The organism is Pseudomonas sp. BN415 (genome assembly GCF_029871195.1).
GTDB lineage: Bacteria > Pseudomonadota > Gammaproteobacteria > Pseudomonadales > Pseudomonadaceae > Metapseudomonas > Metapseudomonas resinovorans.
The window spans coordinates 1-56,170 of the sequence record NZ_SSOK01000016.1 but is presented as its reverse complement, the minus strand read 5'-3'; the positions used below and the strand labels follow the sequence as shown (position 1 = coordinate 56,170).

The following is a 56,170-nucleotide window of genomic DNA, read 5'->3' as shown; positions in this document are numbered from 1 at the left end:
CAGCCTCACCCCAAGCCCGCAAATTACGCAAAGTGTAAATTGATTACGAAAATAACAATGCTGGCTTCCGGACCTCGCACCGGAGCGCCTGCCGCCGAGCGATTGCCATGGACCTCTACACCTACTACCGCTCCACCTCCTCCTACCGGGTGCGCATTGCCCTGGCGCTGAAGGGGCTGGACGCCCGGAACATTCCGGTGAACCTGATCCAGGACGGCGGCCAGCACCTCACCCCCGAGTACAAGTCGATCAATCCCCAGGGCCGCGTGCCCAGCCTGCGCACCGACAACGGCCAGGTACTGATCCAGTCCCCTGCGATCATCGAATACCTCGAAGAGCGCTTTCCCCAACCGGCACTGCTGCCCCAGGACCTGGAAGCACGTGCGCACCAGCGCGCGGTAGCGGCCATCATCGGCTGCGATATCCACCCGCTGCACAACGTCGCCGTGCTCAATCGCCTGCGTGGCCTGACGGTGGCGGAAGTGGAGGTGATGAACTGGATTCGTCACTGGATCGCAGAGGGCTTCAACGCGGTCGAAGCGCTGATTGGCGAGCAAGGTTTCTGCTTCGGCGAACCAGGCCTGGCCGACGTCTACCTGCTACCGCAGGTCTACGCCGCCCGCCGCTTCGAGCTGGACCTGTCACACTATCCGAAGATCGTCCGGGTCGAATGCCTCGCCCTCGAGCATCCGGCGTTCATCCAGGCGCACCCCGACCAACAAGCCGACAAACCGGCCTGAGGCCCCCTCTATGAAAAGCCTCGGATTCAAAGTCACCATCGGCGACTACCTCGCTCGCAGCGTACGCGGCATTTCTTGCGCGCCACCAGCTGCCACCTCGCATTGACCTATAACTTTCAATCAAATGCTTGAGGTGCCAAAAAATGGCTGACATCTTCGAAAACCCCATGGGCCTGATGGGCTTTGAATTCATCGAGTTCGCCTCGCCCACCCCGAACACCCTGGAACCCATCTTCGCCATGATGGGCTTCACCAAGGTCGCCACCCACCGCTCCAAGGACGTGCACCTGTATCGCCAGGGCGAGATCAACCTGATCTTGAACAACGAGCCCAGGAGCCTGGCCGCCTTTTTCGCTGCCGAGCACGGCCCGTCCGTCTGCGGCATGGCGTTCCGCGTGAAGAACGCCCACCAGGCCTACGCCCGCGCCCTGGAACTGGGCGCCCAGCCCATCGAGATCCCCACCGGACCGATGGAACTGCGCCTGCCGGCGATCAAGGGCATTGGCGGCGCGCCGCTGTACCTGATCGACCGTTTCGGCGAAGGCTCCTCGATCTACGACATCGACTTCGAATTCATCGAAGGCGTCGACCGCCACCCGAAGGGTGCCGGCCTGAAGATCATCGACCACCTGACCCACAACGTGTACCGCGGCCGCATGGCCTACTGGGCGGACTTCTACGAGAAGCTGTTCAACTTCCGCGAGATCCGCTACTTCGACATCAAGGGCGAGTACACCGGCCTGACCTCCAAGGCCATGACGGCACCGGATGGCATGATCCGCATCCCACTGAACGAGGAATCCTCCAAGGGCGCCGGGCAGATCGAAGAGTTCCTGATGCAGTTCAACGGTGAAGGCATCCAGCACGTCGCCTTTTTCACCGACGACCTGGTCAAGACCTGGGACGAACTCAAATCCCTGGGCATGCGCTTCATGACCGCGCCACCGGCCACCTACTACGAAATGCTCCAGGGTCGCCTGCCGAACCACGGCGAGCCGGAAGGCGAGTTGCAGTCGCGCGGCATCCTGCTGGACGGCACCACCGAAGACGGCAGCAAACGCCTGTTGCTGCAGATTTTCTCGGAAACCCTGATGGGCCCGGTGTTCTTCGAATTCATCCAGCGCAAGGGTGACGACGGCTTCGGCGAGGGCAACTTCAAGGCCCTGTTCGAATCCATCGAGCGCGACCAGATCCGCCGTGGCGTGCTGAGCACCGAATAAGCGGCTATTTCCAGCAAGAAACCCGGCATCCGCCGGGTTTTTTTATGCTGAATTGGCACCTGCCGCCTTGGCTGACTGCAAGCCGGCGGCGCCGCTTCCAGCCCCCTGACTATGCTTGTTCCATGGGGGTTGGAGGCGCACACATGCAACTCATCAGTGTCAGCATCGACAAGCCGGAGTCGATCAATTTCATCTTCGGCCAGACCCACTTCATCAAGTCCGTCGAAGACATCCACGAAACCCTGGTGGGCGCCGTGCCCGGAATCCGCTTCGGGCTGGCCTTCTGCGAAGCCTCGGGAAAATGCCTGGTGCGCTGCTCCGGCACCGACGAGGCCATGCTCGAACTGGCCCGTACGAATGCCCTCGCCATCGGCGCCGGGCACAGCTTCATCGTCTTCCTCGGCGACGGCTTTTATCCGGTCAATGTGCTCAACAGCCTGAAGCTGGTACCGGAGGTCTGCCGGATCTACTGCGCCACCGCCAACCCGACCCAGGTCATCGTCGCCGAGACCGAGCAGGGCCGCGGCGTGCTCGGCGTGGTAGACGGCTTCTCGCCGAGCGGCGTCGAAGGTGCCGACGACATCGCCTGGCGCAAGGGACTGCTGAGGCAGATCGGCTACAAGCTCTAAGCCCGGATACGATCTCCGGCAGGTCGCGGTTGCGCACGTCGAACCCGGCCCCGGTCATCAGCCTGGGCAAATCGCGCGCAAAAAAAAGCTGCCATCGCCGGCAGCTTGAGTTTGCACCCTGGCACGTCCTGTGCCCTTTCTGTTCCTGCATGCAGGATGCCCGTCGAAGATGACCGGCCAGTGACCGAATCACTGCGGGTCGATGTCAGTCGCCCTCTTCTGCCAGTGCATCCAGGGACACGCGCTGGCGATACTCGGCGACGGATACCGACCAGCCCAGCTCATGGCCGATGCGCCGGCGCAGGCAATCGGCGGCATCGGGTTCACCGTGGACCACGAAGGTGTGTTTCGGAATCCGGGAAAATGGCCGCAGCCAGTCGAGGATCTCGCCGGCATCGGCATGGGCAGAGAGGTTTTCCAGCATCACCACTTCCGCCCGGATGGGAATATCTTCGCCATGGATACGCACCTCGCGAGCGCCGGAAGCGATCATTGCGCCACGGGTACCGCCCGCCTGGAAGCCGGACAGCAGGATGGTGTTGCGCGCGTTAGGTGCCAGCGCCTTGAGGTGATGCAGCACCCGCCCGCCGGTCGCCATCCCGCTGCCGGCGATGATCACCGCCGGCGTACGCAATTGCTCCAGGCGTTTGGCTTCATCTACCGTCCGCACGAAGCGCGCCACCCGGCACATGCCCTCGCACTCTGCACGACTCAGGCGGTGCTCGGTCCGAAAGCGCTGGTAGAGCGTGGTCACGTCGGTGGCCATGGGGCTGTTGAGGTAGATGGGCAGGTCCGGAATCATCCCGTCCTGTTTCAGGCGATACAGCAAGAACATCAGCAATTGCGCCCGCCCCACCGCGAAGGACGGCACGACCACTATTCCCTTGCGCAGCGCCGTTCGGTTGATGACATCGGCGAGCACCCGCAGAGTGTCCTCCGAAGGGTGCTGGCGATTGCCGTAGGTGGACTCCACCACCAGGAAATCAGTGCCCTCTACGACTTCCGGCGCCACGATCAGCGGATCGTCCGGACGCCCGAGGTCGCCGGAAAAAAGGACGCGACGACCACCCGCCTCCAGTTCCACCATCGCCGCCCCCAGGATGTGCCCGGCCGGCCGCAACTGCAGGCGGACCCCCGAAGCGATTTCGTAGGAACGGTGCCAGGCGAAGGGGCGCAACTGCTTCAGGGCTTGCTCCGCATCGGCTTCGGTATAGAGCGGCTTGGCCGGATGGTGGCGGGAGTAGCCTCGGCGATTGGCGTACTCGGCCTCCTCCTCCTGCAAGCGCGCGCTATCGCGCAGGAGGATTTCCACGAGTTCGCACGTGGCCTCGGTGGCATAGATGGGGCCTGCGTAACCGTCCCGCACCAACGCAGGCAGGTAGCCGCTGTGGTCCAGGTGGGCGTGGGTCAGCACCACGGCATCCAGGCGGTGCGGGCGGATCGGAAATCGCTCCCAGTTGCGCAGCCGTAGCGTCTTGTAGCCCTGGAACAGGCCGCAATCCACCAGCACCCGCTGCCCTTCGTGCTCCAGCAGGTACTTGCTGCCGGTCACCGTGCCGGCACCGCCAAGAAAGCTGATATGGGTACCCATCTCTATCACCGTCTCTTGCGTCGATTCATACGAATCTCTGGATGGAAACTCTAGCGGCCAGCGAACAACGCGACTTGGATCAAGGTAGAGGATGGCGCTGTGCCACAGGCGTGATGCCGATCAAGAAAACCCGTAAATCCATCACATAGAGTCTTGGCTGTGTGCGACCTCTTGCCGCGCTGGAGTACCCAATTGAACGAGTGCGACCGGCAGCTACTGGCGAGGGCTATGGAAGGCGCCGCCAATGCCATCCTGATTACCGACTGCAATGGACACATCAAATGGGCCAACCCGGCCTTCTGCATGCTCAGCGGCTACTCGCTTGCAGAGTTGCTGGGCAAGACTCCCGCGCTGCTCAAATCCGGAGGGCAGGACCAGGATTTCTATGCCCGGCTCTGGAGCACCGTGCTGAGCGGCACGCCTTGGCAGGGCGAATTGCTGGAACGTGCCAGGGACGGCAGCCTCTACCGGGTCAACCAGGTCATCACACCGCTGCTTGACGCCCAGGGCCGGGTCAGCCAGTTGCTGGCCATTCAGCACAGTTTCACTCAAACCGACCAGGAACGATCGCGCGTACGCTTCGAAGCCGAACACGATCCCCTGACCCGACTTCCCAACCGGCGCCTGCTCTTCGAGCGCCTGCAGCAAGCGACGCAGGCGTCTGATCAGAATGGCGTCCCGCTTGCCCTGATGTTCATCGACCTGGACAAGTTCAAGCCGGTCAACGATGCCTTCGGGCACGCCTATGGCGACAAACTGCTGGTCGCCGTCGCCGGTCGTCTGCTTGGCGGCGTCCGCAGGAGCGACCTGGTTGCCCGCCTGAGTGGCGATGAGTTCGTAGTGGTGCTGACGACGCCCCACCAGTCTTCGGACCTGGATGCCATGGCAAAGAGCCTGGTGCGACGCATTGCCCGTCCTTATCGAATCGACGGGCGGACCTGCACCATCAGCGCCAGCATCGGCCTGGCGCGTTACCCCGATCACGGCCGCAGCCCGGATGAGCTCCTGGCTGCAGCGGACACGGCCATGTACCAAGTGAAGGAGCGCGGCGGGAACGGCCAGAAAATGGCAGCGTGTGGCTCATCCGGCTAGCTCGGTACTGCGAGAGCGGTGGCCTCACTGAACTTTCCAGCAACCCGCGCCGTGTGAATTCATGGCCGCGCCTTCAGGGTCCCTTAAGACTTCCCTCAGATACTGCCCTCCATACGCCAAACGCCTGGAGGGCAACGATGAACAGCGCCGAGTGGAACTCCCTGTTCCCATTCCGTTTCGGTCACAAGTCGCAGCAACAGTCCCTGTCCCTGCTGTTGGCCGGTGATCCCGGACGCAACCAAGTGGAGGACTTCGTGCATCGCCGATTCCTCAGCGCCCATGGTGCGGACATCCGCCAATTCATGCCGGAGCTGCTGAGCATGCGCAACTACCACGGAGCGCTCAGCGCCGTAGCTGGTATTCGCCTCGCCGAGCAGGGATCACTGTTCCTCGAGCAGTACCTCGAAGGACCGGCGGAATCGCTCATCTCCCGCCTGGCGCCCCACCCGGTGACACGCGAGCAGGTGGTGGAAGTGGGCAACCTGGCCTCGATCAATGCCGGCAATGCGCGGCTGATCATCGTCGCCGTGACCTGGCTGCTGAACCTGCGCGGCCTGGAATGGGTGGTGTTCACCGGTGCGCCGAGCCTGATCAACAGCTTCCGCCGCCTCGGCCTGGAGCCCCTGCGCCTGGGCGAGGCCGACCCCAGCCGCCTCAACGGGCAAGAGCAGGAACAATGGGGCACCTACTACGAGCAGAAGCCACAAGTGTTCACCGGCAACATCCGCCACGGCTTCGAACAGTTGCAGCGCAGCGGGATCATCACGCGCCTGGGTTTTCCTGAGGCAGAGGGAGCGGCCCACCATGCAGCCTGAGGACTTGCGGGCGATCCTGCACGGCTACGCCAACCACCTGCCGCAGCCCCTGGCCCTGCGCGGCGACACCCGGCGCTACACCTATGCTCAATTGCTGGCCGAAGTGGAACAGCGCGAAGCCCTGCTGCGCGCCGAACCCGAAGGCGTGCTCGCCCTCGGCCTGGACAACGGCCCCGAGGCATTGCTTTGGGACCTGGCCGCCCTGCTCAGCGGACGCCCCTGCCTGATCCTGCCGCCCTTCTTCAGCCCCGCCCAGCGCGCCCACTGCCTGGAGCAATGCCAGGTCGGCCTGGCGGTGGTCGACGCTAATTTCACCAACGCGCTGGAAGGAGCAGTATTTCAGGCCGACGGTACCTTCTGGCGCAGGTCCGGCAGCGGCCACGCCGCCCTGCCCGCCGGCACCGCCAAAGTCACCTACACCTCAGGTACCACCGGCCAGCCCAAGGGCGTGTGCCTGGGAGCGGACGCCCTGTTGCGGGTCGCCCATGAACTGGAGGCGGCCAGCCGTCCCACGGCACCGGCCCATTACCTGGCGGTACTGCCGATGGCCGTGCTGCTGGAGAACCTCGGCATCTACGCCGCGCTGCTGGCTGGCGCCTGCGTGACCCTGCTGCCGCAGCGGCAGATAGGCATCCAGGGAGCCAGCGGCGTGGACTGGCAAAAGCTGCTGGCCAGCGTCGTCCTCAGCGGCGCACAGAGCCTGATCCTGGTTCCGCAGTTGCTGCTGGGCCTGGTCACCGCCCTTGAACGTGGACTCCTCAGCGCGGTGCAGTTCCGCTTCGTAGCGGTCGGAGGCGCGCGGGTATCGCAGGACCTGCTGACCCGTGCGGCCAAGGTCGGCCTACCGGTATTCGAAGGCTATGGCCTGTCCGAATGCGCGTCAGTGGTCTGCCTGAACCGTCCCGGCGCCAACCGGCCTGGCAGCGTCGGTCGGCCCCTTCCCCATGTACGGGTGCGCCTGGCGGACGACGGTGAAGTGGAAGTCAGCGGCTCCGCCCTGCTCGGCTACCTGGGAGAGCCGCCGTTCACCGGCGACTGGTGGCCCACCGGCGACCTGGGCGAGTTGGATGTCGACGGCTATATGCACCTCAAGGGCCGCAAGAAACATCAGTTCATCACCAGCTTCGGTCGCAACGTGAACCCGGAGTGGGTGGAAGCCGAGCTCACCCAGCGCGGTGTGATCGCCCAGGCGTTCGTTCATGGCGAAGGGTTGCCCCGCAACCTCGCCCTGCTCTGGCCTCTGGACCCGCAATGCGATGCGCAAACCCTCGCCGATGCCGTGGCCGGTGCCAACGCCGAATTGCCCGACTACGCACGGATCAGGACCTGGCATCGCCTGGAAACCCCCTTCAGCGCCGCCGACGGGCTGCTCACCACCAATGGCCGACTGCGCCGCGAGGCCATACTCGCGCGCTATCGCGGCACCCTGCTTGAACTCGAGAATGAGGTTAAACCATGAGTTTCTTCGACCAACTGCAAGCCGCCACCGCCCGTGAACGCGAGGCGCTGTTCAGTGTCCCGGTGATACGCGAGGCCCTGGCCGGCCAGGTCAGCCTGGAAGGCTACCGCGCCTTTCTCGGCCAGGCTTACCACCATGTGCGCCATACCGTGCCGCTGATGATGGCCTGTGGCGCCCGCCTGCCCTCGCGCCTGGAATGGCTCCGTGGCGCCGTCTGCGAGTACATCGAAGAGGAGTACGGCCACGAGCGCTGGATTCTCAATGACATCGCGGCCTGCGGCGGTGATGCCGAAGCCGTCAGCCGCAGCCGCCCCTCGCTTGCCATCGAGCTGATGGTGGCCTTCCTCTACGACCAGATCGCCCGCGGCAATCCGGTGGGACTCTTCGGCATGGTCAACGTACTGGAAGGCACCAGCATCGCGCTGGCCACCCAGGCAGCCGATACCATCCGCGAGAGCCTCGACCTACCGTCGGACGCCTTCAGCTACCTGTCGTCCCACGGCGTCCTCGACCAGGACCACATGGCGACCTACCGCCGCCTGATGGACCGCCTGGAAGACGAAGAAGACAAACAGGCCGTGATCCATGCCGCCAAGGTGGTCTACCTGCTCTACGCCGAGATGTTCCGCGGCCTGCCCCGTGCCAATGAGGTGCGTCATGCGCCTCACTGACTGCCGCGTGCTCCTCACCGGCGCCAGCGGCGGCATCGGCCTGGCCCTGGCCGAACAACTCTGCGCACGAGGCGCCCAGGTACTGGCGGTGAGCCGCCACCAGGAGTCCCTGGCGGCACTGCGCAAGCGCTTTGCGCAGCAGCTCACCTGGACCGGCGCCGACCTGCGCGAGCCCCAGGGCCGCCAACGAGTCCTCGACGAGGCACGCAGCATGGGCGGCATCAATGTCCTGGTGAACGCCGCCGGGGTGAACAGCTTCGCCATGCTGGAACAGGTGGACGACAGCCAGATCGAGGGCATGCTTGCCCTCAATGTCACCGCAACCCTGCAGTTGACCCGTGCCCTGCTACCGCTGTTGCGCCAGCAGAGCCATGCCCTGGTGGTCAACGTCGGGTCTATCTACGGCTCCATCGGCTACCCCGGCTACGCCGTGTACTGCGCCAGCAAGTTCGCCCTGCGTGGGTTCTCCGAGGCCCTGCGCCGGGAGCTGGCGGATACCCCGGTGAATGTCCTGTACGTCGCACCGCGCGCCACCCGTACCCGCATGAACAGCCAGGCCGCCATGGCCCTCAACGCCGAACTCAAAGTGGGGGTGGACGAGCCCGAACAGGTAGCCGGGGCGGTGATCGCCGCCATCGAAAAGGACCTCAGCGAGGTCTACCTGGGCTGGCCGGAGAAGTTCTTCGTTCGACTCAACGGCATGCTTCCGGGTGTAGTGGACCGCGCCCTGCACAAACAACTGCCGATCATCCGCCGCTTCAGCACCGCCCACCACAGTAAGGACCACCCATGATGAACAAGCTCTTCTGCGCCTTCGGCCTGTTCCTGACCCTCAGCATCCCGGCCTGGGCCCTGGACGCCAGCGGCAGCCAGCGCCTGGCCGACATCCAGCAGCGCTGGGCACAGATCCAGTACCAGGTGCCGGAAAAGCAGCGTGCCGCCGAATTCGAGAAGCTCGCAGCCCAGAGCAGTGCCTTTACCCACAGCACCCCGCAGGCCGCCGAAGCCTGGATCTGGCACGGCATCGTCACCAGCAGTTGGGCCGGCGCCGAAGGCGGCTTGGGCGCGCTGGGCAAGGTCAAGGATGCCCGCGCGGCGCTTGAGCGTGCCATCCAGCTCGACCCGCAGGCGCTGCAGGGCTCGGCCTACACCAGCCTTGGCGCACTCTACGACCGGGTACCCGGCTGGCCCGTCAGCTTCGGTGACGAAGACAAGGCCGACCAATTACTGCGCAAGGCCCTGGAGATCAATCCGACGGGCATCGACAGCCTGTATTTCTGGGGCGACCACCTGTACCGCCAGGGCCACCCGGAACAGGCCCGCGAGGTTCTGCTCAAGGCCAAGGCCGCCGCCCCGCGTCCCGGGCGCGAGCTCGCCGACCAGGGTCGACGCCAGGAAATCGATGCTTTACTGCAGGCAATCGCCAAACACTAAGGACGTCCATGCGACTGCTACTCGTCGAAGACGACAATGCCCTGGGGGCCGGCGTGCGCGCCGGCCTACGCCAGGAGGGCTACACCATCGACTGGCTGACTGACGGCGTCAGCGCGCTGCATGCGCTGCAGACCGAAGAGTTCGACCTGGCGATCCTCGACCTCGGGTTACCAAGGCTGGACGGCGTACAGGTGCTGCAACAGTTGCGAGCCAGCGGCTCCACCCTGCCGGTGCTGGTGCTCACTGCCCGCGACGCCACCGACGACCGCATCATCGGCCTGGACGCCGGAGCCGACGACTACCTCGTCAAACCCTTCGACCTCAATGAACTCAAGGCCCGCCTGCGCGCCCTGCTGCGCCGCAGCGCCGGGCGGCCGCAGGTGCTGATCGAACACGCTGGCGTGGTGCTTGATCCGGCCAGCCAGCAGGTCAGCTACCTGGGCAGCCCAGTTCCGCTGACCCCCAAGGAATACCAGTTGCTCCACGAACTGCTCTCACAGCCGGGCAAGGTGCTCACCCGTGAACGCCTGGTGCAGGCCCTCTACGGCTGGGACGAAGAAGCCGAAAGCAACACGCTGGAAGTGCATATCCACCACCTGCGCAAAAAGCTCTGCAGCGACCTCATTCGCACCGTGCGGGGAATCGGCTACCTGGTGGATGCGCGCCCATGACCTCGTTGCGTCGACGCACCCTCTGGCTGGTGATGGTGCTCCTGCTGCCCGGCACCTTGCTCATCGTCTACCTCAACTACCGCGACAGCAGCCACGAAGTGGAAGAAATCTACGACGCCCACCTGGCGCAGAACGCGCGTCTGCTGCTGGGCGTGATGCGCATGCCGCTGGCCAACACTGGGCGGGACGAGCTGTACCGCGCCTTCAATGACGCCCTTAGCAGTGCCGGCCCGCACAAGGTTGGCCACCCCTACGAAAGCAAACTGGCCTTCCAGGTGTGGGGCAAGGACGGCCGCAGCCTGGTGCGATCGCCCAGTGCCCCCCCCTTCGACCACGCACCGCAACGGACCGGTTTCCACGACATCAAGCTGGACAGCTATCAGTGGCGCGGCTTCGTGTTGCCGGACGACGAACAGGGCCTGCTGATCTGGGTAGGCGAGCGCGACGATGTACGCAAGGACCTGGTACAGCGCATCGTCCGCCATACGCTCTGGCCAAACCTGATCGGCATCCTGATCCTCGCGACCCTGGTCTGGCTCGCCATCGGCTGGGGCCTGCAGCCATTGCAGAACATGGCGCGGGTGATCCGCAGTCGCCACGCCGAGTCCCTGGCGCCACTGCAGATCGTGCCCCTGCCCAAAGAGCTGGAGCCCATGCAGGCCGCGATCAACCGCCTGCTGGCACAGATCGAACAGATGCTCCAACGCGAGCGGCGCTTCATCGGCGATGCCGCCCACGAGATGCGCACCCCGCTGGCGGTGCTGCGCCTGCATGCGCAGAACGCGCTGGAAGCCAGCAGCGACGAGCAACGCGCCGAAGCCTTGCGCTTTCTCACCGTGGGCGTCGACCGCCTGACCCGGGTGGTGCACCAGTTGCTCACCATGGCCCGGGTGGAGCCGGAACTGGCGCGACAGAATTGGCAGCCCCTGGACCTCGGGCACCTGGTCCGCGAACACCTGGCCGAACTGACGCCCCTCTTGCTGGACAAGGGCCTCGAGCTGGCCCTGGAGGTGGCCGCGGGCAACTTCAAAATCACCAGCGACGCCGCCGCCATCGGCATCGCCCTGCAGAACCTGGTGACCAATGCCGCTAATTTCTCCCCGGACGGCGGCGAAGTGAAAGTCAGCCTGCTACCGGAGGGTCGCGACTACCTCCTGCTGCGTGTGGAGGACCAGGGGCCGGGCATCGACGAGGCCAAGCTGGAGCGCCTGTTCGAACGCTTCTACAGCCAGGACAATCCCCAGGGTGCCGGCCTCGGCCTGGCCATCGTGCAGATGATCGCCCAGCGCCTGGGCGGCAGCATCGTCCTGTACAACCGTGAAGGCGGCGGCCTTTGTGCCGACCTGAGATTGCCGCGTGAGGCTCGCGGCAAAGTGCAGGGAGAAGAGGTGTAACCCAGATGAAATCCGGGCTGCAACTTGCCCCGCCAAACCTGCGTCGCGTGACGATAAGGGCCGCAACGCGGCCCCTTTCATCTCAGGCGATCACCCGCTCGCGCAATCGCGCCAGCATTCCGAGGAGGCTTCCAACCCGCTGGCTCTCGCCGGCTTCCTTGGGCACGTCAGCCACACGCGGCACCAGTTTCAGAGGCTGTGCGCGCCAGAGGAAAGCCTGCTCGGCGGCGGCCTTCAGCCCCTTCTCGAACAGGCCACGGCGGATCGGCTTGGGCAGGTAGCGGAAGATCTGCGCTTCGTTGATCAGCTTCAGCAACGCCTGGGTGTCACGGAAGGGCGTCACCACCAGGCTGAGCAGGCGCGGGTGAGCCTGGGCCAAGGATTTCAGTAGCGGCGCCATGTCCTCGCTACCCAGCTTGAGATCGCTGACGAGCAGGTCCACCGGCTCCAGATTCAGGATGACCAACGCTTCGCTCAGGCTATGGGCACGCAGCAGGCGGTGGCCGCCGGCCTCGCAGAAAGCCTCGATGCAGTGCAGGGTTTCCGGGTCGTCATCCAGCAGCAGCAGGTTCAGCGGCGCCGTCAGGTCACTGGTGGCGGAAGTGACCGGCGCGGCGGCCTGGCGTTCGGCGATTTCCGCCGCCTGGCGCAGGGTGAAGGCCATTTCCTGCGGGTCCCAGGGCTTGGTCAGGTAGCGGAAGATGCCGCCGCTGTTCAACGCCTCCACCGCAGCATCCAGATCGGAATAGCCGGTGAGCAGGATGCGCAGGCACTCCGGGGCGATCTCCCGCGAGCGGGCCAGCAGCTCGGCGCCGTTCATACGCGGCATGCGCTGATCACTGACGATGATCTGTACCGACTCTTCCTTCAGTCGTTCCAGCGCCCGCAGCGGGTCGCTTTCGGTGATCACCTCGTACTGGCGACGAAACTGCAGCGCCAGGCTGCGCAGGATGCGCTCCTCGTCATCGACAAAGAGGATGCGGACGGGTGAAGTCATGGGCTCAGGCACTCCGTTTCAGTTCGACCGCCTGACTGCGCGGCAGGCTGATGAGAAAGCGCGTTCCGCGCCCCGGTTCCGAGGCCACGCGGATGCTGCCGCCATGGTCACGAATGATTTTGTAGCTGATGGACAGTCCCAGCCCCGTGCCCTCGCCCACCGGCTTGGTGGTGAAGAAGGGGTCGAAGATGCGCTGCCTGACTTCGGGCGGCATGCCGCGACCGCTGTCCTGCACCGAGATGCAGACGTTGTCGTCGTCAGCCCAGCTCTTCACCTGGATACGCCCGGCTCCGTCCATCGCCTGGGCGGCGTTGGTGAATAGGTTCAACAGCACCTGGTTGATCTGCGATGGCGCGCAAGTGATGCGCGGCAGCTCACCGAGGAGCTGGTACACCTCGGCCTTGTCCTTGATGTGGTTGCGGGCAATCAGCAAGGCGCTGCGAATGCAGTCGTTGAGGTCCACTTCCTCGCTCATGGCGCGGTCCAGGCGGGCGAAGTCCTTGAGCCCGGCAACCAGCTCGGCAATCTGGCCAAGGCCGTAGAGCGTGTCACCGAACAGTTGGCGCAGGTCTCCGGCCAGCAGATCGGGAGCTGCCGCTTCGCGACTAGCGGCCGCGCACTCCAACGCATCGGCCAGACGCTGTTCGTCACAGGACGGATCATCCAGGCAGGCCGCCAGCGCAGCCTGGCTCTCGGCGAGGGCGAAGAGCGGCGTGGTCAGCTCTTCCATCAGCTGCACGTTGTTCTTCACATAGCCCAGTGGCGTGTTCAGTTCGTGGGCGACCCCCGCGACCATCTGGCCGAGGGACGCCATCTTTTCCGATTGCACCAGCTGCGCCTGGGATTCCTTGAGGTCCACCAGTGCCTGGCGCAACACCCGGTTGCGCTGGGCGATGCGCAATTCCATGGCTTTCAGCAGGTCCAGCACCGTGCCGAGTCCCACGTAGCGTCCTTGCTCGTCCACCAGGATGAAATCTTCGGTAATCGGGTACTGCAATTGTGCGGTGACCTGCTTGGCCGCCAGCTCCAGGCCGGAGGCCAGGGCGACGGTCAGCGGTGCCGGATTCATCACATCGACCACCGGGCGGCGCCCCCAGAGATCGCGGCCGAAACGCTGCATGAAGATGTCCTGCAGCGTGTAGCGGCTGACCAGACCCAGCGGCTGTCCCTGCCCGTCCACCACCGGCAGCGAGAGGAAAGCCTTGTGCTCATGGGTCAACAGGCGATCGGCCACATCACTGATGCTCATGTCCGGGGCCAGCGGCTCCACGGTCTTGAGCAGGCGAGCCAGACTGCTTTCGGCTGCCATGATCGATACTCCGGGCTACTGTTGGGTGCCGCGCATTCAAACAGCACCAGATTGCCATCATGTGACAGGTGTCTCAGGCGAGAAACAAATGGCGAGGTCGCCTGGAAGCGACAACACTGAGTTTCGACACCCTTATGGAGCCAATTGCCATGCCCGAAAAAACCGCCGCCCCGATGCCCCGCAAAGGACTGCTGCTTCGCCTGCTGCGCATCCTGGCCTGGCTGTTGATTGTCGTGGCACTGCTGTGCGTGTCGCTCTATCTCGCCTTCGGCCCGGCGCGCCTGATCGACCGGCTGGCGCCGCCTCCACCGACCTTCCCGGAAACCACCATCGAGGCGCCGACGGCCCCGGTCGCCGCAGCGCCGGTGCCGGCTCCAGTGCAGGCCCCTGCTGACTCGCGCGAGTTGGTGACACTGATGTTGGACAGCATCGAAGATATCTGGGGCGAATTCCTCGCCCGTGGCGACTACGCCTACAAGAAACCCAAGGTGGCGCTTTTCGAAGACAGGATCGAAGCACCCTGCGAGCTGACTGGTTCCTTCAGTGGGTCGTTCTACTGCCCGAAAGGCATGCGCCTGTACATCGACCTGGCTTACCTGGACGAACTGCAGAAACGCGCCCCCCAGGTGGGCGACCTCGCCCGCAGCTATGCCGTGGCCCATGCAGCCGCCCACCACGTCCTCAACCTCGTGGGCGCAGTTGGCTGGTTCAAGGAGTACCACCTCGACATCAACCAGGCGAAACGCAGCGAGCGCCTGCAAGAATCCCAGGAACTGGTGGCTGATTGCCTGGTCGGTAGCTGGATCAAGTATGCCCAGCACAAGTACGCCTGGATGAAACCCCAGGACCTGCCAGAGGCCGTGAAGGCCGTGACCGACCTGAGCAAGGAGCGCACGGCCATGCCGGGCAAGCCGAGCATGCTCGACCCTCTGGCGCTGGTCGACGCCGAGACGCGCATGCGTTGGCTGCAAGTGGGCATGGAAACCGGCGACCCCAGGGAGTGCAGCCAGATGCTCACGGAATCGGCAGAGTGACCGGCTGCCGCGTGATCAATGCTCCCTGTGAGGGCGAACCTGAGCTTCGCTTGGCGATTGAAGGCCCCCACAACGCTTCGCCCTCCCAGGTGTGAAGATCAGCCTATGCCGGCTGCTGCCCTCCCATCCGCCGGCTGATGGCCTCGGCCGCCTGGTGCAGACGCTCGGCGGCCGAACCCTGGGTGTCGGCGCGAAATACGCTGGCGGCGCCAACGACGGTGATGACCCCGGCCAGCTTGTTGCCGGTGGCGAACAGTGGCGCCGACAAGGCATTCACGCCCGGCATTAACAGACCATGAACGGGGTGAAGGCCGGTAGCGCGGATCTGCGCCATTTGCTCCTGCAGTTCTGCAACAGCCGGCGCCCCTGGCAACGCCAGCTCCTCGTCGCGCAGGAAGGCGGTTTCGGCTTCAGGCAGGTAGGTGTTGAACACCAGGCCGGTGGACGATCCCAGCAACGGCAGCACTGATCCCACCTGGGTCACCAGGGTCACTGCACGCAAGGCCTGCTCCACATGGACCACGGTCGGTCCCTTGTTACCCCACACGGCGAGGAAGCAGGTTTCGTTCAGCGTGTCGCGCAAGTCCACCAGGTGCGGCATGGAGACCTTCACCACGTCCAGTCGTCCAATGGCGGCCAGGCCTACCAGCAGCGCCTCGCGGCCGAGGCCATAGTGGTTGGTGGTGGCGTCCTGCTCGGCGAAGCCGCTGGCGATCAGCGCCTGCAGGTAGCGGTGCACCTTGCTCGCAGGCATGCCGACGTGCTCGGCCAACTTGGACAACGAGGTGGCCGGCGCCAGTTCGGCGAGCCCCTTGAGGATGTCGGTGCCCACTTCCGCGGCCTGCACCTTCTGTCGCCGCGGTGCGCCCGCGCTGTCGTTCTCGCTCGTCATGTCCTGGCCCTGGTCGGTGTGGAGGGCGCTGTTATAGCTTGACCCCTTTTGGCTTTCAAATTACGTTATGCGTAATCACATTACAAAAACAGAGAGGTCGCCATGGTCTCCCCTACGCAGCTCACTTACCAATCCGGTTTCGATAACGAGTTCAGCAGCGAAGCGCTGCCCGGCGCCCTGCCCGTCGGCCAGAACTCCCCGCAGAAAACGCCCTACGGTCTCTATGCCGAACTGCTCTCCGGCACCGCCTTCACTGTCCCGCGCAGCGAGGCCCGGCGGACCTGGATGTACCGCATCAAGCCGTCGGCCAACCATCCTCGATACCAACGCCTGGAGCGCCAGATCGCCGGCAACCGCCTGGGGCCGGTAACGCCCAACCGCCTGCGCTGGAACCCGCAGGACATCCCCGTCGAGCGCACTGACTTCATCGACGGCCTGCTGACCATCGCCGCGACCAGCGATGCCGAGCAGGCCTCGGGGGTGAGCGTGCACCTGTACCGCGCCAACGCCTCGATGCAACGCGTGTTCTTCAATGCCGATGGCGAGCTGCTGATCGTTCCCGAGCAAGGCCGCTTGCGTATCGCCACCGAGCTGGGGCTGCTGGACGTGGAGCCCCTGGAGATCGCGGTTATCCCGCGCGGTATGAAGTTCCGCGTCGAGCTGCTGGACCCCAGCGCCCGTGGCTATATCTGCGAAAACCACGGAGCCGCGCTGCGCCTGCCGGACCTCGGTCCTATTGGCAGCAACGGCCTGGCCAACCCGCGCGACTTCCTCGCCCCGGTGGCCCATTACGAAGACATCGACGCGCCGGTCACCCTGGTGCAGAAATTCCTCGGCGAACTCTGGGCCACCGAGCTGGACCACTCGCCCCTGGACGTGGTCGCCTGGCACGGCAATAACGTGCCCTACAAGTACGACCTGCGCCGCTTCAACACCATCGGTACCGTGAGCTACGACCACCCGGACCCGTCCATCTTCACCGTGCTCACTTCGCCCAGCGACACCTTCGGTCAGGCCAACGTCGACTTTGTGATCTTCCCGCCGCGCTGGATGGTGGCCGAAAAGACCTTCCGTCCGCCGTGGTTCCACCGCAACCTGATGAACGAATTCATGGGCCTGATCCAGGGCGCCTACGACGCCAAGGCAGAAGGCTTCGCCCCGGGCGGCGCTTCGCTGCACAACTGCATGAGCGCCCACGGACCGGACAACGCCACCACCACCACCGCCATCGCCGCCGATCTGAAACCGCACAAGATCGACAACACCATGGCCTTCATGTTCGAGACCAGCCGTGTGCTGCGCCCCAGCCAGTACGCGCTGGAATGCCCGCAACTGCAGAGCGACTACGATGCATGCTGGGCCGGCATGGCCAAGACCTTCGACAAGGGCAGGATCTGACATGACCCAGACAGACAACCGCCGTAGCTGGATCGCCTCCGCCAACGGCCACCCGGACTTCCCTCTGCAGAACCTGCCGCTGGGTATCTTCAGCCCGTCCAACGCCTCGCCGCGCGGCGGCATAGCCATCGGCGACGCCATCTTCGACCTCAAGGTGGCGAGCGATGCCGGCCTGTTCAGCGGTGAAGCCGCCGAGGCCGCCCGCTCCGCCTGCAGCGACAGCCTGAACGCCTTCTTCGCCCTCGGCGCCTCTGCCCGCCGTGCCCTGCGCGCACAACTGCAGGCGTTGCTGGCCGAAGGCAGCAGCGCCCAGGCGCGCCTGGAAGCCATGGGCCAGGCCCTGCTGCCGAGCGCTTCCACCTGCCGGCTGCACCTGCCGGCCAAAGTGGGCGACTACACCGACTTTTACGTGGGCATCCACCACGCCAACAACGTGGGCCGCCTGTTCCGCCCGGACAACCCGCTGCTGCCCAACTACAAATACGTCCCGATCGGCTACCACGGCCGCGCGTCCACCGTCTGCGTCTCGGGCACTCCGGTGCGCCGCCCCATCGGCCAGACCATGCCGCCTGGCAACGAAGTCCCGAACTTCGGCCCCAGCAAGCGCCTGGACTACGAACTGGAACTGGGCATCTGGATCGGCCAGGGCAACGAGATGGGCGAATCCATCGCCATCGCCGATGCCCAGCAGCACATCGCCGGCTACTGCCTGCTCAACGACTGGTCCGCGCGCGACGTGCAGGCTTGGGAGTACCAGCCGCTGGGCCCGTTCCTGGCGAAGAACTTCGGCACCACGGTATCGCCCTGGGTGGTCACCGCCGAAGCCCTGGAACCCTTCCGTGCCGCGCAGCCGGCCCGCACGGAAGGCGACCCGCAGCCCCTGCCCTACTTGCTGGACGAAGCGGACCAGGCCAAGGGCGCCTTTGATATCGAACTGGAAGTACTGATCCTCACCAAGGCCATGCGCGAGCAGGGCCTGGCGCCACACCGCCTGGCGCTGAGCAACACCCTGAACATGTACTGGACCGTAGCGCAGATGGTTGCCCACCACAGCGTTGGCGGCTGCAAGCTGCAACCGGGCGACCTGTTCGGTTCGGGCACCCTGTCCGGCCCGCAGCCGGAAGCGTTCGGCAGCCTGCTGGAGAGCACCGTCGGCGGCAAACAGGCGATCAGCCTGCCGAGCGGCGAGCAGCGCACCTTCCTGGAAGACGGGGATGAAGTGATCCTGCGTGCCCGCTGCCAGCGCGAGGGTTACCCCAGCATCGGCTTCGGCGAATGCCGCGGGATATTGCTGGCGGCGAAATGAGGTGAGAGTGGGGGCAACCGAATGGTTGCCCCCAGTCTTTTCTAGCGGTGGCTCTTGCCGTCGTTCTTGCTCGACGAAACGCCAGCCTTGCCCAGGCCATCGGAGTTGTGGTCGCCGGGAGTGGTATCGGCAACTGCGCGGGCGTTTGCCAGGCCTCGACTGTCCTTGTCGCGGGCAACGGCAGATGTCGAGTAACCATGGCCATTGTCATCGTTACGCACGCTGCCATAGCGGTTGCCCTTGTCTTCGCCGTTACGGGTCGCCTTACCCGCGTGATCGGCGCTCTTGCCGTAGCCGTGGCCCTTGCCGTCGTGGCTGCCGGCATGACCGCCGCCAACGCCACCACCGAATCCGCCGCCATGGCCACCACCATGCCCGCCACCATTGCCACCGCCGTTCCCACCACCGTTGCCGCCGCCATTGCCTCGGGCATAGGCGGAGTCGACCAGGGATGCACCGCCTGGCAGGACGGTACCCGCCGCAAGGACCATCACACAGGTGGCCGCGGCCAACAGGGTTTTCTTATTGATCAATTTGGAACCTCCACAGGCGCTTTTTCACGATACACGGTGAGACTCCGGGACCTTGCGTCGGTTCAACGCCGAACGACGAGTGGAAGCGCGCATCGGAGCCGGGTTTCCGGGCTTTGAACCGGTTCATGTTTCGGCCAACTCGCAGCAGCAGAATTTCTGCAATAGTTGCGGCACTTGCCCCTGCTTTCGCAGTCCATCAGCAAAGGGAACAGTCCCTCATGGAGACCACGGACATGACCAGAACCCGGACGCTCATCGCAGCACTCACCAGCCTTTCCCTCATCGCCGGATCGCCCGCCCTGCTGGCCGACCCCGGCAAAGGCAAGGGACATGACAAGGGCCACTCCAGTTCTCAAGGCAGCAACTGGTCCGGCGGCCCGCAGGTGGATATCGGCAGTATCCGCATCATCCTCGACGATAACCGCGACTACTGGGGTCCGGCCCAGTCTCTTCCGCCAGGCATCCAGAAAAACCTGGCACGCGGCAAACCGCTGCCGCCAGGGATCGCGAAGAAGCTCGACGGCCGCCTGGTCAGCCGCCTGCCCCACTACGAAGGTTATGACTGGGTCCGCGCGGGCACCGACCTGATCCTGGTGGCCGTAGCCACCGGGATCATCTACGAAGTGCTCCAGGATGTGATGGACTAACGTCCTGCCCCCTATCGGCTATTGCGAAGCCTGCCTGGGTCGATATCGGACTTGCCTGCCAGCAATCGCCCCCGCCCGGATACGCAGGATGGCTATCCCCCATCCTGCAGCACCAGCCATTGCTTCAGGTCGCTTGTTCAACAAGCCACGCCAACCTGTCCCCGCCGCGTATCAGCACCAGCAGATTACTCAGGCCAGGCCTCAGCCAGGTCTTCTGTCACGAGCAGATAACGTCAGTGCCTTGGGGCCGTTGTTGCAGCGGCGACGGGCAGGCCAGCGTCATTTGATGCAATTTTTCTGAATTTAAACCCCAATAACATTCATTAGCCTGCCATCCAGCCAATGCTTAGGATTCCCACCATCCCCGACGCCCGGCCCGGAGTGGTCTGCACACGCAGACCTCCCGAGGAACCGTGCGCGAGAAGAAAACATTTCCATATCCAGGGATGGAACCCCACCCCAGTGGGATTGAGGGGCCCAGGGCCCGTACGAAAGGTCACCGAGCGACGCCTCAGGCGCGAAACCCGTTGGCAGTTTTCGTACAGAGCCTTGCGGTCTCTCCTTTTATCAACTGCCAAGTGTCGTACCCATGCCCCAGAACCCCCTGCGTCTCTGGCTGCAACGCCTGCTGCCGGACGCCAGCACCGCCCCGCCGCGGGAATGGCTGCGTGCCGCCGTTGGCGGCTGCATCGCCGTGGCCCTGGCCACCCTGGCTTGCGTCCATTTTTTCGACATTGACCTGGGACTGCGCCTTGCTGCGCCGTTCGCCGCCTCTTCCGTGCTGCTCTTCGCTGTGACCTCCAGCCCCGTGGCCCAGCCCTGGCCGGTAGTGGCCGGCAATGTGCTAGCGGCTGCCATCGGCCTTCTGGTCGCCCACTGGGGCCTGCCGCTGATGACAAGCGCTGCGCTGGCCTTCGGCATGACCCTGGTGACCATGCAAGCCTTGCGCTGCCTGCATCCACCGAGCTGCGCAATCGCTGTTGGTGCTGCGCTTGGCGGACCTGCCCTCGCAGCCCAAGGTTGGCACCTGTTGCTGCCGGTTCTGGTTGGGTCCCTGCTGCTGGTGGGTACAGCGTTGCTGTTCAACAACCTCTGCGGCTCCACCTATCCGCGCAAAGTCGCTCATCCAGCGATTGGCCCGCACCTGACCGCTGACCCGCGACCAGGCGAGCGTAACGGCATAGCCGACAAAGACCTGGACCGCGCACTGGCCGAGTTCGGAAGCTTTGTCGACGTGACCCGCGACGATCTCCAGCGCCTGCTGCAACTTGCAGAGAAACACGCGCTGCGGCGCAGCATGGGCGACCTGCGGGCGGCGAGTATCATGTCCCGCGATCTGCGTTGCATCAGCCCTCATGCACCGGTCAGCGAGGCGTGGCGGCTGCTCGACCAGCATCACCTGAAAGCCCTACCGGTAGTGGATGACAAGCAGCATCTGGTGGGCATCCTGACCCTCTCCGACCTGCTTGGTCATGCCGCCAGCGCAGCCCCCCGCAACCTCGCCGAACGTTTCCGCGCCCGCCGCGAAGCGCCGGTATCACGCCTGATGAGCCGCCCGGTGCGCTGCGTGGCCGTGGATACACCGGTGGTGGAGTTGGTGTCGCTGCTGTCGGACCAGGGTCTGCATTGCTTGCCGGTGCTGGATGACAGCGGTCGTGTGGCAGGGATCGTCAGCCAGAGCGACCTGATCGCCGCGCTGTACCGTAATTGGTTGCAGGACCTGCATCAGCCGCCGGCATTGCAATTGGCGAGCTGAGTCGAGTAGCCCGGCTGCAATCCGGTAAGCGCGGCGCGAAGCATTCCCGGCTTTCATCCGGGCCATGGTTTGCCTTGGGCGGTGGCTGAGCCTGGCAAAGCCCAACCGGAGTTCAGATCGGGTCCCAGCGCCGGGACCAGTCGATATCTTCGGCCACCACCTCGCGCAATATGTCGATAGCCTGGCGCAACGCCGGAGAATCCTTCTCGCGGGAATAGACCAGGTAAGTGGGATTGGTGAACTCCGGCGCCCTTTCCACACGCTCCAGTTCGCCGCTTTCCAGATGCCCCTGCACCACGCGAGCCCGAAAATAGCCGGAGCCGCCGCACTGCAGGATGTAGTGCAGGGCCAACGGGCCGAGGTTAGTGGCCAGGACGGCGCTGGCCTTCTCCGGCAGCGCGGCATCATGGCGCTGGCGGAATTCCGGCCCCCAATCGTTGTAGATGTACGGCTCAGGGTTACTCGCCGAACGCACCTGGATCAGCTTTTCCTCAAGCAGCAACTCAACCTGCAAGCCCGGCCAGTAATCAGGGCGATAGACCAGGGCGGCATCGAGCAGGCCGCTCTGCAACTGCTGCTGCAGGTGGCCAGCCTCACCCACTTCCGCACGGACTGCATGGGACGGCATGCGCTGGCGCAGACGGATCACCCAGTTGAGCACCAGCGGGCTGCACAGGCTCGTTTCGCCCCCCAGGTTGAGCACGTCGCGATAGCCCTCAGGCAGGGGCAGGTCACGCCGAGCCGCCTCCCAGGTCTGCACCAGTTGATTGGCATAGGCGACGAACACCTCGCCATCGGCGGTCAACCTCGCGCCGGCACGATTGCGCACGAAAAGCCGGCAATCCAGTTGCTGCTCCAGGTTCTGCACCCGCGCCGTGATGGTGGTCTGGGTGACGTGCAGGCGCTCGGCGGCGGCGACGAAGCTGCCGCTGCGGACGATCTCCAGGAAGGTACGCGCCAGGTCGATATCCATGGGCTTGCTCGGGTACTGAAAGGACGGCCGAGTTTAACGGCTGAAAAGCCGAGGTGGATTGCCTGCGGAGGATTTCATTAGCGAAATCGAGCCGGACTTGCGCTTCTCTCAGCCCCGTTCCCAAAGGGAAAGGGGAAACCGGCTACGGACCCACCCATTTCAACAACCGCTCCGCGCAGGTGCGGATTTCCTCGCGCAGCGCTTCCGGCTCGCGCACCTCGAATTCGAAGGACAGCTTCACCAGTTGGCGGGCGAACCAGCTCATGCTGTCGGTTCGGGTGCGCAGCAAAACGCCTTCCTCGACCGGCTCCAGCAGGCCGATGCCGCTGTCCAGTTCTTCGGCGGCCCGGGCGAGACCGCACTTGAGCAGCACTTCCACCGCCGTCGAGCGTGGCAGCTGGGCGATGCTGCCGGTAAGGAAGGCAGCGGCGTCGAAGTCCACTGGGCGTTCGAAGCGGGCGTCCAGCAGTTGCAGCGCCTGCATGCGATCCAGGCGGAAGCTGCGCAAGTCCCGGCGCAGGTGGCAGTAGCCGCTCATGTACCAGCGCCCGGCACGGTAAACCAGGCCGTACGGGTCGGCTTCGCGTTGGCTGTCACTGCCATCGCCGGAGCTGTAGGTGAAGCACACGCGTTGGCGCGCTTGCACGGCGGCGGCCAGGTCCAGCAGCCAGCGCTCGCGGGTGGTCGCCCGTGGCCCTGGCAGGTCGAGGGTGGCCGCTTCGCCGAGGGCACGCAGTCGGGGCTTGAGGTTGGCCGGCATCACCCGCTCGAGTTTTGCACTGGCGCTGGCCACGGCCGGGGCGGCCTGCTCCAACCCGAGGTTCTGCACGGCCAACAGCCCGAGAGACAGGGCCAGGGTTTCCTCGTTGGTGAACATCATCGGCGGCAACTTGAAGCCCGCAACCAGCCGGTAGCCGCCATGGCGGCCGCGCTCGGCGGTCAGGGGAATACCCATCTCCTCCAGGGTGGCGATGTAGCGCCGCAGGGTGCGGCCCTCCACTCCCAGGCGCTGCGCGAGTTCGCTGCCGCTCAGTTGGCCATGGGTCTGCAGCAGCTCCAGTACGGCGAGCACTCGAGTGGTGGGATTGGGCATGGCCAGGACTCCGCACGATCTTTTTTTTCAGGCGAGAATTTAATTAGGACCGAATATAGCCTGATTGAACCTTAAGGTGCTCCCAGAGCCGGCCACTACGGCCTCTCACCACCCCTTCAGGGAGCAAGACTATGGAACCCGTCCTTTTTTATGGCGTGCCGCAAGGCTGTTCGTTCGGCTCGATCGTGGCCCTCGAATGGCTCGGCCTGCCCTACCGCCTGTGCCGCGTGGAAATGCTCGAACAACCCTGGGACCCGCTGTTCGCCCACATCAATCCGTTGAACAAGACGCCCGCCCTGCTGCCGGAAAATGGCCAGGGATTCGGCGAGAGCCTGGCCATACTCCTGCACCTTGCCGGACGCGCACCGGGCAGCGAGTTGTGCCCACCCCAGGGCAGCCCGGAATACGACCGACTGAACCAAATGCTGGCGTATCTGGTAACCGACTTCTTTGGCTCGTTCGCGCCGCTCTGGGCGGCTTACGAGATGGCCGACGGCTCTGACTCCACCAAGGCCGTGTTGCGCAAGAAAGGGACTGAGGATGTCCGGGTGCAATGCGCCTACCTGGACCGCCTGTTGCAAGGGCAAGACTGGCTGCTGGGCGAGCATCGCAGCCTGGCGGACGCCTACTTCGCCGGGGTCAGCCGTTGGGTGGAGTACATGAAGCTGTTCGACCTGGGGCAGGCGTTCCCGCATCTGCAGCGCTACTTGCTGAAGCTGAAGGCTGACCCTGCCATTACCTTCGCCCGCGCCATCGAGGACGGCGAGCCGGCGATCAGCTGTGGCGGCTTCAAGGGGCATGTGACGTTGGCAGAGCTGGCTGCGCGCCTCGCGGCGTAAGCCCATCCCCCCTGCGACGGGGCGTGATGCCCCGTCGCGCCACGGTCAGGGTTGGAGGTCGAACAGGGCGTTGCCGCTTTCCATGTCGAAGGGCGCGGAGAAATGCTCGTGGACGATTTTCCACTGCCCGCCACGTTTGACGTAGCACTGGGTACCGCGCATCCAGCTGGTCTTCACCTCGCCGTCCTGCTCGCCGCCGCAGCGGACCAGGCAATGCAGGAAGGCGACGCTGGTGTCGGCATGGATGGTCGGATCGGCCGGTTCGAAGATTCCGTCGCCACCACACATCTCGGTGCAAAAACGCCAATGCTGCCCATAGGCTTGGAGGCCCTTGAACTGCAGTTTGAGGATGGCATCGAAGGCGATCACGTCATCGGCATAGCAGGCCAGGATGGCATCCACATCCTTTGCGCGGGCCGCCTTCAGCCACTGGTTGAAGACTTCGTGCACTTCCAGTTCGGCAGTAGCCTTGAGGGTTTCGCTGCTCATGATGCATCTCCTCGGGTTCCGGTAAAGGGTTCCGCCGAGCGCGCTGCCGGCGGATTCACGCTTAGTCGTGGGTCGCTGTCCTGCTTCGACACCGCTCCGGTCCAGGCCGACGAGCGGTGCCCTCAACTCTCGAGCTCACGCAGGCGCTTCTCGATGAAGCGTCGCTCGGGTTCCTGGCGTGCCAGCGCCAGGGCACTGCGATAGGCCGCCTGCGCGTCGGCCTTGCGCCCGAGGCGGCGACAGAAGTCAGCACGGGCGGCATGGGCCAGGTGGTAGTCATTCAGCTCACCAGCCTCAAGCAGCGCATCCACCTCAACCAATCCAGCCTCGGGGCCATCACGCATGGCGATGGCCACGGCTCGGTTGAGGGCCACCACGGGCGAGTGCACCAGGCGCTGCAGCACGTCGTAGAGGCCAACGATCCGCCCCCAGTCGGTGCGCGCGGCATCCGCGGCCTGGGCATGTACGGCGGCGATGGCAGCCTGAAGGGCATAGACACCGACGCGCCGGCTGGCCAGAGCCTGGGTCACCAGGGAGAGCCCCTCGGCGATCTGCACCCGATCCCACAGGCTGCGGTCCTGGTCGTCCAGCAGTATCAGCTCGCCATCCTCGGTCACGCGGGCGGCGCGGCGCGAGTCGTGCAACAGCATGAGCGCGAGCAGGCCCATAACCTCCGGGTCCGGCAGCAGTTCGAGAAGCAGACGCGCCAGGCGAATGGCTTCGGCGGACAGATCGGTACGGATCAGCGAATCGCCGGAGGACGCGGAATAGCCCTCGTTGAAGACCAGGTAGATGACCCGCAGGACGTTATCCAGCCGCTCCGGCAACTCGGCGAGGGCCGGCACCTGATAGGGAATGCGCGCGTCGCGGATCTTCGCCTTGGCGCGGACAATGCGCTGGGCAATGGTGGACGGGCTGCTGAGGAAGGCTCGGGCGATTTCCTCGGTCTTCAGGTCGCAGACCTCGCGTAGGGTCAGCGGCACCTGGGCGTCCGCCGGCAGTGCCGGGTGACAGCAGGTGAAGATCAGCCGCAGGCGGTCGTCTTCCACATCCTCACCCCCTTCGGAGGCGCTGGCGGCCTCCTCCAGCTCATCCACCAGGTGGCGCTTGGAGGCATCGAAGCGGGCGCGTCGGCGCAGGCTGTCGATGGCCTTGAAGCGCCCCGCCGATACCAGCCAGGCGCGCGGGTTGGCCGGCATGCCATCCCGTGGCCACTGCTGCACGGCAGCGATGAAGGCGTCGTGCAGGGCTTCCTCGGCCAGGTCGAAATCCCCCAACAGGCGAATCAGGGTAGCCAGCACGCGACGCGAGTCGCTGCGGTAGATCGCCTCGACCCGCTGGCGCAGTTCAGCCTCGTCCATCAGGCCCTCCGTGTCTTCACGAGGCGGCACCCAGCGTAGGTCGAACCTCAGGCTCGCGTACTGGACGCACCTCAATGCAGCCCAGGCGTCCCGGCGGAATCCTGGAGGCAATCTGCAGGGCTTCGTTGAGGTCACGCGCCTCGATCAGATAGAAGCCGCCGAGCTGTTCCTTGGTTTCAGCGAAGGGGCCGTCGGTCATGGATACTCGCCCGCCCTGCATGCGCAGGGTGGTGGCGGTACGCACCGACTCCAGGGCATTGGACGCCAGGTAGTGGCCGCTGGCGGCGAGCTGTTCGGTGTAGTCGATGCATTCGCCGGCGATGGCCTGGTAATCGGCATCGGTCAGGGTGGCGAGCTTGGCTTCCTCGATATAGATCAGGCACAGGTATTTCATCGTGGGTTCCTCGGGTGGCTGCTGGGTACTGACACCCATTGGTCGTTCGGCCGCGACGGGAATCGACAAGGCCGACGGAAAATTCCGTTCTTCGCCAGGATGGGGCGCTACGGGTTTTCGTCGTCGAATGAGGAAGGATAGCCGCGAGAATCCGCCCGGCCTGCCCAGGGGCCGAGCGGTTCGTAGCAGACTATTTCTCGGCGGCGGCCTTGAGGTTGATCAGGCCCTGGTCGAACTTGCTGCCGACCAAGTCATCCATGTCGAAGAACACCTGCATCAGCCGGTGCGTATAGGGCGAAGGCCCGTACATGGCCCAGGTGACCTGGGTGCTGCCATTCTGCGGCTGCAAGGTGAATTCGGCGGTGTTGTGGGCCTCGAAGGGCATCTGGAAGTCCAGCTTGATCTCCACCTTCGATGCCGGCTCGCTCCGGGTGATCTCCATGCTACCGGTGCCCACCTCGTTATTGCCCTGCCAGGCATAGACCGCACCCACCCCCTCCTTCGGGCCGCTGTAACTGCGCTTGAGCGCCGGGTCGATCTTCTCCCAGGGTGACCAGGCCTTCCACTGGTGCAGGTCGTTGATCAGGGGGAAGACCTTTTCCGGCGGCGCGGCAATGGTGGTCGTGCGTTCGATGCGGAAGTGATCCGGGCTGATCGCGGCGTATCCCAGCACGCCGATTATCGCGACAACGATGATGGCAACGATAGCTTTGAACATGGCGCCCTCCAGGGGCTTGCGGGCGGGTGGACTGGCACTTGGGCAGTACAGCTTGAACAAGGTTAGCCGCTCTGCGCGGCGGTGCCCGGTAGCGTGATATGGCGCGCCAGCTCCTCGAACAGGGTGGTGACCGAACGCAAGGCCCGGCAGTCCGGCCGGGTCAGCAGCCAGAGCGCGCTGGCGCAGCCGGGCAGGTCGCTTTCCAGGATCTGCAGGCCCGGCTCGCCACGTACCAGGAACTCCGGGAGCGCCGCCACGCCGAGGCCGGCGTGCACCAGTTGCGCCACAGACAGCATGCTGTTGCAACGGTAGGCTGGCTGCACCTCGGGGTGACGTTGGCGGCGCCAGACCAGACTGGGGTGGTTAGGCAGGAAATCGTCCGGGGCAATCCAGCTCATTCGCGTCGGGTCGCGTTCGGGCACGCGTGCCAGGTAGCTGTCCGCCGCGCAGAGCACGTAAGGCACAGGGCCCAGGCAACGGCCCACCAGATGACCAGGCGGTGCGGTGGTCAGACGCAGGGCGACATCAGCGTCGCGGCGGCTGAGGTTGGCGAAATCGTTGGAGGTGGTCAGCTCCAGTTCCAGTGCAGGATAGGCCGGCATGAAGCGCGCCAGGGCGGGCAGTAGCAGACCATGGAGCACGGCATCCGTGCAGGTCAGGCGCAGGGTGCCGCTGACCGCCTCGCGCCCCTGCTCCAGCCCCAGACGCGCGGCCTCAAGCGCCCGCTCCGCCAGCTCGGCCTGCTGCGCCAGCAGTTGTGCCACCGCATTGGGCAGGTAGCCGGCGCGGCTTTTCTCGAACAGCACGCTGCCCAATGCCTGCTCCAGGCGACGCAGGGAACGGAACACGGTGGAGACATCCACCTTGAGCTGCTCGGCGGCCCGCGCCAGGGTGCCGCCACGAACCAGCGCCAAGACCAACGCGAGGTCAGCGTGATCAATGCTGTATTGCGTCACTGCAATCTCACCTTGCCAGTTCGCCAATATTGATTGCTTCTACGCAACTATATAGTTCGCCTGAGCGGGCGCAAGCCGTGCCCGGCATGGGAGGACAGAGATGAAGCAATTGCGCATCGGCCTGATCGGCGACAGGGACGACGGCATTACCGCACACCGCGCCATTCCACGCGCCCTGGAGCTCGCCGCGCAAGCCACAGGCCGGGCGCTGGAAGGTGTCTGGCTGGCCACCGACCGCCTCGGCGAAGCCCGCCTGGACGACTACCAGGGCCTTTGGTGCGTCCCGGGCAGCCCCTACCGCGACACCGAGGGCGTACTGGAGGCCATCGCCCATGCGCGTTGCAATGCCCGGCCCTTTCTCGGTACCTGTGGTGGCTTCCAGCACACACTGTTGGAGCATGCGCGCCATGTGCTGGGCTGGACCGACGCGGAACACGCCGAAAACACGCCCGATGCACCGCGCGCGGTGATCAGTCCCCTGCCCTGCGCCTTGCGGGAAACCCTGGAACGGGTGCAGTTGCTGCCCGGCTCGAAACTGGCCCAAGCCTATGGCGCGCATGAAGCGTTCGAGGGCTACTTCTGCGGCTACGGCCTCAATCCCGACTTCCGCGAAGCACTCACCCAGGGGCCACTGAAGGTTGCTGCCACCGATGCCCTTGGCGCCGTGCGGGCGGTGGAGCTGGACGGCCATCCCTTCTTCGTGGCCACCCTGTTCCAACCGGAGCGCGCCGCACTGATCGGCCGCCTGCCGCCGCTGGTACGCGCCTTCGTCAACGCCTGCCAGGAGATCGCCTGATGATTGCTCGCACACCCGAGCCGCCGTACTACGCGGTGATCTTCAGCTCCCTGCGCAGCGAGACGGAACAGGATTACGCCGCCACTGCCGAGCGCATGCTGAAGCTGGCCCGCGACCAGCCAGGCTTCCTGGGCGTGGAATCCGCGCGGGGCAGCGATGGGCTGGGGATCACGGTGTCCTACTGGCGTAGCGAAGAGGAAATCTGCACCTGGCGAACCCAGGCCGAACACCGGGAAGCGCAGCGGCGCGGCCGCGAACAGTGGTATCGGGCGTTTCGTACGCGAGTGGCCTATGTGGAGCGGGAATCCGGAATGGGCTGAACGCAGGCCCGTGCCAATGGCAACGCCCCACAGCTCCCCGCCCTTGGCGCCACCATAAAAAAGCCCCGCCAGATGGCGGGGCTCAATCAAAGGAGCGGAAACCCGTGTCTTCTTAGAACACGTATTGGGCACGGAAGACCATGCCGTCGCCGTCGTCGTCGCCCACCGAGTTGGTGGCGTTGTCCACTTTGGTCGTGACGTAGTAGCCGCTGAGCTTGACGGCTTCGTTGGCGTACCAGTTCACACCCAGGTTGTGCACCTTGGCTTCGACGTCGTCGATGGTGGCGAAGGCGCCATTGTCGTCTTCAGCGCTGATGTTGTCGTAGCGGTAGAACACTTCCCAGGCGCCGATCTGCTTGTTGGACGGCTTGATCTTGTCGAACTTGCCGAGTTTGTAGTCGCGGGCTTCGCCGGTCAGCGTGTAAGCAACCTGCACGTAGTAACCATCGGCGTCGATGTCTTCACGGTTGGCTGCCTTGGCTTCAACTTCGCGCTTGAGGTATTCGCTCTGAATGGAGAACGGACCCGCAGCGAAGGCGGCTTCCAGGCCAAATGTGCTGTCGTTGTCGTAAGCACCGACCGGGGTGTTGTTGGCACCGGCCAGAACCAGGCGGTTGCCGTTGCTGCCGGCGTCCTGGCCACCTTCGGTGCTCACACCGCGGATGCCCAGGCGGCTGCGGATACGACCATCGAAGGACGTGTCCTGCAGGTCGCGGGTTGCGTAGTTCACGCCGAAGTGCAGCACATTGCCAGCTTCGTGCATGGGGGCGAACACACCGCGCAGGTTGAACTGCTTGACGCTGTCACCGTCTTCGTCACGGTTGGTGGCGTCGTTGGCCATGAGGCCGGCGGAACCGTAGAGGGAAGCACCGAAGGTGCCGGAAGCCTGTACGCCCATGCCACCGTTGTGGTTGTTCACGTAGTCGGCCAGGTCATACGCAGCGGTACGTTCCTGGGCGGTGACCCACTTGGAGCTGGTGGCTTTTTCCAGGCCGAAGTCGGGGTCGAAACGCCCCATCTTGATCACCACCGGCTGGAAGCCGGTGTAGGCGATGGAGGCTTCGTCGAAGTAGCCGTCGTCAGCCTTGGCGTCGCCGCCGGCGTTGTGGGAGAAGTCGTAGTTGATCTGGTAGGCCCAGTCGGTGAAGGCAACACCGCCCAGTTCCAGGAAGGCGCGACGGAAGTAGCCGGCGTCGGCGGTATCACCGTTCACGGTGTAGAAACCATCGAAGCGGCTGTAGTCAGCCTGCAGACGACCACCCAGTTTGAAGCTGAAGGCCTTGTCGGTGGTGCCGACTTCCAGGCCGCCTTTGGTCTTGACGACGATATCGGCCCCGTCAGTGGTAACGGTACCGGCGAAAGCCTGGGCGGAAATGGCCAGGGCCATGGCGCTGGCGGCAAAACCGGCGAAGTGCTTACGGATCATCGAAGGGTTCCCCTATTGGTCTTTAGCGTTAGAAAACACGAGAGCGTCTGGGCTCGTCGGTGCTGGAGGGGAATCTTGGCGGCGGGTTATTTCAGCTCAGTTGCTTCTATATAAATATTTTGTGACAACGGAACTTTTTTACTTCGAATTTTCATAAGCAACGAAACGCTCTGGAACGGGCCTTCCAGCCAGTTCCAGTGGTTTTTTTGCAGGAGATGGCGCTAAAAGCGGCGGGTTGCGGAAATCGCGATTCGCGACTACCCGCTCCGATCCAATGATCGAAAGGCCTAGAGGGAGTCGCGGCGTTTCTGCGCCAGGTGCGTGGCCAGGTCATCCACTTCGGCACCCTGGCTTTCGGGCATAAGGCGGACAACGGCCTGGGTCAGCTTCATCTGCTTGATGAAGCGCCGGCAGTTGCGGCAGAGCATCAGGTGACGGCGCACGGCCATGCGCTCACGGAAGTTCAACTCGCCATCGAGCAGGCCGCTGGAGCGGGCAACCAGTTCCTTGCACGTCAGCATTGGCCTGTCTCCTCGAAATGTTCCAGCGTGGTGAACAGCTTCAAGCGTCCGCGATGCAGCAGCACCCGGACATTGGAGAGCGATATCTCCATTAAATTACAGATTTCTTCCAACTCGAGCCCCTGACGCTCACGCAGCAACACGACACTGCGCTGCATCTCCGACAGGCTGAGCAGGGTCTTTTCCAGGCACTCGCGCAGTTCCTCTTCGGTCAACAGGGCCTCGGGCGAGTCTTGATGCCAGGCGGGAACCGTGGCGGCCCAGTGGCCGTCCTCGGAAAATCGCGCGTCATCCACCGTCCCGTGGGGTGCGGGCAGGTCGTCGAGCAGAACTTCACGTCGGCTTTGCCTGAGCCGGCTGCGGGCGGTGTTGGCGACGATGGTCAGTAGCCAGGTCTTGAGGCTGGAGCGCTGCTGGAAGCCGTTCAGGTTGCGCACCACGGCCAACCAGGCGTCCTGCACGACTTCGTCGGCGAGACGCGAGCCAACGATGGCGTAGGCGACCGCGCGCATGGCGCCCTGGTAGGCGCCAATCAGCTCGCGATAGGCGCCCTGCTCCCCGGCCAGCAGCCGGGGTAGCAGGTCAGCGTCGGCCGGGTGATTCATCAGTGCTTGCGCAGGATCACGCTACCGATTGAGTAACCGGCGCCGAAGGAGCTGAGCACACCGAGCGCGCCGCTGGGCAGGTCGTCCTGGTGTTTGTGGAAGGCGATCACCGAGCCGGCGGAGCTGGTGTTGGCATAGGTGTCGAGGATCACCGGCGCCTCGCTGGGCTCGGCATCACGGCCCAGTAGCTTGCGGGCGATCAGCAGGTTCATGTTGAGGTTGGCCTGGTGCAACCAGAAGCGCTTCACGTCGCCGACATTGAGTTTGTTCTCGCCCAGATGGGCGGCAATCAGCTCGGCGACCATCGGGCAGACGTCCTTGAATACCTTGCGGCCTTCCTGGACGAACAGCTTGTCGCGCGTGCCCACACCCTCTTCGGCGGCGCGGTTGAGGAAGCCGAAGTTGTTGCGGATGTTGTTGGAGAACTGGGTCAGCAGCTTGGTCCCGACTACGTCGAACTGGTGCTTGGAGGTGGCCTGGTCGGCACGTTCGATGATCACGGCGGTTGCGGCATCACCGAAGATGAAGTGGCTGTCGCGATCGCGGAAATTCAGGTGACCGGTGCAGATTTCCGGGTTGACCATCAGGATGGCGCGAGCCTGGCCGGTCTGCACGGCGTTGGTAGCGGCCTGGATGCCGAACGTCGCCGAGGAGCAGGCGACGTTCATGTCGTAGCCGAAACCATTGATGCCCAGGGCGGCCTGCACTTCGATGGCAACGGCTGGATAGGCGCGCTGCAGGTTGGAGCAGGCGACGATCACACCATCGATATCGGCTGGAGTCTTGCCGGCGCGCTCCAGGGCCTGCTTGGCCGCGGCCACGGACATCTCGCAAAGGATGCCCCACTCGTCATTGGAGCGCTCAGGGATGCGTGGCACCATGCGCTTGGGATCGAGGATACCGTCCTTGTCCACCACGAAACGGCTCTTGATGCCGGACGCCTTCTCGATGAACGCCACGCTGGATTCGGCCAGGGGCTCCATCTCGCCACGCTCGATGGCGGCGGCGTTTTCGGCATTGAACGCCTGCACGTAGGCATTGAAGGATTCCACCAGCTCTTCATTGGAGATGCTGTTGGGGGGGGTGTACAGGCCGGTGCCACTGATCACGACGTTGTGCACGGTCGATCCTCTCGATACTGGGCCGCTCGCTCGAACGGCCGGTTCAGGCAGTCAGCCACCGGCCCAGGCGGCCGGCAGCGGAAAATGGTCGTCCCGCAAGGCGGGAAGGAACAGCAAACAAGGTGGAGGCCGCAACACGAACATCCTTTGCCGTGCCCCGCCGACGCCCTTGGCGCCAGTCGGCGATCTCGCCGGAATTCTCTGGGCGGGTGCCCCACTTTCTTATCCAGATGCGAAGGGTAACGCCAGAAACGACGGCTGGCGACGGGGACTTTCGCCAAATCATCGGCGAAGTGACGAGAATAATCGGTCAGTTTGCGACCTTGAGGTGACAAAGCGTAGCAACACCTCGCCCGGCGAGAAGGGACGCCGTGGCCAGGGCTCGCTCGGACTGGCTGCTGACATTGAGCGGGCAACTCGCCTGCGCCCCTTGCCTACTGGCCCTGGATGCTCTGGGGCGCGTAGCTACCGGCCGGGAAAGACACAGCCCGGACTCGGGCCGGCGGGAGTTCGAACCGGGTTGGTGGGGTTTTCCGCCGCCGCTGCGAAGGGTAAGGTGCACGGCTCTCGCAACCGGCAAATGGAGCGCCTCGATGAGCTTGTACGGCACCTATGACCCGCAGAACGTCTTCGCCCAGATCATTCGCGGCGAAGCCCCCTGCTACAAACTCTTTGAGGACGACGACGTGCTCGCCTTCCTCGACATCTTCCCGCAGTCCTTCGGCCACACCCTGGTGATCCCCAAGCGCTCGGCAGCGCGCAACATCCTCGATATCGAGACCGATGCCCTGGCCAAGGTCATGGCCGTGGTGCAACGGCTGACCCACGTGCTGGTGAAGGAGCTGGAACCCGCCGGCGTTCAGGTGGCGCAGTTCAACGGCGCGCCCGCGGGCCAGACCGTTTTCCATATCCACATGCACATCGTGCCGCGCTTCGAAGGTGAGTCGCTGGGTATCCACGCCAGCAAGAAGGCTGACCCGGCGGAGCTGGAAGCGCTGCAGGCACGCTTGCTGAAACATCTGCAGTAATCACCGGCAGACGTAAGGTGGAAGTCGCCTGCCACTTCCACCTTCGGAGCCATTGCAGACCGGCATGGGTGGATCGGTGAAGCGGGACCCACCCGACGGTTGGACTTACTCCGAGCAGGCCGTATTCAGTTGCCGTAGCCCTTCACCGCCTCCAGCCAGGCGGGTTCGAGGCGGTTCTGCTCAACCTCCAGCCCTTGCGCTTCCATCGCTTCGCGGTGCTGGTCGATCTCGCGCACATGGTGGTTGAGGTCGGCGCTGTTGCCGTCCAGTTGGTGCATCTGGGTCAGGCCCAGGTGATAGAAGCGCAGCAGCTTCATCGCCGCCGGATCACCGGCCGCCACGCCGACCTTGACCTTGTGCATGACGTTGGTAACGCGCATCAGGCTGCGCTTGAGCTGCCAGCCGTAGACCGCCGGCGCCATCCAGGGCCGCGGCCACAACTGAATGCGCACCACACCAACGGTAAGCGCCAGCCCGGCCAGCACGCCGATCAGGTTCCAGCGAAAATTGTCACCGCCGGGCGTACCGAACACCTTCACGCAGAAGGTGGAAAGCAGCAGCGCCAAGGCAATGAACAGGCCGGCGACCACCAGGGTGATGCGACGGGTCTGCTGGCGGTAGAGCTCGGGGCTCATGGGACGGATTTCGAAGGGGCTCATCAGGCTTCTACCTGGCTCCATTGTTTGTTGAGACGTTTGTCGGAAACCGGCATGCGCGTTCCGAGTTGCTGGGCGAACAGCGATACGCGGTATTCCTCCAGCATCCAGCGGTAGAGCACCAGCTCGGGGTCGCGCTTGCCTTCCTGGGCATGCTTGGCCAGGCGTGCCCGGTATTGCTCCCAGTAGCCGGCGATCTCGCCCGACCAGACGCGGTCACGCTGCAACTGCGCGGCTATCTTGTCGAAGCGCTGTTCGATGGCCTTGAGGTAGCGCGGCAGCTCCTTCAGCCATTCCGCCGGCGTTTCCCGGACGAACCCCGGATAGACCAGGTTGGCCAGCTGCGCCTTGATGTCGTTCAACGCAACCGCCTGGGCCAGGTCGATGCGGCCCTTGAAGCGTTTCTGCAGGCCATGCCAAAGCTTGAGGATTTCCAGGGTCAACCGCGCCAGGCGCTCGGCATGCTCGGCCCAGGCGCCGCGTTTTTTCTCGGCCAGTGAGGCCAGGGCCGCGCCGTCACGGGGCAGGCTGGCTTCGCCGTCGAGGATGCAGCTGTCCAGGCTGGCCAGGAGGATGTCCTCCACCAGCGCATCGACGCGCCCCATGTCGCGGTACAGCAGGCCGAGGTCAGTGAGGCCGGGCAGCTTGCCGCGAAGGAACTTGGCGGTTTCCGCCAGTTGCTGCAGCAGCAGGCGTTGCAGCGCGCGGCGGTGCTGCCAGTCGGCTTCGGCCTGGGTCGGGAAGCGGCTTTCCTTGACGCTGCCGCCCTCCTCCACCAACGCCGGGTACACAGTCATGGAAAGGCCGGCGACCTTCTGCTGGGTCTTCTCCGCGACCTGGGCAAAGCCCTTGGCTTCCACTGGCTTCTGCTCTTTCTGCGCCTGCGGGATGGCGAGTGCCGCCTGACTGGCTTCGGCAAAACGGGCGGTGATCTCGACCAGATCGCGGCCTTCGCCAAGAAACTTACCGCGGGCGTCCACCACTTCCAGGTTCATTTTCAGGTGGTTTTCCAGTTGGGCAGCGGCCTCCACCCAGGCTTCCTCGGGCACGCGGGCCCCAGTCATGCGTTGCAGCTCGCGGCCGAGGGACTCGGGCAGCGAGCCCTGTGCGAACACCAGCTTGGCCAGCGCCGCCTTGACGAAATCCGGCACCGGCACGAAGTTCTTGCGGATGGCCTTGGGCAGATTGCGCACCAGGGCCACGCACTTGGCTTCCAACAGGCCCGGCACCAGCCATTCCAGGCGCTCAGGCGGCAGTTGCGGCAACAGCGGCGCCGGCACTCGCAGGGTCACGCCATCGCGTGGATGGCCCGGTTCGAAGTGGTAGGACAGCGGCAGCTCCAGTTCACCCAGGTGCAGCGTGTCCGGGTACTGCGCGGCGGTGACTTCGCGGGCTTCGCGGGCCAGCACGTCTTCCTCGCGCATGATCAGCAGGTTCGGGTTCTTCGCCCGCTCGCGCTCGTACCAGTTCTCGAAGCTGGCGGTCTGGTAGATATCCGCCGGCAGGCGCGCTGCGTAGTAGGCGAAGAGGGTTTCCTCATCGGCGAGAATGTCGCGACGGCGCGCCTTGGCTTCCAGTTCGTCGAGCCGCTCCAGCAGTTGGCGATTGGCGGTGAGGCACTTCGCCTTGCTATTGATCTCGCCACGCACCAGGCCTTCGCGGATGAACAGCTCGCGGGAGACCTCCGGGTCCACCGGGCCGTAATGCACGGCGCGACGACCGACGATGATCAGGCCATAGAGGGTGATCTGTTCATAGGCCACTACCTGCCCGCGGCGCTTCTCCCAGTGGGGCTCCAGGTGGTTCTTCTTGACCAGGTGACCGGCCAGGGGCTCCAGCCAGTCCGGTTCGATCTTCGCCACCATGCGTGCGAACAGCTTGGTGGTTTCCACCAGTTCGGCGGCCATGATCCATTGCGGGCGCTTCTTCGCGATGGCGGTGCCGGGGTGAATCCAGAAGCGCCGCTGGCGTGCACCCAGATAGTCACCGTCTTCGGTCTTATGGCCGATCTGGCTCAGCAGGCCGCAGAGGATGGCCTTGTGCACCTTGGCGTAATCGATGCTGCGCAGTTGCTGTTCGGCCTTGCCGGCGGCATCACGCGGATTTTCGGCAGGACCGCTTTTCGTAGGATGGCGCTGAGCGGAGCGATGCCCATCGTTTCGGGCGGCATGGGTGTCGCTTCGCTCCACCCGTCCGACCTGAGGCTTGGACTTGCCTCCGTCCGGGAAGAGTTTCAGCTCGCGGCAGATGAGCACCAGTTGGCGGTGCGCGTCGCGCCATTCGCGCAGGCGCAGGTAGTTGAGGAAATTCTTCCGGCACCAGGTACGCAAGGCATTGGAGCCCAATGCCTGGCGCTGCTCCTCAAAGCCGCGCCAGAGGTTGATCAGTGCCGCGAAGTCGGAGTCCACATCCTTCCACTGCGCATGGGCCTGGTCGGCGGCCTGCTGACGCTCGATCGGACGCTCGCGCGGGTCCTGCACCGACAGCGCGGCGGCCACGATCAGGACTTCATCAAGGCTGCCCTGGCGGGCGCCTTCCAGCACCATGCGGCCCAGGCGCGGGTCGATGGGCAGGCGCGCCAGCTGGCGACCGATGGGGGTGAGCTGGCTCTCGCGATTGACCGCCGAAAGCTCCTGCAGCAGCGTGAAGCCGTCCTTGATCGCCTTGCCGTCTGGCGGCTCGATGAAGGGGAAGGCTTCGATATCGCCCAGGCGCAGGTGCAACATCTGCAGGATTACCGCCGCCAGGTTGGTGCGCAGGATCTCCGGATCGGTGAAGGTCGGGCGGGAGAGGAAGTCTTCCTCGCTATAAAGACGCACGCAGATGCCCGGCTCGACCCGGCCGCAACGGCCCTTGCGCTGGTTGGCGCTGGCCTGGGATACCGCTTCCACCGGCAGGCGCTGGACCTTGGCGCGATAGCTGTAGCGGCTGATGCGCGCCGTACCGCTGTCGATCACGTAGCGGATGCCCGGGACCGTCAGGGAGGTTTCCGCGACGTTGGTGGAAAGGACGATCTTGCGGCCCGCCATGGGCTGGAAGATTTTCTGCTGTTCCGCTGGAGTCAGCCGGGCGTACAGCGGCAGGACTTCGGTGTGGCGCAGGTTGGCCTTGCGCAGCACATCGGCACAGTCGCGGATTTCCCGCTCGCCGGGGAGGAACACCAGCACGTCGCCGGGACGCTTGCCCACTTCACGTTCGTGAGCGGCGATCTCGTCCAGGGCGCGGAGGATGCCCTGGTCCACGGAGAGGTCATCGAACAGTGCTTCACCATCTTCGTCCACCTCGGCGGCCAGCGGCCGGTACCAGGTGTCCACCGGGTAGGTCCGGCCAGAGACTTCAATGATGGGCGCGTCGTTGAAGTGCTTGGAAAAGCGTTCGAGGTCGATGGTCGCGGAGGTGATGATCAGCTTGAGGTCAGGCCTGCGCGGCAGCAGCGTCTTGAGGTAGCCGAGGAGGAAGTCGATATTCAGGCTGCGCTCGTGGGCCTCGTCGACGATGATCGTGTCGTAGCGTTCGAGGAAGCGATCATGCTGGGTTTCCGCCAGCAGGATGCCGTCGGTCATCAGCTTGATCAGGCTGCGCTCGTTGGACTGGTCCTCGAAGCGGACCTGGTAGCCCACCAGTTCGCCCAGCGGGCTGCCGATTTCCTCCGCCACCCGGGTCGCCACGCTGCGTGCCGCCAGCCGACGCGGCTGGGTGTGGCCGATCAGGCCGTGGGTACCGCGGCCGATTTCCAGGCAGATCTTCGGCAACTGGGTGGTCTTGCCCGAGCCGGTCTCGCCAGCAATCACCAGCACCTGGTGCTTTTCCAGCGCCGCCTTGATCTCGTCGCGCTTGGCGGCGATGGGCAGGGCGTCGTCGTAACGCATCACCGGCACGCTGGCGCGCCTGGCCTCGACTCGCGCGATGGACGCCTGGAAACGCTCGACCCACTGCGCCAACTTGGCGTCATCCGGGTGCTTGCGCAACTCATGCAGCTGCCGGCGCAGGCGATGCCGGTCGGCGCCCATGGCCTGTTCAAGGCGTTTGAGGAGTTGTTCGGGGCTGGGGGATTGCTCGCTCATCGGGTCCGCTGATTCTGCTGTCGTTTTCGCCAAGGGCGGAATTGTCGCAGATTTCCGGCGAGAGCCTGTAGGGCGCCATGCAGTGCTTAGAATGAGTAAAGCTTGCGAAACCCATCGCCCCTCCGCCGGTGGGTATCGCTTCGCTCAACCACATCCTACAAAAGCGCCCCTGATGCAGTAGTTAGCCCGGATGCACTCCGGGCTAACGACTAGCAACGTAGGATGGGTCGGGCGGCGTTCCGCAAGCTTGCGAAACCCATCAACCGTGGTCCGCATGGGTTTCGTACCTCAACCCATCCTGCGGCTCTTTCGCGAATGATTTCGCTCTCACACTTTTTCCGGCCTGAAACGACAAGGCCCCGCGAGTGCGGGGCCTTGTCGTGCGGGGCGGGATCAGACCTTGGCCGTTTCCTGCTTCGCCTTGAGCTTCTTCAACTCTTCGTCGCGCAGCTCGCGGCGCAGGATCTTGCCGACGTTGGTGGTCGGCAGCGCGTCGCGGAACTCGATGGCGCGCGGCACCTTGTAGCCGGTGACGTTGCTGCGCATGTGCTCCATCACCTGTTCCTTGGTCAGGCTGACGCCCGGCTTGGCGACCACGAACATCTTGATCGCCTCGCCGGATTTCTCGTCCGGCACGCCGACGGCGGCGCACTGCAGCACGCCCGGCAGGGTCGCCAGCACATCTTCCAGTTCGTTGGGATACACGTTGAAGCCGGAGACCAGGATCATGTCCTTCTTGCGGTCGACGATGCGCATGTAGCCGTCGTCCTGGATCACTGCCACGTCGCCGGTCTTCAGCCAGCCTTCGGCATCGAGCATTTCATCGGTGGCTTCCTGGCGCTGCCAGTAGCCCTTCATGACCTGCGGGCCTTTCACGCACAGCTCGCCGGGCGCGCCCAGGCCAACGTCTTTGCCTTCGTCGTCCACCACCTTGCACAGGGTGGAAGGCACCGGAATGCCGATGGTGCCGATCTGGATGTTCTGGAAGGGGTTCACCGATACCACCGGGCTGGTTTCGGTCATGCCGTAACCTTCGCAGATGGCACAGCCGGTGACCTGCTTCCAGCGCTCGGCAGCGGCCAGTTGCAGGGCCATGCCGCCGGATAGGGTCAGCTTCAGTGCGGAGAAGTCCAGCTTGCGGAAGTCCTCGTTGTTGCACAGGGCGACGAACAGCGTGTTCAGGCCGACGAAACCGGTGAACTTGAACTTCGCCAGTTCCTTGGTCATCGACGGCAGGTCGCGCGGGTTGGAGATGAGGACGTTGTGGTTGCCGGTCAGCATCATCGCCATGCAATGGAAGGTGAAGGCATAGATGTGATAGAGCGGCAGCGGGGCGATGAGGATCTCGCAGCCTTCCTTCAGGTTGGCGGCCATCAGCGACTTGCACTGCAGCATGTTGGCGATCAGGTTGCGGTGGGTCAGCATCGCGCCCTTGGCCACGCCGGTGGTGCCACCGGTGTATTGCAGCACGGCGATGTCGCCACTCTGTGGGCTGGCTTCGTTGACGGCACGGCCACGCCCTTTGGCCAGGGCATCGTTCAGCTTGACCGCCTTGGGCAGGCTGAACGGCGGCACCATCTTCTTCACGTGCTTGATCACGGCATTGACCAGCAGGCGCTTGAGGACCGGCAGCAGGTCGCCGACTTCGGTGACGATGACGTGTTTCACGCCGGTCTTGGGCAGCACGTCTTCAGCCAGGTGGGCCATGTTGGCCAGGCACACCAGAGCCTTGGCGCCGGAATCGTTGAACTGGTGCTCCATTTCCCGCGCGGTGTAGAGCGGGTTGGTGTTGACCACGATCAGGCCGGCACGCATGGCGCCGAAGACGACTACCGGGTACTGCAGGATGTTCGGCAGTTGCACGGCGATGCGGTCGCCAGGCTTGAGGTCGGTGTGGTTCTGCAGGTAGGCGGCGAAGGCGCCGGAGAGTTCGTAGAGCTCACCGTAGGTGAGGGTCTTGCCCAGGTTGCTGAATGCGGGCTTGTCGGCAAAGCGTTGGCAGGACTCCCTCAATACCGCCTGGACGTTGGGGTATTGGTCGGCGTTGATCTCGGCAGGAACGCCCGCTGGATATTTGTCCTTCCAGAAGTTTTCGGTCATGGAGGCCCACTCCTAAGCAACAGCTGATTTCACTGCCCTCAGAGGAGCAGTTGTTTGTTGTGTTCTGTGCGATTGTGCGCCCGTCCGGGCAAAAAAACGCGCCGAGATTAACAGCTTTACCAAGGGCCCACCAGCACCAAACCAGCCCCAGCCAGTCATGAAAGTGACCAAAACAGTGCAATTCAGTCACCTTTCGAGTCCAGACTCTAATTCACCGACAAACGGCGTATTTCGGGGCTTTCACGGGTTCTGGGAAGCGTGATGAGCGAATCGGACAAGGCGTCCGGGCCGGAAGGCGGGTCACACACGGGTGGGGAAGAGCGAGGGCAGGACGGAGGACCCGCCCTGCCCTTTTCGGTCAGGCGATGTCGCGCAGCTCGCGACGCAGGATCTTGCCTACCGGGGTCATCGGCAGGGCGTCCTTGAGCACGATGTGCTTGGGCACTTTGTAGCCGGTGAAGTTTTCCTTGCAGTAGGCCTTCAGCTCCTCGACGCTGACGCCGCCATCGCGCGGCACCACGAAGAGTTTCACCGCCTCGCCGGACTTGTCGTCAGGCACGCCGATGGCCGCGCAGCTTGCCACCTTCGGGTGGGCCATGACTACGTCCTCGATCTCGTTCGGATAGACGTTGAAACCGGAGACGATGATCAGGTCCTTCTTGCGGTCGACGATGCGCACATAGCCATCCGGGTCGATCACGGCGATGTCGCCGGTCTTCAGCCAACCCTCGGCATCCAGCACTTCGGCCGTCGCCTCGGGACGCTGCCAGTAGCCCTTCATCACCTGCGGCCCCTTGATGCACAGCTCGCCGCGCTCACCGAGGGGCAGTTCGTTGCCCGCATCGTCGACGGTCTTGAACGCAGTGCCCGGCACCGGGATACCCACGGTCCCCAGTCGTGCCTGGCTGCCATAGGGGTTGGTGCTGGCCACAGGCGAGGTCTCGGTCAGGCCGTAGCCTTCCACCACCGAGCAGCCGGTCATCGCCTGCCAGCGTTCGGCAGTGGCCTTGACCAGCGCAGTGCCGCCGGAGTTGGTGACCTTGAGGTTGGAGAAGTCGAGGTTCTTGAATTCGGGATGGTCCATCAGCGCCACGAACAGGGTGTTCAGGCCCAGCAGCGCGGAGAAGCGCCACTTCTTCAGCTCCTTGATGAAGCCGCCGATGTCGCGCGGGTTGGTGATGAGGATGTTGTGGTTGCCATTGACCATCATGCACATGCAGTTCGCGGTGAAGGCATAGATGTGGTACAGCGGCAGCGGCGCAATCATGATCTCCTGGCCCTGCTTCATCAGTGGCGCACCATCCGGGCCGAGCTGCGACAGGCAGGCGTCCACTTGCTGCATGTTGGCCACCAGGTTGCCGTGGGTCAGCATCGCGCCCTTGGCCACACCAGTGGTACCGCCGGTGTACTGCAGCACGGCAATATCTTCCAGCCCCACCCGCACCGGTTTCAGCGCATGGCCCTGGCCCTGCTTCAGCGCCTCCTTGAAGGACACCGCCTGCGGCAGGTGGTAATCGGGGACCATTTTCTTCAGCTTCTTGACCACGGTGTTGACCAGCCAGCCCTTGAGGCTCGGCAGCAGGTCACCCATGCGGGCTTCGATCAGGTATTCGATCTCGGTATCGGGCAGCACCTCTTCGACCAGCTTGCCGAACAGGTTGATGTAGACCAGCGCGCGCACCCCGGCGTCCTTGAACTGATGACGCATCTCGCGGGCGGTGTAGAGCGGGTTGGTGTTGACCACGATGAGCCCGGCGCGCAGCGCACCGAACACGGCGATGGGGTACTGCAGGACGTTGGGCATCTGCACGGCGATACGGTCGCCGGGCGCAAGGTCGGTGTTCTTCTGCAAGTAGGCGGCGAAGGCGGCGGACAGGCGATCCAGCTCGGCATAGGTCAGGGTCACGCCCAGGTTGCTGAAGGCGGGGCGGTCGGCGAATTTCTTGCAGGATCGCTCGAACACCTCGATCACTGACTTGTAGGCGGCCAGATCAATTTGGTTGGGCACGCCGGCCGGGCGTTTGTCGCTCCAGAAATCAGGTTGCATTGTTCTTGTCCTCTTAGCCCTGAAATAGTCTGGCCCGCGCTGCGGGGCTGCCCGGAACTTAGCAGCTCCAAGGCAACGCGCAAATATGCGACCGGGCGTCATTGACCACGTGAATCTTGCCGATAGTCCAGTTAGATTCGCCTGGCATCAGAACAAGAACATGACATCCGGATTACTTATCACCCATGCGTTTCCCTCTGGCCCTCCGGGCGCTGCTGTGCTGCCTGTTCCTCAGCTGCGGCGTTCGGGCCGACCTCCGTCTGGCCACACTGGAATACCCGCCCTACTGCTCGCAGTACCTGCCCAAAGGCGGCAGCATCGTCGAGCTCACCACCCGCGCCTTCGCATCCCAGGGCTACAAGGTCAAGGTGGACTTCCTGCCCTGGGCCCGTGTTCGCGCCGCCCTGCACAGCGGCCACTACCAGGGCGCCCTGGCCCTCTGGCCACGGGAAGTGGTCGAGGAAAACCTGCGTGCCTCGCGGCCGCTGTTCTATAGCGAACTGGGATTCTTCGTGCGCAAGGACTCGCCGGTCCGGTTCAAGGACCTCGCCGAACTCAAGGGACGCAAGGTGGGCGTAGTCCGGGGCTACGGCTACCCGGCCAGCGTGCTGCATTCGGGATTCAGCGCCGAGGAAGCGGTGGACGATATCTCCAACCTGCGCAAGCTGGAGGCACGGCGTTTTGATCTGGTGCTGCTGGAACGAGTGGTGGGCCAGTATCTGATCGCCACGGACGCGCACCTGCGCGGCAAACTCCAATGGCAGTCCCCCGCCCTGGAACGCATCCCCCTGTTGGCGGGATTCACCGCACCGCAGCCCGGGCAGCCGGACTGGGCGCATGTGTACGAGCGCGGGCTCAAGACCCTGCTGGCCAGTGGCGAGTACATGCGCATACTTGAACGCCAGAATATCCCTCCCCGCTGAGCAGGCTTTGCGCCACCAGCGCACCCGTGCACAATGCGTCGATTACCCGGCAAAAGGATCGGCCATGCGCCACGATGCCTTCTGGCTCGACGCCAGCGATGCAGTGCCCCTGTACGTCAATCACTGGTCCGGCGAGGCACCGCCCCGGGCGGTGGTCATGTTGTCCCACGGCATGGCCGAGCACAGCGGCCGCTATGCCCGCCTGGGCGAGGCCCTGGTGGCCGCCGGGTTCGAACTCTATGCCCTCGACCAGCGCGGACACGGGCGCACCGCCGAGCATGGCGTCCTCGGCCAGTACGCCGCGGATGACGGCTGGAGCAAGGTCATCAGCGATCTCGCCAGCCTTAACCACCATATCCGCCAACAACATCCGCAAACGCCCATCCTCCTGCTGGGCCACAGCATGGGCAGCTACATCGGCCAGGCCTACCTGATGCAGCACAGTTGCAGCCTGCAGGGCGCCATCCTCTCCGGCTCCAACTACCAGCCAGTGACGCTGTACAGGGTGGCCAGACTGGTGGCGCGGTTCGAGCGCTGGCGCCAGGGCAAGGAGGGCCGTAGCCCGCTGATCGAGTTCCTCTCCTTCGGCTCCTTCAACAAGTCCTTCAAACCCAACCGCACGGCCTTCGACTGGCTCAGCCGCGACCCGCAGGAAGTGGACAAGTACGTCAACGATCCGCTCTGCGGCTTCCGCTGCACCAACCAGTTGTGGCTCGACCTGCTCGGCGGGCTTCAGAACATCACCCCGCCAAAGCACCTGGCGCAGATCGACCCCGACCTGCCGCTGCTGGTGATAGGCGGTGAACGCGACCCGGTCAGCGAAGGCCGGCGCCTGCAGGATCTGGCCGCGGCCCTGCGCCGGGCTGGCCTCAGGAACGTGCAGCTGAACATTTACCCAGGCGCCCGCCACGAACTGCTCAACGAGAGCAACCGCGACGAGGTGACCCGCGACTTGATCGACTGGCTGGAGCAGACCCTTGCCCACAGTCGACCCAACCAAACGCAAGCCAAGGAGACCGCATGAGCCAGGTAACCAACTTCACCTACGACGCCCTGGAAGTCGGCCAGAAAGCCACCTTCTCCACCACCGTCGAAGAGCGCCACATCCAGCTGTTCGCCGCAGTCTCCGGCGACCGCAACCCGGTGCATCTGGACGCCGAGTACGCTGCCGGCACGATGTTCAAGGAGCGCATTGCCCACGGCATGTTCACCGGCGCCCTGATCAGCGCCGCCATCGCCTGTGAAATGCCTGGCCCGGGCAGTATCTACCTTGGCCAACAGCTCAAGTTCACCCGCCCGGTGAAGCTGGGCGACAGCCTGACCGTGGAGCTGGAGATCCTCGAGAAACTGCCGAAGAACCGCGTGCGCATCGCCACCCGCGTGTTCAACCAGAACGCCGAGCAGGTGGTCGATGGCGAAGCCGAAGTGCTGGCGCCCAAACAGCAGCTGTCGGTGGAACTGCCAGAGCTGCCGCCGATCACCATCGGTTGAGGTTTCGCTGGAGACGAAGAAGCCCGGACTAGATCCGGGCTTCTTTTTGTTGGCGCTGAAGTGCCGCACCTGTGGGGGCGAATTCATTGGCCAAGCAGGCCAAAGGGATGCCCTACTCTTCCACCGTCACACTGGCCGTCATCCCGGCGCTCAGGATCACGTCCTCCGGCACCTTGTCCAGCTTGATCCGCACAGGAATACGCTGGGCCAGGCGCACCCAGTTGAAGGTCGGTTCGACATTGGCCAGCAGTTGGGTATCCGGAATCGCATTGCGGTCGGTGATGCCACGGCTGATGCTTTCCACCTTGCCAGCGAGCGGTTCGTCGGCGCTCATCAGCCAGACCTTCACCGGTGCGCCGACCTTGATGCGCGGCAGCTTGGTTTCCTCGAAGTAGGCCTGGACATAGAACGAGCCGTCGTCCACCAGCGCCATGACCGGCTGACCGGCACTCACGTAGTTGCCCTGGGCGAGGCGCAAGTTGGTCACCTGCCCGTTGCGCGGCGCGTGCAGTTCGCTGCGGGCGAGGTTCAGTTCAGCCACCTTGAGTTCAGCCTGGGCCTCGCGGAATTCGGCACGGGCGACCTCCGCCGTGATCAGGGCGTTCTCGCGCAGCTCCGCGCTGATGGCCTGGGGGCCGAGGTGCTGGCGGCGGGACGCCTCGTGCTCGCGAAGGCGCAACTGGTGTTGACGCGTATCGGCCACGGCGCGGGCCTTTTCCATCGCCGCCACATAGCGCTCGCGGTCAACGGAAAGCAGCAAGTCACCCGCCTTCACCTGCTGGTTGTCCTGGACCTTGAGGTCCATCACCCAGCCGGACACATCCGGTGATATCACCACCACATCGGCGCGGACACGCGCGTCCCGGGTCCAGGGTGCAAGCATGTAGTGCTGCCAGAGGCCATAGCCGGCCACCAGGGCCACCACGACCAGGGAAAGAGTTACCAGCACACGCAGCATGGAACGCATCATTTTCTCCTCTACCAGTGCCCGGTCAGCGCAACCAGCGTGGCCAGCACACAAACATACAGGGCACAATCGAACAGCGCTTCGTGCCAGATCCAGCGCGCCAACCCGACTCGCGCCAGGCCGATGCGCAGCACGCCGGTCACCAGCAGCGCCAGCAACGCATAAAGCAGAAAGGGGCTGAGCAGCACGCCGCCCAGGGACCATTCACGCAAGCCCATGGCTCGCCTCCTGTTGTTCACACCATTGCCGCCAGCTCTGCTGCAACTGCAGCAATGCAGCCTGGGCCAGGCGACGGTCGATGCTCCGCCCCGCGCCGCGCAAAGCCTCCAACAATTCCCTGGCGGGTTCATCGAGGAGCTGGGCGCGACCGGGTGCCGGACCTTGCTGCAGGATGCGCTCGAGCTGGCGCAGGAAGCGGTTCTCCGACTCCCCGAGCGGCCTGTCGGCAGCTGCCAGGCAACGCCGCAGATGCAGCAGTTCGTCGCCCAGGTCCAGGCTGGCAATACCGTCGTCCCAGCGACTACGGCTCTGCTCCGGCAGCACCGGGTAGAGTCGTGCCAGTTGCAGCAGGCGGTCGGCCATGCGCCCACCGAACCAGTTCTCCGCACCGGCCAGCCGCACGCCGGTCAGGCGCGCCAGATCGGCGAGCGACGCCTTGAGCAGGCGCCGGCCATGCCACATGGGATTGCGCAGCGGAATCAGGCGGAACGCGACCACCGCGAAGCCCACCCCCAGCAACATGGAAACCGCCTCGTTGAAGAACAGCCCGACGTCGAAGCGCATGAGGTTCTGCGGCGCGCAGAGCACGATGAAATGCAGGCAGAAGGACGTAGCCGTAGCGCCCAGGGCTGGTTTGGCCATACCCAGCGCACCGAAGAACAGCGGAACGCCCAGTGCCATGCAGAGCATCGGAAAGCCGCTGAGCTGGGGCAGGAGTACCTGGCCAACGACAAAGGCCACCGGCAGCGCATAAAGGATCCCGCGCAAGAAAAGCATACCTATCTGCTCGGCGTTCTCGCGGCTGGCGAACAGGCCGCAGATCACGCAGGTCAGGGTCAACGCCCCGACCGCCGAGGTCCAGGCGGTGGCCAGCCAGAACGCCGACAGACCGAGGAAAGCCAGGCCACTGCGCAGCCCGTAGATGGTGGCGGTCTGGATATCACGATGGGTGGACAATGGCGGCGGCGCGTCCGCCGGTGCGTCACCCCGCTCCACCGCGTGCATGGCAGCCACCGCCTCGGCGGCCTGGCGCATCACCACCGCCATGCGCCCCAGGCAGTATTGCTGGACAGTGGAAAATGACTCGTCCTCCGATAGGTACAGCAGGCGTTGGCGAACTTCATCCAGCCGCGCCACATCCGGCTCGACCAGGGCCAGCTCCACTTCTTCCAGCCAAGGCCGCAAGCCTTCCGCTTCGCCTTCACTCAGTTGCCGCCACTGGCGCGCGACACCACGGGCCAGGCGCAACAGGCTGAGCAGGTCACGGCTGAGCACCTGCAGGGCCGCCGCGCGCTGGCGACCGCGGTGGCCCTCGAACCAGGCGTGCTCGCGTTGGGCGTCGACAGCCACGATGCGCCCCAACACACCGAGCAGGCCCTGGCGCTCCTGACGCTCGCCCTTCAGGGCAGAAATCGCCGCCTGGATGCCGCACTGCCAGGCATCCCGCGCCTGGCGGGCCAACTGGCGCTCGACTCGCTGCGGCCATAGCAATGCACTGGTGGCCGTGGCGCAGATGATCCCAAGGCAGATCTCCGTCGAGCGCGCCACCGCCTGGTCGAACACCGTCAGCGGATGAGCGATGGCGGGCAGACCGATGATGGCGACCGTGTAGCCGGCCAGCACGAAAGAATAGGACCAGGCGCTGCGCATCATGGTCGAGGCGGCGGTGCAGATACCCAGCCAGGTAGCCAGTGCCAGCAGGAACAACCAGGGCGTCTGGGCGAACAGACCGACAATCGTGACCGACATCACGGTGCCTACCAGGGTGCCGAGCAATCGCGCCAGGCCCTTCTGCACCACCATGCCCGACAACGGCTGGGCGACGATGAAGGCGGTCATCAACGCCCACTGCGGCTGCTGCAGGTCGAAGCGGAATGCGCACCAGAGCGCAATGGCGCCGCCCAGCAGTGTCTTGATCGCGAATTGCAGCGCCGGGATATCAGGCGCCAGGAACGCACGCAGGGTATCGCGCACAGGCAAAGTCCAAAGGTGGTTCAGATAGGGAATGAAGATAGCCCGTCGGAATCGATGAGCCATATGCAAGGCTTATTATTAGCTTGCTATCTGTATGTCGTCCAGAGCCGCCTGTGCATTCGTCGGCTTCTCGTTGTTAATTAATTAAATGAATATTTAAATAAAGCATCTTCACTTGTCCGGAGATGGTTACCGTGACCCGCCCCCGCTCCCCCGGTCGCCCCACAGGCGATTCCCAGTTCCAGCGCGAACGTCTGCTGAACGCTGCCACCGACGCCTTCGCCCATATCGGCATCCACGCGGCCAGCCTGCGTGGCATCGCCCAGCAGGCTGGGGTGACGCCTGCCCTGGTCAACTACTACTTCGGCAACAAGGAACGCCTGGTGGATGCCGTGGTGGAAGAACGCCTGCTGCCCCTGTTCCAGGACATGGCCGAGCGCCTGCAGCAGGTTGGCGATGATCCACTGGAACTGGTCGGTTCTTTCGTTCGCGGCATGAGCGCCAACCTCAGCAAGAACCCCTGGCTGCCGCCGCTCTGGGTACGCGAGATACTCTGCGAAGGCGGCGCTCTGCGCGAAATGCTCACGTCCCGTTTCGCCCCCATGGTGCCCATGCTGCTGGCCGAACGCTTCGCCAAGGCCCAGGCGGGCGGCCGCCTCAACCCCGATATCGACCCCCGGCTGCTGGTGGTCTCGCTGGTCGGCCTGGTGATGCTGCCCTACGCCGCCGGACAGATCTGGCGCGGCATTTTCGCCAGCCCGGAGCTGGGCGACGAAGCCATGGTGAAGCACATCCTTGCCCTGCTCGAACGTGGTCTGGAGGTGAAGCCATGAAATGCTTGCTTCCTTGCCTGATGGCCGTCGTGTTGCTCAGCGGCTGCGAAGACACCGCCCGGGAACCCTTGCTCGGCACCCTGGAATGGGACCGCATCGGCCTGCCTGCCGAAGCCTCGGAAACCATCCTCGCCTGGCGCGTGGCCGAAGGTGACCGGGTGCAGGAAGGCCAACTGCTGCTGGAGCTCGACCCACGCCGACTCGACGCCCGCCTCAAGGAAGCCGAAGGCGATGTTGGCCAGGCAAAGGCGCGACTGGACGAACTCGCCAATGGTGCGCGCAGCGAAACCATGGACGCCGCCCGCGCCACCCTCACCCGCAACCGCGCGGAGCTGACCGATGCCGAGCGCAACTTCCAACGCATCTCGGCCCTTTACCAACGCCGCCAGGTGGCCATCGCCGAACTGGACCGCGCGCGCGCCGCGCGCGACCAGGCCCTCGCCGCGGTGAACAACGCCGATGCCCAGCTGCGCGAACTCACCAACGGCACCCGCCCGGAACAGATCGAGCAGGCCACCGCCCTGCTCCAGGCCGCCCAGGGCCGCCTGGCGCAGCAGCAGGTCACCCGCGAACACCTCAGCCTGCGTGCACCCCGTGCCGGCCGGGTGGACGCCCTGCCCTTCAAACCCGGTGACCAGCCCCCCGTGAACGCCGAGCTGGTCAGCCTGCTGGTGGGCGACTCGCCCTATGCCCGGGTCTACGTGCCGGCCTCGGTGCGCCCACAGATCGCCATCGGCGATGCGCTCAAGGTGAAGGTGGAAGGCGTGGCCGAACCCTTCGACGCCACTGTGCGCAGTATCGCCAGCGAGTCCAGCTTCACCCCTTACTTCGCGCTGACCGGCGAGGATGCCAGCCGCCTGGTCTATCGCGCTGAACTGGTATTGCAGGGCGAGGCGGCACGCAAGCTTCCCGCGGGCCTGCCGGTGCAGGCAGAGCGAGTCAGCCATGAACAACCATGAAGCGGTGATCCGCGCCAGAGGCCTGACCAAGCGCTTCGGTCAGCTCACGGCCGTCGACGGACTGAACCTGCACGTCAACCGCGCCGAAGTGTTCGGTTTTCTCGGCCCCAATGGCTGCGGCAAGTCCACCACCATCCGCATGCTCTGCGGCCTGCTGCTGCCCAGCGCCGGCGAGATCGAAGTGCTCGGCTGCCGCATCCCCCAGGACGCCGAAGAACTGAAGCGGCGCATCGGCTACATGACCCAGAAATTCTCCCTCTACGAAGACCTGACGGTGGGCGAGAACCTGGAGTTCCTCGCCACCGTCCAGGGACTGGACCGCCGCGAAGCGCGCCAGCGCATCGACGAGCTGCTGGAACGCTATTGGCTGGCGGACCGCCGCAAGCAACTCGCCGGGACCCTGAGCGGCGGCCAGAAGCAACGCCTGGCCCTGGCCGGCGCCGTCCTGCACAAACCCGACCTGCTGCTGCTCGACGAGCCCACCAGCGCGGTAGACCCACAATCGCGCCGGGAATTCTGGGATTCGCTGTTCGAGCTGGCCGAAGCCGGCACCACCCTGTTGGTCTCCACCCATTACATGGACGAAGCCGAGCGCTGCACCCGCCTGGGCATTCTCGACGCCGGGCGTCTGGTGGCCGACGGCAGCCCGGCAGAACTGATGGCCGCCCTGCCGGGCCGGCCGATGCTGGTGGAATGCGCCCAGCCACGCCAGGCCCAGCGTTGCCTGCAAGGTGCCGAAGAGGTCATCGCCATGGCGCAGATCGGCGCCTCACTGCGGGTGCTCAGTGCCGTGGAAGATGCCCAGGAGCGCATCGCCCAACATCTCGCTGGCGCAGGCATCGAAGCCGAGGTGACCCCCACCGAAGCCAACCTCGAAGACGTCTTCGTCGCTGTCACCCACCGCCCGCTGGAGCGAGCCGGAGCGCCGTCATGAACCTGCGTCGCCTGGCAGCCATCGTTCTCAAGGAACTGCGCCAGTTGCGCCGCGACCGCCTGACCTTCGCCATGATCGTCGGCATTCCCATCATGCAACTGGTGCTCTTCGGCTACGCCATCAACATGGACGTGCGTGGCCTGCACGCGGCCGTGCTGGACCAGGCCGACACCGCCCGCTCCCGCGAAGTGGTGGCCGAACTCGGCGCCAGCCAGGTGCTGGACTTCCGCTACCAGCTCAGCAGTCCGCAACAGCTGGACGAGTTGCTGCGCGATGGCAGCATCAGCGCCGCCCTGGTGGTCCCGCCCGATTTTGACGCCCGCCTGCAACGCAAGGACCGCCCGCCACTGCAACTGGTGGTGGATGGCTCCGACCAGGTGGTGCAGGCCTCCGCGCGACAACTCGCCGCCTACCCGCTGCCCGGCTGGCCCAGCCTCACGGGCGTGCAAGTGGTGAACTTCTACAACCCCGAACGCCTGGCGCCGCTGAACACCGTGCCTGGGCTGATCGGCGTGATCCTCACCATGACCATGGTGCTGTTCACCGCCATCGCCCTGGTGCGCGAACGGGAACGCGGCAACATGGAACTGCTGATCACCACGCCGCTGTCACCCTGGGAGCTGACCCTGGGCAAGGTGCTGCCCTTCGTCGGCATCGGCCTGGTGCAAGTGACGGTGATCCTGCTGGTGGGGCTGTGGCTGTTCGACGTGCCGGTACGCGGTTCGCTGCTGGAGCTTTACGGCGCCTCGCTGGTGTTCATCTTCGCCAGCCTGACCCTGGGGGTGTTCATTTCCACCCTGGCGCAGAGCCAGTTCCAGGCCATGCAAATGGCCTTCTTCACCTTCCTGCCGCAGATCCTGCTGTCCGGTTTCATGTTCCCCTTCGCCGGCATGCCGAAGGCGGCGCAGTGGATCGCCGAAATCCTGCCGCTCACCCACTTCCTGCGCCTGACCCGCGGCATCATGCTGCGCGGCGCGGGCCTGGCCGACCTCTGGCTGGAATTGGCGGTGCTGCTGGTGTTCACCCTGATAATGCTCACCGTTGCGGTGATGCGGGTGCACAAGCGGCTGGACTGAACGGTTCATTCGGCAGACCGCTGGCTTTGCAGGTTGCAGGCGTGTGGACAAACTAAGGCAGAACGCCAGTACCCACGCCTGACGCACGACCCGAAACAGGGAGGTTCAGCATGCCCCGTCTGGATGAACAGCGGCTCTACGACGAGCTGGTCAGCCTTTGCTACGAGTGCGTGCTGGATGAGGCCAAGTGGCCTGAGTTGGTCCAGCGTATGATGCAGGCATCAGGGCGCCAGCAAGGGGGTCTGATGTGCAGCATCGAGCGGGACGACTTCGTCCAGGTTTCTGAAGTCAATTTTTTCAATCTCGAAGCAGTCGACCCCTACAACCAGCATTTTTGCCACCTGGACCCCGGGCACCTGTTCATGCCTCAGCGAGCCGTCGGCAGCTGGTATCACGACTTCATCGACTACGGCCTGGACGCCATCAAACGCCACGCTTACTACCAGGACTTTCACCGCATTTACGGTCTGGGCCGGATTTCCACCATCAAGCTCTACGAAACCCCAACCTCGAATGCCTATCTGTCGGTTTTGACCAATTGGGACGCCCAGATACCCTCCACAGAGCAACAGAACCTTCTCAATCGTCTTTCCGTGCACCTCATTGCGGCAGGGCGGGTTGCTGTGCGCCTGCAACGTCTGGAACAGGAAATCGCCAAACGTGACCTGCTGCTCGACAACCACCATGCTCCCGTCTGGCTCCTCGACGGCGACGGGCACGTGCTCCATTGCAACCAAGCCGCCATGCGATGCCTTTGCCAAGCGAGCAGTCCCCTCCGTGAGCACTTTTCCCGATTGCAAAGCAAGCACCAGGACGCCAGCCTCAAGGAGCTGATCCGTCGCGCGGCTGGAAAAGGTGGACGGCGCCAAGCAGGTTGGCTGCGCCTCTTGCCGCAACTCCAACAGGAGTTGCTAGTCACCCCGGTACCGGCAGACGCGAGTGTCAACCGATGCCTGCAGAGGCCATTGGTGATGCTGGTCCTACTGGAGAATCAGCCTTGCATCGGCCTGCTGGCCGATCTGTTCCAGCTCAGCCCGGCCGAGCAACGGCTGGCGGAACTCCTGGCTCAGCAACTCAGCCCGGAAAGCTGTGCCACGAGCCTTGGGGTTTCCATCAATACCGTACGCACCCAACTACGCGCCCTCTTCCGCAAGACTGGCACTAGTCGCCAGGCCGAACTGGCCAGCCTGATCGGCCGACTGAGCAAATGACTGATCCTTTTCAGGGGCTCTCCAGACGAGGTTTGCCCAATCACGCTGAAACCCCGGCAACGAGACCAAGGCGAAATCAGCGCTGAGCAGGGTCAGTGCATACCGTTCATTCCCCAGACCATCGGTGTTGCAGGCCTCGTCACCCCAGCCAATATATAACCAGAGTGCCAGCATCCACCAAGATCACGGCGACCTGAAACAGGGAGGTCCAGCATGCCTCGCGAGGACGAGCAGAAGCTGTACGACGAGTTGGTCAGCCTATGCTACGAATGCGTGCTCGACGAGAGCCGATGGCCAGAGCTGCTGAGACGCCTCCTGCAAGCATCAGGTCGTCAGCAAGGCGGTCTGCTGCGCCAGTACAAGGACTCGAACTTCGCCAACATTTCAGACGTCAATGCCTTCGACAACGCCGTGATCACGCCGTACAACCAGTACTACTACCGCCTGGACCCTGGGCATTTGTTCGTGCCCATGCGCCCCGTCGGCAACTGGTATCACGACTTCATCGACTTCGGCCTGGGGTCCATCAAGCACAGTCCTTACTATCAGGAATTCCACCGCTCCGTGGGCCTTGGGTTCATCTCGTCCATCAAGCTTTACGAAACGGCCACCTCGAAAGCCTACCTGTCGTTACTGACCAATTGGGATACCGGGCTACCTCCTGCGCAAAGCGGCCGACTGCTCCTGCGCCTCACCACCCACCTCATCACTGCAGGTCAACTTTCCGAACGCATCCAGCACCTGCAACTCGACCTCGCCAAGCGCGATCTGCTGCTGGACAACCATCCCGCCCCCCTCTGGTTGCTGGACAGCGAGGGACGGGTGCTCTATTGCAACCACGCAGCCATGCAGCGCATGTGCCTGAACAGTTTCTGCCTCTTCGAGCGCTACAGCCGTCTGCGCAGCAAGCATCAGGACACCAGCCTGCAGGCGCTGATTCGCCGTGCCGCCGGCAAGGACGGCAAGCGTCGCTCAGGCTGGATGCGGCTCAACTCCACGCCGCCGCAGGAGTTGCTGGCGACGCCTGTGGCAGCGGACGCCCACTTCAACATCAGCCTGCAGCAACCCGTGGTGACCTTGATACTGCTGGAGCAGCGGCCGCAGGTAGGTCTGCTGGGAGATCTTTTCCTTTTCACCCCAGCGGAAGTTCGCCTGGCCGAACTCCTGGCCCAGCAACTCAGCCCGGATGATTGTGCAAAGGCCCTTGGGGTTTCCATCAATACCGTACGCACTCAACTGCGCTCTCTCTTCCGCAAGACCGGCACCAGTCGCCAGGCAGAACTGGCCAGCCTGATCGGCCGGCTGAGCCAATGACCCATCCACTTCAGGGGTCGGCGATGCGACCCCTGAAGTCCAGCCGCTAGACCAGGAGCTGAAGGTCGCCTGCCGCCAGGCTCGACACTCCGGCCAGCGTCACCACCGCCACCGCATTGCCGTTGGCCGTTCCATCGGCGTCGTAGTAGAGCGTCTGGTTGCTCTGGTTGAACACCAGAAGCGCCCCGTCCTGCTCGTTCTGCCCATTGTTGACGTTGGCCAGTACATCGGCGACGGCTTGGCCACCCACATCGAATGCCACTCCATTCAAGCCGAGATGATCGATACCCTGAGTGAAGTCGTAGACCGTGTTGCTGGCAGTCGTCGACGCGTCGGAGAAGCGGAAGATATCGCTGCCGCCGCCACCGAACAGCTGGTTGACGCCACTCCCACCGTCCAGGGTGTCGTTGCCATCCTCACCATAGAGGATGTCATCACCGTCCTCGCCCTCCAGCAGGTCGTCGCCCATCCCGCCGTAGAGCCGGTCGTTGTCCGTCCCGCCCGCCAGGCTGTCATGGCCGCCATAGCCATAGAGGAACTGATCGCCGGCGCCGGTGCTGATGCTGTCGTCGGCCGCATCGCCGCCGATGTAGTAGCCGGCCAGCTCGCGCAGTTGCTGGCGGTTCCACACCGTGCCATCGCTGAAGAGCACCTCCTGCACGCCGTACTGGTTCGGGTTGTCGCTGGCCTGCCAGCTTGCCAACTGGTTCGACAGGTACAGGGTCTTGCCATTGACGAAGCTCAGGGTCACACCGTTGCCATCGCCGCTCACCGTGACGCTGGCCGGGGTGATGCCCGCCGCCAGCTCCAGGCGGTTGAAGTCGCCGGCCTGGCTGGTATTGACGTAGTCACTTAGCGACAGGTTGCCGCTGCCGTCGTAGCGGTAGGTGTCGCTCCCGGATTCACCGCTGAGCGAAACACTGGCATCGCTGGCCAGCCCCACGGCGATCAGCAGGTCATCGCCATTGCCGCCGAAGGCATAACTACTGCTACCAGCGCCGTTGCCCAGGGTCAGGCTGTCGTTGCCCTCTCCGCCGATCAACTGGTTGTAACCGCTGCCGCCGTCCAGGCTGTCGTTGCCGTCCTCACCGTAGAGGATGTCATCACCGTCCTCGCCCTCCAGCAGGTCGTCGCCCATCCCACCGTAGAGCCGGTCGTTGTCCGTCCCGCCCGC

At 64.4% G+C, this 56,170-nt stretch carries 53 protein-coding genes; 29 read left to right on the top strand and 24 right to left on the bottom strand.

The genetic code is table 11. From position 1 onward, the window contains the following. Window positions 1–107: 107 nt before the first annotated feature. From maiA to E8F20_RS04905, 3 genes are all read left to right on the top strand, one after another. Window positions 108–740 carry a maleylacetoacetate isomerase gene (maiA, locus tag E8F20_RS04915; RefSeq protein ID WP_280282706.1) on the top strand — a complete coding sequence of 211 codons (633 nt, stop codon included), beginning with the start codon at window positions 108–110 and terminating at the stop codon, window positions 738–740. A gap of 143 nt (window positions 741–883) precedes the next feature. Further along, window positions 884–1,960: a 4-hydroxyphenylpyruvate dioxygenase gene (gene hppD, locus E8F20_RS04910; protein WP_280282705.1), complete on the top strand. Its 1,077-nt coding sequence runs from the start codon at window positions 884–886 to the stop codon at window positions 1,958–1,960. A 143-nt stretch (window positions 1,961–2,103) separates the two neighbouring features. After that, on the top strand, window positions 2,104–2,589 hold the full coding sequence (locus E8F20_RS04905; protein WP_280282704.1) for an adenosine-specific kinase: 486 nt from the start codon (window positions 2,104–2,106) through the stop codon (window positions 2,587–2,589). Between the two features lie 205 nt (window positions 2,590–2,794). Here the strand turns inward: E8F20_RS04905 and E8F20_RS04900 are convergent, their stop codons facing one another. Then, window positions 2,795–4,180, bottom strand: coding sequence for an MBL fold metallo-hydrolase (locus E8F20_RS04900; protein WP_280282703.1), 1,386 nt, complete (start codon window positions 4,178–4,180; stop codon window positions 2,795–2,797). Between the two features lie 192 nt (window positions 4,181–4,372). On the opposite strand from E8F20_RS04900, the gene E8F20_RS04895 reads away from it, so the two are divergent. From E8F20_RS04895 to E8F20_RS04860, 8 genes are all read left to right on the top strand, one after another. Beyond that, window positions 4,373–5,272, top strand: coding sequence for a diguanylate cyclase (locus tag E8F20_RS04895; protein WP_280282702.1), 900 nt, complete (start codon window positions 4,373–4,375; stop codon window positions 5,270–5,272). Window positions 5,273–5,409: 137 nt separating this feature from the next. Beyond that, on the top strand, window positions 5,410–6,087 hold the full coding sequence (locus tag E8F20_RS04890; RefSeq protein WP_280282701.1) for a thermostable hemolysin: 678 nt from the start codon (window positions 5,410–5,412) through the stop codon (window positions 6,085–6,087). Then, window positions 6,077–7,546, top strand: a complete 1,470-nt coding sequence (locus E8F20_RS04885) for an AMP-binding protein (RefSeq protein ID WP_280282700.1) — start codon at window positions 6,077–6,079, stop codon at window positions 7,544–7,546. Before E8F20_RS04890 ends, E8F20_RS04885 begins: the two co-directional genes overlap by 11 nt. Further along, window positions 7,543–8,217 (top strand): iron-containing redox enzyme family protein, encoded by a 675-nt coding sequence (locus E8F20_RS04880; protein ID WP_280282699.1) that lies wholly within the window; start codon window positions 7,543–7,545, stop codon window positions 8,215–8,217. Before E8F20_RS04885 ends, E8F20_RS04880 begins: the two co-directional genes overlap by 4 nt. Then, window positions 8,204–9,010 carry an SDR family oxidoreductase gene (locus E8F20_RS04875; RefSeq protein WP_280282698.1) on the top strand — a complete coding sequence of 269 codons (807 nt, stop codon included), beginning with the start codon at window positions 8,204–8,206 and terminating at the stop codon, window positions 9,008–9,010. The genes E8F20_RS04880 and E8F20_RS04875 overlap by 14 nt, the downstream gene beginning before the upstream one ends. Next, the gene (locus E8F20_RS04870; RefSeq protein ID WP_280282709.1) at window positions 9,010–9,651 is read left to right on the top strand and encodes a hypothetical protein; all 642 of its coding nucleotides are present in this window, start codon (window positions 9,010–9,012) and stop codon (window positions 9,649–9,651) included. Before E8F20_RS04875 ends, E8F20_RS04870 begins: the two co-directional genes overlap by 1 nt. Window positions 9,652–9,659: 8 nt before the next feature. Further along, the gene (locus E8F20_RS04865; protein ID WP_280282697.1) at window positions 9,660–10,322 is read left to right on the top strand and encodes a response regulator transcription factor; all 663 of its coding nucleotides are present in this window, start codon (window positions 9,660–9,662) and stop codon (window positions 10,320–10,322) included. Next, on the top strand, window positions 10,319–11,716 hold the full coding sequence (locus tag E8F20_RS04860; RefSeq protein ID WP_280282696.1) for an ATP-binding protein: 1,398 nt from the start codon (window positions 10,319–10,321) through the stop codon (window positions 11,714–11,716). The genes E8F20_RS04865 and E8F20_RS04860 overlap by 4 nt, the downstream gene beginning before the upstream one ends. Window positions 11,717–11,798: 82 nt before the next feature. Here E8F20_RS04860 and E8F20_RS04855 read toward each other — a convergent pair whose 3' ends face one another. Then, window positions 11,799–12,713: a response regulator gene (locus tag E8F20_RS04855; RefSeq protein ID WP_280282695.1), complete on the bottom strand. Its 915-nt coding sequence runs from the start codon at window positions 12,711–12,713 to the stop codon at window positions 11,799–11,801. A 4-nt stretch (window positions 12,714–12,717) separates the two neighbouring features. Then, a complete protein-coding gene (locus tag E8F20_RS04850) occupies window positions 12,718–14,022 on the bottom strand; it encodes an ATP-binding protein (protein ID WP_280282694.1) in 1,305 nt (434 codons plus the stop codon). 149 nt (window positions 14,023–14,171) lie between these two features. On the opposite strand from E8F20_RS04850, the gene E8F20_RS04845 reads away from it, so the two are divergent. Continuing rightward, window positions 14,172–15,056 carry a neutral zinc metallopeptidase gene (locus E8F20_RS04845; protein WP_280282693.1) on the top strand — a complete coding sequence of 295 codons (885 nt, stop codon included), beginning with the start codon at window positions 14,172–14,174 and terminating at the stop codon, window positions 15,054–15,056. 103 nt (window positions 15,057–15,159) lie between these two features. On the opposite strand, the gene E8F20_RS04840 is transcribed toward E8F20_RS04845, so the two are convergent. After that, window positions 15,160–15,948, bottom strand: a complete 789-nt coding sequence (locus E8F20_RS04840) for an IclR family transcriptional regulator (protein WP_280282692.1) — start codon at window positions 15,946–15,948, stop codon at window positions 15,160–15,162. 102 nt (window positions 15,949–16,050) lie between these two features. Between E8F20_RS04840 and hmgA the strand changes: the two genes are divergently transcribed. Continuing rightward, a complete protein-coding gene (gene hmgA / locus E8F20_RS04835; protein ID WP_280282691.1) occupies window positions 16,051–17,346 on the top strand; it encodes a homogentisate 1,2-dioxygenase in 1,296 nt (431 codons plus the stop codon). Window position 17,347: 1 nt separating this feature from the next. Beyond that, a complete protein-coding gene (gene fahA / locus E8F20_RS04830) occupies window positions 17,348–18,652 on the top strand; it encodes a fumarylacetoacetase (RefSeq protein WP_280282690.1) in 1,305 nt (434 codons plus the stop codon). 41 nt (window positions 18,653–18,693) lie between these two features. On the opposite strand, the gene E8F20_RS04825 is transcribed toward fahA, so the two are convergent. Beyond that, window positions 18,694–19,143 (bottom strand): hypothetical protein, encoded by a 450-nt coding sequence (locus E8F20_RS04825; RefSeq protein WP_280282708.1) that lies wholly within the window; start codon window positions 19,141–19,143, stop codon window positions 18,694–18,696. A 275-nt stretch (window positions 19,144–19,418) separates the two neighbouring features. Here E8F20_RS04825 and E8F20_RS04820 point away from each other — a divergent pair, with 275 nt between their 5' ends. Both E8F20_RS04820 and E8F20_RS04815 read left to right on the top strand, forming a co-directional pair. After that, complete coding sequence (locus tag E8F20_RS04820) at window positions 19,419–19,832, top strand: anti-virulence regulator CigR family protein (protein ID WP_280282689.1); 414 nt, start codon at window positions 19,419–19,421, stop codon at window positions 19,830–19,832. 589 nt (window positions 19,833–20,421) lie between these two features. Next, window positions 20,422–21,588 carry an HPP family protein gene (locus E8F20_RS04815; protein ID WP_280282688.1) on the top strand — a complete coding sequence of 389 codons (1,167 nt, stop codon included), beginning with the start codon at window positions 20,422–20,424 and terminating at the stop codon, window positions 21,586–21,588. Between the two features lie 112 nt (window positions 21,589–21,700). On the opposite strand, the gene E8F20_RS04810 is transcribed toward E8F20_RS04815, so the two are convergent. Both E8F20_RS04810 and E8F20_RS04805 read right to left on the bottom strand, forming a co-directional pair. Next, a complete protein-coding gene (locus E8F20_RS04810) occupies window positions 21,701–22,561 on the bottom strand; it encodes a LysR family transcriptional regulator (protein ID WP_028626430.1) in 861 nt (286 codons plus the stop codon). Window positions 22,562–22,703: 142 nt separating this feature from the next. Continuing rightward, window positions 22,704–23,654: a YafY family protein gene (locus tag E8F20_RS04805; protein ID WP_280282687.1), complete on the bottom strand. Its 951-nt coding sequence runs from the start codon at window positions 23,652–23,654 to the stop codon at window positions 22,704–22,706. 131 nt (window positions 23,655–23,785) lie between these two features. On the opposite strand from E8F20_RS04805, the gene E8F20_RS04800 reads away from it, so the two are divergent. Further along, window positions 23,786–24,493 (top strand): glutathione S-transferase family protein, encoded by a 708-nt coding sequence (locus E8F20_RS04800; RefSeq protein WP_280282686.1) that lies wholly within the window; start codon window positions 23,786–23,788, stop codon window positions 24,491–24,493. A 45-nt stretch (window positions 24,494–24,538) separates the two neighbouring features. On the opposite strand, the gene E8F20_RS04795 is transcribed toward E8F20_RS04800, so the two are convergent. The 5 genes from E8F20_RS04795 to E8F20_RS04775 form a co-directional block, all read right to left on the bottom strand. Further along, entirely contained in the window at window positions 24,539–24,982 is a 444-nt protein-coding gene (locus tag E8F20_RS04795; RefSeq protein ID WP_280282685.1) for a nuclear transport factor 2 family protein, read from the bottom strand. A 122-nt stretch (window positions 24,983–25,104) separates the two neighbouring features. Further along, window positions 25,105–26,328, bottom strand: a complete 1,224-nt coding sequence (locus E8F20_RS04790) for an RNA polymerase sigma factor (RefSeq protein WP_280282707.1) — start codon at window positions 26,326–26,328, stop codon at window positions 25,105–25,107. Between the two features lie 31 nt (window positions 26,329–26,359). Next, window positions 26,360–26,737: a YciI family protein gene (locus E8F20_RS04785; RefSeq protein ID WP_280282684.1), complete on the bottom strand. Its 378-nt coding sequence runs from the start codon at window positions 26,735–26,737 to the stop codon at window positions 26,360–26,362. Window positions 26,738–26,927: 190 nt separating this feature from the next. Next, window positions 26,928–27,455: an SRPBCC family protein gene (locus tag E8F20_RS04780; RefSeq protein ID WP_280282683.1), complete on the bottom strand. Its 528-nt coding sequence runs from the start codon at window positions 27,453–27,455 to the stop codon at window positions 26,928–26,930. Between the two features lie 62 nt (window positions 27,456–27,517). Then, the gene (locus E8F20_RS04775) at window positions 27,518–28,411 is read right to left on the bottom strand and encodes a LysR family transcriptional regulator (protein WP_280282682.1); all 894 of its coding nucleotides are present in this window, start codon (window positions 28,409–28,411) and stop codon (window positions 27,518–27,520) included. A 100-nt stretch (window positions 28,412–28,511) separates the two neighbouring features. On the opposite strand from E8F20_RS04775, the gene E8F20_RS04770 reads away from it, so the two are divergent. Both E8F20_RS04770 and E8F20_RS04765 read left to right on the top strand, forming a co-directional pair. Continuing rightward, the gene (locus tag E8F20_RS04770; RefSeq protein ID WP_280282681.1) at window positions 28,512–29,207 is read left to right on the top strand and encodes a CTP synthase; all 696 of its coding nucleotides are present in this window, start codon (window positions 28,512–28,514) and stop codon (window positions 29,205–29,207) included. Then, window positions 29,207–29,527 (top strand): antibiotic biosynthesis monooxygenase, encoded by a 321-nt coding sequence (locus E8F20_RS04765; RefSeq protein WP_280282680.1) that lies wholly within the window; start codon window positions 29,207–29,209, stop codon window positions 29,525–29,527. Before E8F20_RS04770 ends, E8F20_RS04765 begins: the two co-directional genes overlap by 1 nt. A 112-nt stretch (window positions 29,528–29,639) precedes the next feature. On the opposite strand, the gene E8F20_RS04760 is transcribed toward E8F20_RS04765, so the two are convergent. From E8F20_RS04760 to E8F20_RS04745, 4 genes are all read right to left on the bottom strand, one after another. Further along, window positions 29,640–30,953 carry a porin gene (locus E8F20_RS04760; protein WP_280282679.1) on the bottom strand — a complete coding sequence of 438 codons (1,314 nt, stop codon included), beginning with the start codon at window positions 30,951–30,953 and terminating at the stop codon, window positions 29,640–29,642. A gap of 287 nt (window positions 30,954–31,240) precedes the next feature. After that, complete coding sequence (locus E8F20_RS04755; RefSeq protein WP_280282678.1) at window positions 31,241–31,474, bottom strand: zf-HC2 domain-containing protein; 234 nt, start codon at window positions 31,472–31,474, stop codon at window positions 31,241–31,243. Beyond that, the gene (locus tag E8F20_RS04750; RefSeq protein WP_280282677.1) at window positions 31,468–32,079 is read right to left on the bottom strand and encodes an RNA polymerase sigma factor; all 612 of its coding nucleotides are present in this window, start codon (window positions 32,077–32,079) and stop codon (window positions 31,468–31,470) included. The genes E8F20_RS04755 and E8F20_RS04750 overlap by 7 nt, the downstream gene beginning before the upstream one ends. Next, window positions 32,079–33,200 carry a beta-ketoacyl-ACP synthase III gene (locus E8F20_RS04745; protein ID WP_280282676.1) on the bottom strand — a complete coding sequence of 374 codons (1,122 nt, stop codon included), beginning with the start codon at window positions 33,198–33,200 and terminating at the stop codon, window positions 32,079–32,081. The genes E8F20_RS04750 and E8F20_RS04745 overlap by 1 nt, the downstream gene beginning before the upstream one ends. Window positions 33,201–33,793: 593 nt before the next feature. Here E8F20_RS04745 and E8F20_RS04740 point away from each other — a divergent pair. Beyond that, window positions 33,794–34,228 (top strand): HIT family protein, encoded by a 435-nt coding sequence (locus tag E8F20_RS04740; RefSeq protein ID WP_280282675.1) that lies wholly within the window; start codon window positions 33,794–33,796, stop codon window positions 34,226–34,228. 125 nt (window positions 34,229–34,353) lie between these two features. Here E8F20_RS04740 and E8F20_RS04735 read toward each other — a convergent pair whose 3' ends face one another. The 4 genes from E8F20_RS04735 to fadD2 all read right to left on the bottom strand — a co-directional run bounded on the left by E8F20_RS04735 (window position 34,354) and on the right by fadD2 (window position 43,095). Continuing rightward, a complete protein-coding gene (locus tag E8F20_RS04735; RefSeq protein ID WP_280282674.1) occupies window positions 34,354–34,887 on the bottom strand; it encodes a DUF3087 domain-containing protein in 534 nt (177 codons plus the stop codon). Beyond that, window positions 34,887–38,948: an ATP-dependent RNA helicase HrpA gene (gene hrpA, locus E8F20_RS04730; protein ID WP_280282673.1), complete on the bottom strand. Its 4,062-nt coding sequence runs from the start codon at window positions 38,946–38,948 to the stop codon at window positions 34,887–34,889. The genes E8F20_RS04735 and hrpA overlap by 1 nt, the downstream gene beginning before the upstream one ends. A 393-nt stretch (window positions 38,949–39,341) precedes the next feature. Beyond that, complete coding sequence (gene fadD1 / locus E8F20_RS04725; protein WP_280282672.1) at window positions 39,342–41,048, bottom strand: long-chain-fatty-acid--CoA ligase FadD1; 1,707 nt, start codon at window positions 41,046–41,048, stop codon at window positions 39,342–39,344. 358 nt (window positions 41,049–41,406) lie between these two features. Continuing rightward, window positions 41,407–43,095: a long-chain-fatty-acid--CoA ligase FadD2 gene (gene fadD2, locus E8F20_RS04720; protein WP_280282671.1), complete on the bottom strand. Its 1,689-nt coding sequence runs from the start codon at window positions 43,093–43,095 to the stop codon at window positions 41,407–41,409. A 185-nt stretch (window positions 43,096–43,280) separates the two neighbouring features. Between fadD2 and E8F20_RS04715 the strand changes: the two genes are divergently transcribed. The 3 genes from E8F20_RS04715 to E8F20_RS04705 all read left to right on the top strand — a co-directional run bounded on the left by E8F20_RS04715 (window position 43,281) and on the right by E8F20_RS04705 (window position 45,509). Then, complete coding sequence (locus tag E8F20_RS04715) at window positions 43,281–44,018, top strand: transporter substrate-binding domain-containing protein (RefSeq protein WP_280282670.1); 738 nt, start codon at window positions 43,281–43,283, stop codon at window positions 44,016–44,018. A gap of 64 nt (window positions 44,019–44,082) precedes the next feature. Beyond that, a complete protein-coding gene (locus E8F20_RS04710; RefSeq protein WP_280282669.1) occupies window positions 44,083–45,042 on the top strand; it encodes an alpha/beta hydrolase in 960 nt (319 codons plus the stop codon). Continuing rightward, on the top strand, window positions 45,039–45,509 hold the full coding sequence (locus tag E8F20_RS04705; RefSeq protein ID WP_028626409.1) for a MaoC family dehydratase: 471 nt from the start codon (window positions 45,039–45,041) through the stop codon (window positions 45,507–45,509). The genes E8F20_RS04710 and E8F20_RS04705 overlap by 4 nt, the downstream gene beginning before the upstream one ends. Window positions 45,510–45,621: 112 nt before the next feature. Here the strand turns inward: E8F20_RS04705 and E8F20_RS04700 are convergent, their stop codons facing one another. From E8F20_RS04700 to E8F20_RS04690, 3 genes are read right to left on the bottom strand one after another with little or no spacing between them, the layout of a single operon-like run. Beyond that, window positions 45,622–46,476, bottom strand: coding sequence for an HlyD family secretion protein (locus E8F20_RS04700; RefSeq protein ID WP_280282668.1), 855 nt, complete (start codon window positions 46,474–46,476; stop codon window positions 45,622–45,624). A gap of 11 nt (window positions 46,477–46,487) precedes the next feature. Beyond that, window positions 46,488–46,694, bottom strand: coding sequence for a DUF1656 domain-containing protein (locus E8F20_RS04695; protein ID WP_280282667.1), 207 nt, complete (start codon window positions 46,692–46,694; stop codon window positions 46,488–46,490). Continuing rightward, window positions 46,681–48,669, bottom strand: coding sequence for an FUSC family protein (locus tag E8F20_RS04690; RefSeq protein ID WP_280282666.1), 1,989 nt, complete (start codon window positions 48,667–48,669; stop codon window positions 46,681–46,683). The genes E8F20_RS04695 and E8F20_RS04690 overlap by 14 nt, the downstream gene beginning before the upstream one ends. A 194-nt stretch (window positions 48,670–48,863) precedes the next feature. On the opposite strand from E8F20_RS04690, the gene E8F20_RS04685 reads away from it, so the two are divergent. From E8F20_RS04685 to E8F20_RS04660, 6 genes are all read left to right on the top strand, one after another. Next, window positions 48,864–49,502: a TetR/AcrR family transcriptional regulator gene (locus E8F20_RS04685; RefSeq protein WP_280282665.1), complete on the top strand. Its 639-nt coding sequence runs from the start codon at window positions 48,864–48,866 to the stop codon at window positions 49,500–49,502. Then, window positions 49,499–50,461, top strand: a complete 963-nt coding sequence (locus E8F20_RS04680) for a biotin/lipoyl-binding protein (RefSeq protein ID WP_280282664.1) — start codon at window positions 49,499–49,501, stop codon at window positions 50,459–50,461. The genes E8F20_RS04685 and E8F20_RS04680 overlap by 4 nt, the downstream gene beginning before the upstream one ends. Further along, entirely contained in the window at window positions 50,448–51,395 is a 948-nt protein-coding gene (locus E8F20_RS04675; protein WP_280282663.1) for an ABC transporter ATP-binding protein, read from the top strand. The genes E8F20_RS04680 and E8F20_RS04675 overlap by 14 nt, the downstream gene beginning before the upstream one ends. Continuing rightward, window positions 51,392–52,471, top strand: a complete 1,080-nt coding sequence (locus E8F20_RS04670) for an ABC transporter permease (RefSeq protein WP_280282662.1) — start codon at window positions 51,392–51,394, stop codon at window positions 52,469–52,471. The genes E8F20_RS04675 and E8F20_RS04670 overlap by 4 nt, the downstream gene beginning before the upstream one ends. A gap of 110 nt (window positions 52,472–52,581) precedes the next feature. Continuing rightward, window positions 52,582–53,682, top strand: coding sequence for a helix-turn-helix transcriptional regulator (locus E8F20_RS04665; RefSeq protein ID WP_280282660.1), 1,101 nt, complete (start codon window positions 52,582–52,584; stop codon window positions 53,680–53,682). Between the two features lie 213 nt (window positions 53,683–53,895). After that, a complete protein-coding gene (locus tag E8F20_RS04660; RefSeq protein ID WP_280282659.1) occupies window positions 53,896–54,996 on the top strand; it encodes a helix-turn-helix transcriptional regulator in 1,101 nt (366 codons plus the stop codon). 46 nt (window positions 54,997–55,042) lie between these two features. Here E8F20_RS04660 and E8F20_RS04655 read toward each other — a convergent pair. Next, a partial coding sequence (locus E8F20_RS04655) for a calcium-binding protein (protein ID WP_280282658.1) occupies window positions 55,043–56,170 on the bottom strand: 1,128 nt, incomplete at its 5' end.

Bases quoted from the DNA above. Each gene is read 5' to 3' on its own strand.
- E8F20_RS04675 (WP_280282663.1), top strand. From the start codon at position 50,448: ATGAACAACCATGAAGCGGTGATCCGCGCCAGAGGCCTGACCAAGCGC.
- E8F20_RS04765 (WP_280282680.1), top strand. From the start codon at position 29,207: ATGATTGCTCGCACACCCGAGCCGCCGTACTACGCGGTGATCTTCAGC.
- E8F20_RS04825 (WP_280282708.1), bottom strand. From the start codon at position 19,143: ATGGTCCTTGCGGCGGGTACCGTCCTGCCAGGCGGTGCATCCCTGGTC.
- E8F20_RS04680 (WP_280282664.1), top strand. From the start codon at position 49,499: ATGAAATGCTTGCTTCCTTGCCTGATGGCCGTCGTGTTGCTCAGCGGC.
- E8F20_RS04875 (WP_280282698.1), top strand. From the start codon at position 8,204: ATGCGCCTCACTGACTGCCGCGTGCTCCTCACCGGCGCCAGCGGCGGC.
- E8F20_RS04715 (WP_280282670.1), top strand. From the start codon at position 43,281: ATGCGTTTCCCTCTGGCCCTCCGGGCGCTGCTGTGCTGCCTGTTCCTC.
- fahA (WP_280282690.1), top strand. From the start codon at position 17,348: ATGACCCAGACAGACAACCGCCGTAGCTGGATCGCCTCCGCCAACGGC.
- E8F20_RS04885 (WP_280282700.1), top strand. From the start codon at position 6,077: ATGCAGCCTGAGGACTTGCGGGCGATCCTGCACGGCTACGCCAACCAC.
- E8F20_RS04665 (WP_280282660.1), top strand. From the start codon at position 52,582: ATGCCCCGTCTGGATGAACAGCGGCTCTACGACGAGCTGGTCAGCCTT.
- E8F20_RS04760 (WP_280282679.1), bottom strand. From the start codon at position 30,953: ATGATCCGTAAGCACTTCGCCGGTTTTGCCGCCAGCGCCATGGCCCTG.
- E8F20_RS04820 (WP_280282689.1), top strand. From the start codon at position 19,419: ATGACCAGAACCCGGACGCTCATCGCAGCACTCACCAGCCTTTCCCTC.
- E8F20_RS04770 (WP_280282681.1), top strand. From the start codon at position 28,512: ATGAAGCAATTGCGCATCGGCCTGATCGGCGACAGGGACGACGGCATT.
- E8F20_RS04705 (WP_028626409.1), top strand. From the start codon at position 45,039: ATGAGCCAGGTAACCAACTTCACCTACGACGCCCTGGAAGTCGGCCAG.
- E8F20_RS04750 (WP_280282677.1), bottom strand. From the start codon at position 32,079: ATGAATCACCCGGCCGACGCTGACCTGCTACCCCGGCTGCTGGCCGGG.
- E8F20_RS04870 (WP_280282709.1), top strand. From the start codon at position 9,010: ATGAACAAGCTCTTCTGCGCCTTCGGCCTGTTCCTGACCCTCAGCATC.
- E8F20_RS04815 (WP_280282688.1), top strand. From the start codon at position 20,422: ATGCCCCAGAACCCCCTGCGTCTCTGGCTGCAACGCCTGCTGCCGGAC.
- E8F20_RS04755 (WP_280282678.1), bottom strand. From the start codon at position 31,474: ATGCTGACGTGCAAGGAACTGGTTGCCCGCTCCAGCGGCCTGCTCGAT.
- E8F20_RS04740 (WP_280282675.1), top strand. From the start codon at position 33,794: ATGAGCTTGTACGGCACCTATGACCCGCAGAACGTCTTCGCCCAGATC.
- hppD (WP_280282705.1), top strand. From the start codon at position 884: ATGGCTGACATCTTCGAAAACCCCATGGGCCTGATGGGCTTTGAATTC.
- E8F20_RS04710 (WP_280282669.1), top strand. From the start codon at position 44,083: ATGCGCCACGATGCCTTCTGGCTCGACGCCAGCGATGCAGTGCCCCTG.
- E8F20_RS04900 (WP_280282703.1), bottom strand. From the start codon at position 4,180: ATGGGTACCCATATCAGCTTTCTTGGCGGTGCCGGCACGGTGACCGGC.
- E8F20_RS04780 (WP_280282683.1), bottom strand. From the start codon at position 27,455: ATGTTCAAAGCTATCGTTGCCATCATCGTTGTCGCGATAATCGGCGTG.
- fadD1 (WP_280282672.1), bottom strand. From the start codon at position 41,048: ATGACCGAAAACTTCTGGAAGGACAAATATCCAGCGGGCGTTCCTGCC.
- E8F20_RS04845 (WP_280282693.1), top strand. From the start codon at position 14,172: ATGCCCGAAAAAACCGCCGCCCCGATGCCCCGCAAAGGACTGCTGCTT.
- E8F20_RS04700 (WP_280282668.1), bottom strand. From the start codon at position 46,476: ATGCGTTCCATGCTGCGTGTGCTGGTAACTCTTTCCCTGGTCGTGGTG.
- hmgA (WP_280282691.1), top strand. From the start codon at position 16,051: ATGGTCTCCCCTACGCAGCTCACTTACCAATCCGGTTTCGATAACGAG.
- E8F20_RS04695 (WP_280282667.1), bottom strand. From the start codon at position 46,694: ATGGGCTTGCGTGAATGGTCCCTGGGCGGCGTGCTGCTCAGCCCCTTT.
- E8F20_RS04880 (WP_280282699.1), top strand. From the start codon at position 7,543: ATGAGTTTCTTCGACCAACTGCAAGCCGCCACCGCCCGTGAACGCGAG.
- E8F20_RS04735 (WP_280282674.1), bottom strand. From the start codon at position 34,887: ATGAGCCCCTTCGAAATCCGTCCCATGAGCCCCGAGCTCTACCGCCAG.
- E8F20_RS04840 (WP_280282692.1), bottom strand. From the start codon at position 15,948: ATGACGAGCGAGAACGACAGCGCGGGCGCACCGCGGCGACAGAAGGTG.
- E8F20_RS04810 (WP_028626430.1), bottom strand. From the start codon at position 22,561: ATGGATATCGACCTGGCGCGTACCTTCCTGGAGATCGTCCGCAGCGGC.
- E8F20_RS04795 (WP_280282685.1), bottom strand. From the start codon at position 24,982: ATGAGCAGCGAAACCCTCAAGGCTACTGCCGAACTGGAAGTGCACGAA.
- hrpA (WP_280282673.1), bottom strand. From the start codon at position 38,948: ATGAGCGAGCAATCCCCCAGCCCCGAACAACTCCTCAAACGCCTTGAA.
- E8F20_RS04670 (WP_280282662.1), top strand. From the start codon at position 51,392: ATGAACCTGCGTCGCCTGGCAGCCATCGTTCTCAAGGAACTGCGCCAG.
- E8F20_RS04860 (WP_280282696.1), top strand. From the start codon at position 10,319: ATGACCTCGTTGCGTCGACGCACCCTCTGGCTGGTGATGGTGCTCCTG.
- E8F20_RS04805 (WP_280282687.1), bottom strand. From the start codon at position 23,654: ATGCCCAATCCCACCACTCGAGTGCTCGCCGTACTGGAGCTGCTGCAG.
- E8F20_RS04865 (WP_280282697.1), top strand. From the start codon at position 9,660: ATGCGACTGCTACTCGTCGAAGACGACAATGCCCTGGGGGCCGGCGTG.
- E8F20_RS04800 (WP_280282686.1), top strand. From the start codon at position 23,786: ATGGAACCCGTCCTTTTTTATGGCGTGCCGCAAGGCTGTTCGTTCGGC.
- E8F20_RS04785 (WP_280282684.1), bottom strand. From the start codon at position 26,737: ATGAAATACCTGTGCCTGATCTATATCGAGGAAGCCAAGCTCGCCACC.
- E8F20_RS04905 (WP_280282704.1), top strand. From the start codon at position 2,104: ATGCAACTCATCAGTGTCAGCATCGACAAGCCGGAGTCGATCAATTTC.
- E8F20_RS04850 (WP_280282694.1), bottom strand. From the start codon at position 14,022: ATGGCAGCCGAAAGCAGTCTGGCTCGCCTGCTCAAGACCGTGGAGCCG.
- fadD2 (WP_280282671.1), bottom strand. From the start codon at position 43,095: ATGCAACCTGATTTCTGGAGCGACAAACGCCCGGCCGGCGTGCCCAAC.
- E8F20_RS04855 (WP_280282695.1), bottom strand. From the start codon at position 12,713: ATGACTTCACCCGTCCGCATCCTCTTTGTCGATGACGAGGAGCGCATC.
- E8F20_RS04890 (WP_280282701.1), top strand. From the start codon at position 5,410: ATGAACAGCGCCGAGTGGAACTCCCTGTTCCCATTCCGTTTCGGTCAC.
- maiA (WP_280282706.1), top strand. From the start codon at position 108: ATGGACCTCTACACCTACTACCGCTCCACCTCCTCCTACCGGGTGCGC.
- E8F20_RS04660 (WP_280282659.1), top strand. From the start codon at position 53,896: ATGCCTCGCGAGGACGAGCAGAAGCTGTACGACGAGTTGGTCAGCCTA.